Below are 56,590 nucleotides of genomic sequence, written 5' to 3' on the forward strand. Positions count from 1 at the left end.
GATCGGGCTTATAGACCCTACCTCCGAACCAAGTCAACACTCAGACTGTAAAAATTCTGACATTTTTGTAAGAGCTTGATTTTAAACGTGGATTTATCTTAGTGGACGGAAGGGAGGGGAAAGTTTTCCTCAGCAGCCTTAAAAATCTTGTCCAGATGGTCAAATTTTGCTCGGAGCGGCTAAATACGCGCGCTTTCGCTCTATATGGTATCCTCCGTCCAGCAAAACCCGTCCCGTCGAGCAACCGGACGGCGCCTCGGGGCTTCCGTGTAACCTATTGGCTCCAAGCCTTAGAAAGGCCGAGATTTTCCATGAGGTTTCTGCTATGGTTTGAGGCAGATAAAAAGGGAAGGGAGGAAACAATGCATACAACAAGACCGGAAAGCATCATCGAAGTCAGCTTCGACAGCGCCAGTGGCCGCCGCGCGCTCGGTATTATGAGCATGCGCCAGGCATTGGATCTGCCCGACCTGCCGAGCTTTACCTATACGCATCCCGATCCGCAGAAAGCAGCCGCCGGTATCGTCTTAAACCGGCAAGAGCTGCAGAGATTCCTGACCTGTCATTGAGCAGGCCGCTCCGCGCAAGGAGACGATCGCGTGCCAGTGCGTCGGCTGACGGGCGCGCCTATTTCACGCTGCCTTTCTTTCCATCATCATCGGCGGCAACAGGACGACGGCATTCAATCCGCCTCCTTCGCGGTCTTCCAGACAGAGCGTGCCGCCATGCGCATCGAGGATCTGGCGGACGATCGCCAAACCAAGCCCGCTGCCTCCGAGGTCACGGTTGCGCGACTCCTCCAGCCGCACGAAGGGTTCGAGAACCTCCTTGCGCCGCTCTGCGGGAATACCCGGTCCACGATCGCCAACGATGATGGCATCCTGATCACCGCGGCGCCCGACGACAATATCGGCCCGGCCGCCATAGCGCAGCGCATTGTCCATGAGATTATCAAGCACTCGAACGAGAGCAGTCTCCGTCATCGCGACGGCAATCGGCTGCCCGATCGGCATGAAACCCACCAGGCCCTGGCCGTCCTGCCGCTCGGCGAGGTGACCTTGGATGGCAGCGTCGAGATCGACAATGGTCTTGCCGTCCGAGATGACGGTGCTGCGGGCGAAGCCGAGCGCATCCTCCACCAGCCGCTGCATGGCCTCGACATCGGCGATCGCCCGCTCGCGATGCGGCGTCTCCGGCATCATTTCCATGCGCAGACGGAAGCGAGTGAGGTAGGTCCTCAGATCGTGCGAGATCGCTCCGAGAATAAGGGTGCGGTTGCTGACGAGCGCGGCGATGCGCAACTGCATGGCGTTGATCGCCTTGATCAGCAGGCGCAGCTCACAGGCGCCTCTTTCGGGAATATGAACCGGCTGCAGACCATTGCCGATCGAGTTGACGGTTCGCGACAGGCGCGTCAGGGGCCGGGTTTCCCGCGCTACGGCGGCAATGGCGATGACGGCGACCAGCATGCCGAGGATGCCGGCGATGAGGCCGATGGGAATGCCGTTCAATCGCACCGTCGGCGTTTCGGGCAGGTTGAAGACGGCGATCTTGCCGCCGGCAACGCCGATCGATACCTCCACGATCCTGTCCGGCGCACCGACGGAGAACCAGCCCTGCGGCTTTTCCGAAAGCGAGCGCATGTTGAAATAGCGATTGCCGAGCGCGATCGCGGCAAATTCGCGGGCGAGCTTGTCGGTAAGCGTCAGATTGGAGGCCTCCTCCCGACCCGGAGCCGGCGGATCGGCCAGGTGGATCGCCAGGCCATTGGCATTCAGTGCCCGCACGGCTGCCTGTTGCGCCTCCGGCGGAATGGCATCGAGAAGACGGATCGCAGTCTTCACTTGCTTGGCGGGCGACCGCTCCGGATTGAACGGCGTATCCGGCTTCAGCTGTGCGGCCGCAAAGGCCGCAAGCTGAATGATGAACAGTGCCACGGCCACAATCATGATGATACGGGCGACCAGACCGAGTTTCAGCATGGTTCAGACATCCTTCACGTCCCTTGTAAGGAGATAGCCGGCATTGCGCACCGTGGTGATGATCTGAGCGCCATCAGGCAGGCAATGGCCGAGCTTGGTGCGCAGGCGGGAGACCGTAACATCGATCGTCCGGTCGAAAGGATCGGCGCCACGGCCGCGCGTCCAGTCGAGCAATTGCTCGCGCGACAGCACGCGGCGCGGTCTTTCGAGGAAGCAGACGAGCAGATCGAACTCGGCGGTCGTCAGATGCACGACGCGCTCGCCATCCATCTCGATCACCCGGCCGTCGAGATCGACGATCAATCCGGCGAAGCTTTTGCGCCGTGATGGAATGCCGGCATCTTCCGGCCGCTCCGGGCCGGAGCGGCGGAGAATGGCGCGGATGCGTGCCAGGAGCTCGCGCGGGTTGAAAGGCTTGCCGAGATAGTCGTCGGCGCCCATCTCGAGGCCGAGAATGCGATCGATATCTTCAGTCTTCGCCGTCAGCATCAGGATAGGCACCTTGCTGCGGGTGCGGATGCGCCGGCATGCGGAGAGACCATCTTCACCCGGCAGCATCAGATCGAGGATGATCAGATCGGGGAACCCCTTGGATAGAATACGATCCATAGCTGCGGCGCTGTCGGCGGCCTGCACGGCAAAACCTTCACGGCTCAGGAACTCCTCCAGGAGCGCCCTAATCTCGCGGTCGTCTTCGACCAGAAGCAGCGATGCGGAAACCATGGCTCTTCCATGCGGGGCGAGAGGCGGTTTTGGCAACAGGGAAACGACCGACGTTACAAACTGTAACAAATTTCCCTTCTTTTGAAAAATCCCAGCAAAAGAAGCGATGCAGTTTCTCCGCAGCCGGATCCCTCCGGAGCGAATGTCGGCAGCTTCGTTGCCGCCTACCCGACCCCATCGCCCGCTCCGGCCCGCGACAGGGCTCGCATCCACGAAACGCGAGCCCTGTCTGCTTTTCCAAACCGCCGATCCTTTTCGACAATGCGGGTTTGCGTCCTGCGCGCCGCCGTGCGAAAGGATTGACCTTCACCGACAGCAATGTCGGGCCAGGGAAACATGCTCATGAGGCAGGACGGTTGAGCCAAAGGCAATCACCGCAGAGATCCGGCAAAGCGACAAGGCGCACCCCAGAGCCGGAGGGCAAGCGCGTGACCTTGCCACGAGCGCTTTCGAAGCTTGGCTATTGCTCGCGCACGCAGGCGGAAGCGTTGATCGTCGCCGGCCGCGTGACCGTGGACGGCCGCCTGATCTCCGATCCTGCCATCTGGGTCGATCTGGAGCATTCGAAGTTCGCGGTTGACGGCATGGAGATATCAGCCGAAAAGAAGCTCTATTTCATGCTGAACAAACCGCGCGGGCTGGTGACGACGCGCGACGATCCCGAAGGACGGCCGACCGTTTATGACTGCCTGAGGGAGATCGATGCCCGCCATCTCGCGCCCGTCGGCCGCCTTGACAAGGCGAGCGAGGGATTGCTGCTCTTCACCAACGACACGGTATTGGCGCAGGCCCTGCTCGACCCCGTCAGCCATGTCGGCAAGGCCTATCATGTGCAGGTCGACCGCATTATGGACCTGGAGCAGCTGGCACGCATGGAGCGTGGCATCGTCGACGATGGTGAGCTCCTGACCGCGAGCTCGGCCCGGCTGCTGCGCAGCGGCGACCGCAACAGCTGGATCGAGGTGGAGCTGAAGGAAGGGCGTAATCGCCAGATCCGTCGCATGCTGGAAGCGCTTGGCATCGAATGCCTGCGGCTGGTGCGCGTTGCCTTTGGCGATATCGCCCTTGGTGATCTGCCGAAGGGCGGCGTGCGGGCCTTGACCGAGGCCGAAATCCTGAGCTTGCACCGGCGCGCCGGAATGAAAGTCAATCGGTAGAAGGCTGAGCGCGATGCAACCTCATGACTTCTGGCAGGAGCTGGATGCGCCGGGCACCTTCGATCCAATGGCGGAGCGTGCGGATTTCTACGTAGCCGAGCTGCCGGACGGGCGGCAATTGCGGCTGCCGATCCGCGTGCTCGCCGACGGCGAACATGCGCTGGCGTCGCTGATCGTCAATCAGGCAAGCTTCACCGTTTTGGACGCTCTTGCGGAGACGCTTGCGAAGCGAATGGCAGCATATGATATCGATGTCGTCGCCGGATTGCCGACGCTCGGACTGACGCTGGCGGCGGCAGTGGCCCGCGCACTCGGCCATACGCGCTACGCGCCGCTCGGAACATCGCGTAAATTCTGGTACCGCGAGGAGCTTTCGGTCCCGCTCTCCTCCATCACCACGCCAAACCAGGAGAAGCGTCTTTATATAGACCCGCGCATGCTACCACTGCTGGAAGGAAAGCGCGTCGCGCTGATCGACGATGTGATCTCCAGCGGCGCCTCGATCGTTGCAGGTCTTTCTCTTTTAACGTCTTGCGGTATCGATCCCGTAGTGATCGGCGCGGCGATGCTGCAATCCGAACGCTGGCGGGATCGTGTCGATCTAGGCGGCAAGGGTTGGAGCGAGAAAATCATCGGCGTGTTGTCGACGCCGATCCTCGAGTGGAGCGGAAGCGGCTGGCGCCGGCCGAGCTGACCGCATTTTGCTGTTGCGGCCATGCGATGGAAGGCAAATTGCATATTATATATGTGAAAACCGTTCCGCTTCCGGCCGCAATACGCTAAGGGTCCGCTCAAGAAGCATCCGTCGGGCGGATGCACGAGCCTGTTGGTGGACGCGTTGCGAACTCTCTCCGAAGCCTATTTTCCGGAATTGCCCAACTACTATCGCGGCAAGGTGCGCGAAAATTACGATCTGCCCGACGGCAGCCGCATCATCATCAGCACCGACCGGTTGAGCGCGTTCGACCGCATCCTCACCTGCATTCCCTATAAGGGCCAGGTGCTGACGCAGACCGCCCGCTACTGGTTCGAGCAAACACGCGATATCTGCCCCAACCACGTGATCGACTATCCCGACCCGAACGTGGTGGTCGGCAAGCGGTTGAATATCCTGCCTGTCGAGGTCGTCGTTCGCGGCTATCTCGCCGGCACCACCGGGACCTCGATCCTGACGCTCTATAAAAAGGGTCAGCGCGAGATGTACGGCATCACCCTGCCGGATGGCATGCGCGACAACCAGATCCTGCCGCAGCCGATCATTACCCCGACGAGCAAGGAATTCGACGGCGGTCATGACGAGCCTCTGACGCCGAAGCAGATCGTCGAGGGCGGGCTTCTGACACAGCAGCAGTGGCAGACGCTGACGAATTATGCTTTTGCCCTGTTCGCGCGCGGACAGGAAATCGCCCGCAAGCGGGGGCTGATCCTCGTCGATACCAAATATGAGTTTGGGACCGATGAAAACGGCACCATCATCCTTGCCGACGAAATCCACACGCCCGACAGCAGCCGCTATTGGCTCGCCGACAGTTACGAGGACCGCTTCAAAAACGGTGTGCGCCCCGAAAGCTTCGACAAGGATTTCGTGCGGGCCTGGGTCACGGAGCGCTGCGATCCCTATAAGGACGAGATCCCGGAAATTCCACGCGAGTTGGTCGAGGAGACGTCCAAGGTCTATATACGCGCCTATGAAGCGATCACAGGCATGACTTTCGTGCCCGATGATCGCGACGCAACGCCACTTGACCGGGTTCGCGCAAGCCTCGCCCGCTATTTCCCTTAGGCCGTGTCCCCATAACGGGGTTCATGTTGGTGCTGGTGTGTGATTCAATCTCCAGAAAAGGAGATTGCCATGCGCCGTCATGAATTGACCGACGAGGAATGGGCGGTTATCGCGCCGTTGCTGCCGACCAACAGCCGTGGAATTGAGCGCGCAGATGACCGCCGGGTGATCAATGGTATCCTATGGCGCTTCCGGACTGGCTCATCCTGGCGTGATGTGCCGGAGCGCTATGGTCCACGCACAACGCTTTACAATCGGTTCTCGCGCTGGCGTAAAGCGGGCGTCTGGGATCGCCTTCTGGCTGCTGTTTCAAAACGTTATGCCGGCGACATAGTGATGATCGATTCCTCCTGCGTCCGCGTTCACCAACATGGTGCCAATGCAAAAAAGGGGGATCTGCCGATCCTTGCATGGGACGTTCGCGTGGCGGCCTGACAACAAAGATCCACGCGCTCGTCGATGCTGATGGCTTGCCTGTTCGGCTGGAACTGAGCGCGGGTCAAGCCGCCGATGCTCCCATGGCCGAAAAGTTGCTGAGCGATATGCAGCCCGGATCGACACTCCTTGCAGACAAGGCCTATGACACCGACGCGATCCGTAACTTTGCCAAGCAACGCAAGTGCTGGGCAAACATCCCCGCCAAGGCCAACCGTAAACAGACCTTCAGCTTCAGCCGTTGGGTCTATCGCCAGCGCAATCTGGTGGAGCGTTTCTTCAATCGCATCAAACAGATGCGTGGTCTGGCAACACGATACGACAGACGTGCGGACAACTACCTTGCCGGCCTCAAACTCGCCGCAACGAGGATATGGATCGCTTCAGCTAATGAGTCCGCGTCCTAGGAGACCGTCTGAACGGTCGTTTCGCTGAATGAGTAGGCCGAAGCTTCCCGGAAGTTGCGGCAGCGGCGAAGTTTTGCGCCATTCACATCCCTTGATTGTGGATGCGAGGGTATGTTTTTTGCAACACTTTAGATTTTTTTTACCGACAAGCTGATATTTCGCCCGATCCCACATATGTTCGCTGCCGAGAATTCGTAAAAGCCACTGTGCTATTGCAAAACTCGTTGCTAGATTGACGCCGACCGCTTCGGGTCGTTGTTTGTGTTGCGTAAGACTGGAGCGCCGGCATATGGGGTCAAGCCGATCCCGAAAAACACTGATCAGTAAATTGAATTGTGGGACAAAGTGATGGTTTCCATTCGTACTGCCGCCCCCGCCCTGCTGCTTGTTTTGGCAGGTTGCGTCAGCGGCCCAGACCATAAGCCACCGGAAATGCCTCTCCCGGCCAAATTCTCGGAGGGCGGTACGAAGGCGAACGGCGATATCGCCGGCTCGCAATGGTGGACCGCTTTCGGCGACTCCAAGCTGAATGCCTTCGCCACACAGGGACTTGCCCAGAACTTGACCATCCAGCAGTCGCTGGAACGCATCAACCAGGCGGAAGCTGCCGTCGTCACAGCAGGTGCAGGCGGTCTCCCAAGCCTCACCGTGTTGGGTGACAATACGACAAGCGGCCAGAAGGGTGGCTCTAGGGTCTCTTCGTCTGGCGGAAGACGAAACACCACGCAAGGCACTGCTTCGGCTTCCTGGCTGCTCGACCTCTGGGGTCAGTATCGCCGCGCAACCGAAAGCGCCAATGCTTCGGTCGACGCCGCCTATTCCAGCGTTGACGTTGCACGCCTGACATATCTGCAGGATCTCGCCAACAGCTATGTCAATGCCCGCTATTATCAGAGGCTCATCTCGATCGCGCAGGAAAACCTGAAGTCGCGGCGCGATACGCTTTCTCTGACCAAGTTCCAGCTTGAAGCCGGTGCAGCATCCCGCCTTGACGTGGTTCAGGCCGAGGGCCTCGTCAACCAGACGCTGGCGCTGGTGCCTGGTTATGAAATCAGCTATCGCCAGCAGGTGCACCACATCGCCACGCTGCTCAACGTTCCTTCATCGACCATCATCGCGCAGATGCAGGGCGGCGGCAGGCAGCCGATCTTCCGCGGCAGCGTCCGCACCGGTGTTCCGGCCGACCTCATCCGCAACCGCCCTGATATTCGCGTTGCAGAGCGTCAGCTTGCTGCCTCGACGGCCCAGATCGGTGTGGCGGAAGCCAAGCTCTTCCCGTCGATCACCCTCAGCGGTTCGATTTCGCCGACCTATATCCATACATCGGCAGCGAGCGGCGGCCTGACCACCTGGTCCTTCGGCCCATCGCTGAACCTGCCTATCTTCGATGGCGGTGCCCTGCGCGCCGGCGTCAAGAGCGCCGAATCGACAAGCCGCGAGAACTATCTCGCCTGGCAGCAGACGGTGCGAGAGGCTGTCGAACAGGTTGAAAACGCTCTGTCGGCAGTTGCCCGTGATGCTCAGACGGTCGCGGCGTTGCAGGCTCAGGTCAAGTCCTATCAGGAAGCCCTGCAGCTCTCGACAGCAAGCTACAAGGACGGTGCATCTTCGCTGCTCGACGTTCTCGACGCACAGCGCAATGTGACCGCTGCCCAGCAGAGCCTGGCGCAGGCTGTTCAGCAGAGCGCTACCGACTACATCTCGCTGAACGTCGCGATCGGCGCAGGTTATGTGCCGGCCGATAAGGCGATCGCGGCCGCAGGACCGACCAGAGCCAAGGCCGAGGCCATCAAGGTCGCGGCCAAGAAGGCGATGTAAGCCTATAGCCCGGGGCTCTAGCAGGGCCTTACCGCTTGAACTTGAAAACCGCCGCAGGGATCTGTGGCGGTTTTTCTTTTGGGCGCACGGAGATGGCTAAAATGAAAATGGCGCGCTCCGCTTCCGCAAGAACACGCCATCGCCAAAAACAAAAAGGCCGGAATGACCCGGCCTTTCGCCATCCGCCTTCACATCAGTGCCAGTACATCCGTGGTCAAAGGCAAGGGCGGAACTGCAGCCAGATTGATCATGAAAGGTCAACGAAGAGTTAACGCCGCTTTCATGATATTAACGGACGAAACGGCTCGCTTTCCAGCGCGCCCGCGCCCATCGGCTGCATGACTGAAGCGTATATGAGAGGGCAAGGTGGCAATTTCAAGGCCGCTTTGTTGTTTCTGCCAGAAACCTTCTAAAGCCGTCCGGCAGCCTTGATCGAAAAGCTTGACGCCTTTTCGGTTTCGAACTGGCGCGTTCAAGCTGTATTCATGCAAATGCTTCTACAACACATGCACAGATTGAGGAGGCACTTGGGATTCCTATCAGATCCCGTGCATGCATAAGCCTTTATCTTGCCGAAGTTGGTTAGTGTTACCAAAGAGCGCCGGGGTAGGCGCGTGACTGTGAACAAGCGCCGGGGCGGCGAAGTGCGCGAAAAGGGAGAGTAATTTATGAAATTCAAGGTTCTCGCGGCGAGTCTACTGACAGCGCTCATGGCGCTGCCAGCCATTGCGGAAGCGGCGGAAGGCTTTGCCACGGCAAACGTCAACATGCGGTCAGGCCCAAGCACCGCCTATCCGGCTGTCACGATGATCCCGGTCGGTGTGCCCCTTCAGATCAATGGCTGCCTCAATGATACGCCGTGGTGCGATGTCTCCTTCTACGGTGGCCGCGGCTGGGTTGCAGGCCGTTATATCCAGGCGACCTATCAGTCGCGCCGCATCTATGTCGACCGGCAATATTACCGGCCGCTCGGTATTCCGACAGTGGTGTTCAATTTCGACGACTATTGGGGTCGCTATTACCGCGGCCGCGACTTCTACCGCGATCGCGATCGCTGGCGCCGCGGTCCTGGCTGGGGCGATCGGCGGCCCGACAGCGGCTGGGACCGCCGCAATTCTCCGGGCTGGGACCGCGGCTCCGGCTGGAATGATGATCAGGATGGCAACTGGGACCGCCGCCCTGATCGCAATCGTGACTGGAATGACGGACAGGATCGCAACTGGGATCGCCGGCCTGATCGTGATCGTAACCGCGATTGGGACAGACAACGCGACGGCAATCGCGACTGGGGCAGACAGCGCCCGGACGACAACCGGGACTGGGGTAACCGGCCAGACCGCCAGCGCGACAACAACCGTCCGGACAATAATCGCCCGGACAACCGCCCGCGCCCGGAACCGCAGCAGGCTCAACCGCAACCACAGCCGCAGCAGCCACAGAACAATCCGCGGCCGAATGCAAGCGACCCGGGACCTTATAGCCCTAACCACAGAGATCCATGCCCCGCGTCGGAGCCCAATTGCCGGATGTCGGTTAGAGGCTCGAACCGCTGACGGCGGGCCCTGCGACCACCTGAAAAGCTAAAAGGCCGGCGACTTTGAAAGTCGCCGGCCTTTTTGGTGAAGTGCATTGCCTCCCAGAAGAATGCGCTCCCATGCGGGAGCTTCACTCAGAAGATGATTTCACGGAAGAGCACGCGCCCACAACTCTCGACTTCTGCCGTACTTTCGCCGGTTCGCAAGGTTTGGACAGTTAATCCGATGGTAGCGGCATGCGTCAATGCATCTTTAGACGCGCTTCCCGAGTCGCCGAAATGAACATCTCGCGCGCTTCTTCGGCAGACTTGCGGCCGTCAATGGCAGCCCGGCAAAGGCTTCGAGCCGCCACATAGAGGGGACCGCGGCGGTCGGGCCATAGATTGGCCATGCAATTAAGGGCCTCGGAAGGGCCTGTCACGACCTGGAAGCTATCCTGAGCAAAACCGACCTCGATCGGATTGCTCCATTTGACGTGTCGCATGAACACTCCTCCTCACGCGCTACCAATTGCTTGGAACCGTCGATCAAGACGGCCCATGACAATACTATAACCTTGTTCAGAGCATTCGAAAATATGGAAGATTGCTTGTTGTCCGTGAAGTATCGACGCAGTCTCATCCGATACGAGTGCGATAGTATCCCCAAATTGCAGGGGAACACCGGCGGCCTACTTTTCACGTGCGATCCGCCTCGCCTCATCCGGAGAGAAGCCGGCACGGCGCGCAAGCCGCTCGAGGCCGAATATTCGGTCGATCTGGTCCACCAGCCACAGTTCGAAACGTTTCCACATTGGCTCAGCCTCCTCCGCTGCGATCCGTTCGATCGCAGCGGCTCACGATGAACATCGCACTGGCCAACCACTTCATTTCAACGGAATTGGGGCGGCCGCTGCGCGTTGGAGAGCAATTCCTGCTTCGTTGCGAAGTCGCCGAACAGCTTCTTCAGCCGGGCTTCCTCCTCCTTGCAAATCCGATGGCGTCGGACGAAATCCTCGACGCTCCAGACCTCGCGTAGCTTGCTCTCTTCAATTTGCTCTATCTTTAGTAATGAAGTCATGGGCTCGCCCTCTTTGTTTTTATGAGAGGATAATGCTCAGGGTGGCGAAAAGTTCCTTGCGCCCCCCGCGGTCGCAGGGCGAGATCGCCGCCATTGCGGGGCGGAATGTTCTTAATCCCTCCTTAAATCGCCGCATTTACAATTCAGGCGGGATTTGATGTCTTCAGCAGAGGCGCGAACCAAGGCGGGTTGCTTTACCTCGATCGCCCATTGGCTGAAAGATCGCTACCGCCGCTGCGATCAGCCTGATAGAAGGCATGGAATACAAGGGCACCGAGGTACGACCGGCCGGCAATGGCAGATAAGAAAAAATCAAGCCAGAGAATAGAACCATCCTTTTCCAGCGGCCGGGAACGCATCGAGGACGGATTCAATGCCGGCGAGCGCATCATCGGCAACGGGCACTCGGCCAAGAAATATTCGTCTTCTTCCAAAACATACTACGAAGAACCGGAACCCGACGACGATGACGACGAGGATGAGCCCGTGGTCGAAAAGCCTCGCCGAACTCGCGCCCGCAGCCGCCGCAAACCGGCACGCCGTGCGCGGCCGCGGCGCGGCTTTTTCGGCTTCATCCGTTCGACGATCTACTGGGGTCTCGTACTCTGCCTCTGGGCCGGTATCGGCCTTGCCGGCCTCGTCGCCTACTACGGCTCGCGCATGCCGAGCGCCAGCACCTGGTCCATCCCTGAACGGCCGCCGAACGTCAAGATCAATGGTCTCGACGGCAGCCTGATCGCCAATCGCGGCACCACGGGCGGCGAGGCCGTATCGCTGAGCGAGATGTCGCCCTATATTCCCGAGGCTATCGTCGCGATCGAGGATCGGCGCTTCTACTCGCATTTCGGCTTCGATCCGATCGGCCTTGGCCGCGCGGTAGTGACGAATATCGTGACGGGACATGCCGTTCAGGGCGGCTCGACGCTGACGCAGCAGCTTGCCAAGAACCTCTTCCTGTCGCCGGACCGCACGCTGGAACGCAAAGTGCAGGAAGTGCTGCTGGCGCTGTGGCTGGAGCACAAGTACACCAAGGATCAGATCCTGACGATGTACCTGAACCGCGTCTATTTCGGCTCCAACGCCTATGGCGTCGAGGCCGCCTCGCGGCGCTACTTCAACAAATCGGCCAAGGACGTCAATCTCGGCGAGGCCGCCATGCTTGCCGGCCTGGTCAAGGCGCCCTCGCGGCTGTCGCCCGCCCGCGATCCCGCCGCCGCCGAGGCGCGCGCACAACTCGTGCTGCAGGCGATGCAGGATCAAGGCTTCATCACCGAGGCCGATACCAAGACGGCGATGTCCCAGCCGCCGACACGATCGAAGAGCTACTGGAGCGGCGCCGAGAATTACGTCGCTGACATGGTCATGGACCAGCTACCGAAGCTGATCGGCGGCGATGTCAAGGAAGACCTGATCGTGGACACCACGCTCGACATGTCGCTGGAGGAGAAGGCAGAGAAGGCACTCAGCGATGTGCTCGAAAAGGAAGGCAAGAAGCTGAACGCATCGCAGGCCTCACTGGTTTCCGTCGACGCGACAGGCGCCATCCGTGCTCTCGTCGGCGGCCGCGACTATGCACAGAGCCAGTTCAATCGCGCGGTCACTGCCAAGCGCCAGCCGGGCTCCGCTTTCAAGCCGTTCGTCTATACCGCAGCGCTTGAGATGGGCCTGACACCCAATTCCATCCGCAACGACATGCCGGTCAAGATCGGCAACTGGGCGCCTGAAAATTATGAACAGCGCTATAGCGGCCCCGTCACGCTTGCCACCGCGATCGCGCATTCGCTGAACACCGTTGCCGCGCAGCTCGTCGCCGAAGTCGGGCCGGATCAGGTCATCAAGGTCGCCCGCAGGCTCGGCATCGAATCGGATTTGCAGGCCAATGCCTCGATCGCGCTTGGCACGTCCGAAGTGTCGTTGCTGGAGCTGACCTCCGCCTATGCCACCTTCATGAACGGCGGTTTCAAAGTAGCCCCGCATGTCGTCACCAAGGTAACGACCGCCTCCGGCAAGGTGCTGTACCAGGCCAATACGGACAATCCGGAGCGCGTGCTCAACCCGGATATCGTTGCGAACATGAACGCCATGATGGCCGGTGTCATCACTAACGGCACCGGCAAGACAGCACGCATTCCAGGCTGGCAGGCGGCCGGCAAGTCGGGCACGACGCAATCTTTCCGCGACGCGCTGTTCGTCGGCTTCACCAGCCACCTGACCACAGGCGTCTGGTTCGGCAATGACGACGGCAAGTCGATGCGCAAGGTGACGGGCGGCGGTCTGCCGGCAAAGGCGTGGAAGGAATTTATGGTCGCCGCCCACAAGGGCATCGCGCCGACGCCGATCTTCGGCGGCGGCCAGATCATCGACAACGGCCTGCCGATGGCGCAGGCAGGACCGAACGGCGACCAGCCGACCACCATCGGCAACATCATCTCCGGCGTCGCCAATGGCGGACAGCCTATGCAGCAACCGACCTTGCAGCAAAGGCCGTCGCAACAGCCGATCCAGCCGCAGGTTGTCAACCAGGCCTCCGCGAACGACGACCCGCAGGACCTGCCGCCGGCAAATCTGGCCGACGACACCAACCCCTACAGCTCCAATCGATATGACAGCGATATACCGCCCGCCGATGTCGGCGATGGCGGCGCTCCGGTCGCCACGGCGCGGCCGCACCGCTCGTCACTGCTCGATGTCATCCTGGGCCGATAAAATCGCAATTTCGCCCTCACAGCACGGCGCGTCATATAGGCGCGTAAGGTCACTGCGGCACTTTGGACCTGCTGCAGAATTTTATTCTTAAATCGATCCCGATTTAGAGAATCATGCAGTAGACGCTTGCATGGCCGCAGCAAGGCTGCTCTCATACGCGGTCGCGTCAAATCCTGAGGTCCCCGGCGCATATGGGGCATGTGGAATTTGAGCGACAAACCATTTGTTTTGCTGGATTTCGGGCCATTTCCTGCCTTGCAGTCAGTAAAACCGCTACTTATATACGCGGCATCACCGCAGTCATGGCTGCGCAATCCTCAAGACCATCCCGTAAGGGGCTGTCAATGGAATGCCTGACAGGGGTTCCGATAGCTTGCTTCAAGGAGAGAATGACATGGCAAAAGTAATTGGTATCGACCTTGGAACGACAAATTCCTGCGTCGCCGTCATGGACGGTAAGGACGCAAAAGTGATCGAAAATGCCGAAGGCGCCCGGACGACCCCCTCCATGGTTGCCTTCACCGACGATGGTGAACGTCTCGTCGGTCAGCCGGCCAAGCGCCAGGCTGTCACCAACCCCACAAACACCCTCTTCGCTGTCAAGCGCCTCATCGGCCGCCGCTACGAAGATCCGACCGTTGAGAAGGACAAGCACCTTGTTCCCTTCAACATCGTTCGGGGCGACAATGGCGACGCCTGGGTAGAAGCCAACGGCAAGGGCTATTCGCCCGCCCAGATTTCCGCAATGATCCTTCAGAAAATGAAGGAAACCGCCGAATCCTATCTCGGCGAAAAGGTCGACAAGGCTGTTATCACCGTTCCCGCATACTTCAACGACGCTCAGCGCCAGGCAACCAAGGATGCCGGCAAGATCGCCGGTCTCGAAGTTCTGCGCATCATCAATGAGCCGACGGCTGCAGCCCTTGCTTACGGCCTCGACAAGAAGGACGGCAAGACCATCGCCGTTTACGACCTTGGCGGCGGCACCTTCGATATTTCCATCCTGGAAATCGGCGACGGCGTCTTCGAAGTGAAGTCGACCAACGGCGATACCTTCCTCGGCGGTGAAGACTTCGACATGCGTCTCGTCGAATATCTCGTTGCCGAGTTCAAGAAGGACAACGGCATCGATCTCAAGGGCGACAAGCTTGCCCTGCAGCGCCTGAAGGAAGCTGCCGAGAAGGCCAAGATCGAACTGTCGTCCGCACAGCAGACCGAAATCAACCTGCCCTTCATCACGGCAGACGCCACCGGCCCGAAGCACCTGACGCTGAAGCTAACCCGCGCCAAGCTGGAAAGCCTGGTCGACGATCTCGTTCAGCGCACCATCGCTCCGTGCAAGGCAGCCCTCAAGGATGCCGGCGTTACCGCGGCTGAAATCGACGAAGTCGTTCTCGTCGGCGGCATGAGCCGCATGCCGAAGGTACAGGAAGTCGTCAAGCAGCTGTTCGGCAAGGAGCCGCACAAGGGCGTCAACCCGGATGAAGTCGTCGCGCTCGGCGCCGCTATCCAGGCCGGCGTTCTGCAGGGCGACGTCAAGGACGTTCTGCTCCTCGACGTGACCCCGCTGTCTCTCGGCATCGAAACGCTGGGCGGCGTCTTCACCCGTCTGATCGAACGCAACACGACGATCCCGACGAAGAAGTCGCAGACCTTCTCGACCGCCGACGACAACCAGTCGGCCGTAACCATCCGCGTCTCGCAGGGCGAGCGCGAAATGGCTGCAGACAACAAGCTGCTCGGCCAGTTCGACCTCGTCGGCCTGCCGCCGGCACCGCGTGGCGTTCCGCAGATCGAAGTCACCTTCGATATCGACGCCAACGGCATCGTCCAGGTTTCGGCCAAGGACAAGGGTACCGGCAAGGAACAGCAGATCCGCATCCAGGCTTCCGGCGGTCTTTCCGATGCCGACATCGAGAAGATGGTCAAGGATGCCGAAGCCCATGCTGCCGAAGATAAGAAACGCCGCGAAGGTGTCGAAGCCAAGAACCAGGCCGAAAGCCTGATCCACTCCAGCGAGAAGTCGCTGAAGGATTACGGCGACAAGGTCACCGAAGCCGATCGCACCGCGATTTCCGACGCGATTGCAGCGCTGAAGGCGGCAACCGAAGCTTCCGAGCCGGATGCCGAAGACATCAAGGCCAAGACCCAGACGCTTATGGAAGTTTCCATGAAGCTCGGCCAGGCGATCTATGAGTCGCAGCAGGCGGAAGCCGGTTCCGGCGATGCCTCGGCAGCAGGCGGCAAGGACGATGTCGTTGATGCCGACTACGAGGAAATCAAGGACGAAGGCGACCACAAGCGGTCTGCATAAGCGCGAACCGAAAGGTTCTAGGAGACTTAAATCCGGCTGCCTTCGGGGCAGCCGGAAATCCATTTCCGGGGTCTAGTCCTTAATGGCAAAAGCGGATTTTTACGAGACATTGGGCGTCTCAAAAACAGCGGACGAGAAAGAGCTGAAGAGCGCCTTTCGCAAGCTGGCGATGCAATTTCATCCGGACAAGAACCCGGACGACAGCAATGCCGAGCGGAAGTTCAAGGAAATCAACGAAGCCTACGAAACGCTCAAGGACCCGCAAAAGCGCGCAGCCTATGACCGCTACGGCCATGCAGCCTTCGAGCATGGCGGCATGGGCGGTGGCGGCGGCTTCGGAGCCGGTTTCGGCGGCGGCGGTTTCTCCGATATTTTCGAGGATATTTTCGGCGAGATGATGGGTGGCGGACGCGCTCGCGGTCGCTCGTCCGGCGGACGCGAGCGCGGCGCCGATCTTCGCTACAATATGGAAATCTCGCTCGAGGAAGCCTTCAGCGGCAAGACGGCGCAGATCCGCGTTCCGACCTCGATCACCTGCGACGTCTGTTCCGGCTCGGGCGCCAAGCCGGGCACGCAGCCGAAGACCTGCGGCACCTGCCAGGGCTCCGGCCGCGTGCGCGCAGCACAGGGCTTCTTCTCCGTCGAGCGCACCTGCCCGACCTGTCACGGTCGCGGCCAGATCATTCCCGACCCCTGCACCAAGTGTCATGGCCAGGGCCGCGTGACCGAGGAGCGTTCGCTCTCCGTCAACATTCCCTCGGGCATTGAGGACGGCACGCGCATCCGCCTGCAGGGCGAAGGCGAAGCGGGTCTTCGCGGTGGTCCTTCCGGGGACCTCTACATCTTCCTCTCCGTCAAGCCGCATGAATTCTTCCAGCGGGACGGCGCCGATCTCTATTGTGCCGTGCCGATCTCGATGACGACGGCGGCGCTTGGCGGCACCTTCGATGTAGCGACGCTCGATGGCACGAAATCGCGCGTCAGCGTTCCCGAGGGAACCCAAGTCGGCAAGCAGTTCCGCCTGAAGGGCAAGGGCATGCCGGTGCTGCGCTCCAGCCAGGTCGGCGATCTCTACATCCAGATCCAGATCGAAACGCCGCAGAAGCTCACCAAGCGCCAGCGCGAACTGCTGCAGGAATTCGAACAGATCTCCTCGAAGGACAACAATCCCGAATCGACGGGCTTCTTCGCCCGCATGAAGGATTTCTTCGATACGTTCAGCGACTGATTCGCCAAGCAAAGCTGTTTCACATGAATCCGGCCGATGATTCGGCCGGATTTTTGTTGGGGTACGCGAATCAGCCGGCCTCGTGGTTCGAGACGGCCCTGCGGGCGTCTTCACCATGGAACGTCCGCTATTACAAGGATTGCTCTGCTGAACTTGGCGCAGAAGCCACTCCATCCTCATCCTGAACACGTCGAAGGACGGCGGTGGTCTCTGGAATCGTCCTCGATCTCTCTTGCACCCATTGCCGACGGCAAAAACCTTGCACTTGGCCGGGGTTCGGCATACCCCTCGCCCATCGACCCAGAATCCGAAAGACAGATGCCGAACAAGGTTTCCATCTCGCGCCTGAAGCTGACCGACTTCCGCAATTATGCGGCGGCGGCGCTGACGCTTGATGAGCGGCATGTGGTGCTGACCGGCGACAATGGCGCGGGCAAGACCAATCTCATGGAGGCGGTCTCGCTTCTTTCGCCTGGCCGTGGCCTGCGCCGCGCGGCCTATGCCGATGTCACCCGGGTCAATGCGGCAGGCGGATTTTCGATCTTCGCCGAGCTCGAAGGCATAGAGGGTGCCGTCGAGATCGGCACCGGCATTGATACGACCGACGAATCAGCCGCCCGCAGGCTGCGAATCAACGGCACGCCGGCCAAGACTGTCGACGAGCTGACCGATCACCTGCGCATTCTCTGGCTGACACCGGCCATGGACGGCCTGTTTACCGGCGGCTCCTCGGAGCGGCGCCGCTTCCTTGATCGGTTGGTGCTGTCGCTCGATCCCGCCCATGGCCGCCGCGCCAGCGATTTCGAGCGCGCCATGCGCAGCCGCAACAAGCTGCTATCCGAAAACCGGTTCGATCCCTCCTGGCTCGGCGGCATCGAGGAGCAGATGGCGAGCCTCGGCATTGCCATGGCGATCGCGCGGCAGGAAATGCTCGGCCTTCTCTCGCGGCTGATCGCCGAAACGCGCGAGACGACGCCGTTTCCTTCAGCGGCGCTCGCGCTTTCCGGCTTTCTCGACGGACAATTCGACCGGCCCGCCGTCGATCTCGAAGATGCGTATGCCGATATGCTGCGCGAAGGGCGCTACCGCGACGCCGCTGCCGGCCGCACGCTGGACGGGCCGCATAGGGTCGATCTTCTCGTACGCCACCGCGAAAAGGACATGGAAGCGGAGCGCTGCTCGACAGGCGAGCAAAAAGCCCTTCTTGTCGGCCTCATCCTTGCGCATGCACGCCTGGTCGGCAACCTGACGGGCTATGCTCCGATCCTGCTACTCGACGAGATTGCCGCGCATCTTGACGAAGGACGGCGTGCAGCGCTCTTCGATCTCATCGACGGCCTCGGCGGCCAAGCCTTCATGACCGGCACCGATAGGTCGATGTTCTCGGCCCTTGGCGAGCGTGCGCAATTCTTTACCGTGGCGCATGGCGGTATTACGAAATCCTAGCGCCTCCTTCACCGCGATTGTGCTAAACTCCAGCACATGGATCCTTTGACCTCAGACGAAATCGCCCGCTATCACCGCCATATTCTCCTGCCGGAGGTCGGCGGCGCCGGCCAGCAAAAATTGAAGGCGGCCCGCGTGCTTGTCATCGGCGCAGGCGGCCTCGGTGCCCCGGTGCTGCAATATCTCGCCGCCGCTGGCGTCGGTACGCTCGGCATTGCCGATGACGATCGCGTTTCGCTGTCCAACCTGCAACGCCAGGTGATTCACGATACAGGCACGATCGGCGAAATGAAGACGCAGAGCGCGGCAGATGCCATCGCGCGGCTGAACCCGCATGTGCGCACTATCCGCTTCGAGGAGCGGTTCAGCCTCGATACCGCCGCGCGGCACCTTGCCGGTTTCGATCTCGTCATAGACGGCTCCGACAATTTCGACACACGCTATGCCGCGGCCGATGCGACCGAAGCGACGCGTTTGCCGCTGGTGACCGGCGCTGTCGGAAGATTCGACGGGTCCGTGACGACACTGAAGCCTTACGAAAACGATGCGGACGGCAATCCTAATCCGCGCTATCGCGATCTCTTTCCGGCACCGCCACCGGAAGGCCTGATTCCCAGCTGCGCGGAAGCGGGCATCATCGGAGCCCTGACAGGCGTCATCGGCACGCTGATGGCAATGGAGGCGATCAAGCTTATCGCAGGCATCGGCGAGCCGCTGATCGGCCGCCTGCTGCTCTATGACGGGCTTTCCTCGCGCTTCGAAACCGTACGCTATCGCCGCAAACGCGCTCGGGCCGCGGCGGAATGAGCGAAATCGGGTTTCGTCGCCTCGATGACGGCTTCGACCGCTGGGATGCGTTGCTGGATCTTATCTTGGCATCCTTCGCTTACATGAACGGCCGCATCGATCCGCCCTCCTCCGCCCTTGCGCTGACACCGGAAACACTGAAAACGAAGGCCATCAGCGAGATCGCTTATGCCGCGCTTGATGATGAGCATTTAGTCGGCTGCATTTTCTGCCGGCCGGAGGCAGAGAGCCTGTATGTCGGCAAGCTCGCCGTGCTGCCGACAGCGCAGGGCAAGGGCATCGGCAGACGCCTGCTTGCCCTGGCCGAGACTAAGGCGCGCGAGCTCGGTCTAAAAACCTTGCGGCTGGAAACGCGGATCGAGCTCACCGACAATCACGCCACCTTCGCCGCCTGGGGCTTTCGGAAGACGGCCGAAAATCGCCATGCCGGTTTCGATCGCACGACATCAATCGAAATGCGCAAGGCGATTGCCTAGCGCATCTTCAACCGTTTAGCCGCGTCGTTAGGCTTCGCGCGGCGGAATGCGTGTAATGCGCGCACCCATGGCATTCAGCCGCTCCTCGATGCGCTCATAGCCGCGCTCGATCTGTTGGGCATTGTTGATGACGCTGGTGCCCTCGGCACACATCGCCGCGATCAGCATCGCCATGCCGGCGCGAATGTCAGGGCTTTCGAGCTGGGCGGCACGCAGCTTGGAAGGCCCGGCAACGATGGCGCGATGCGGATCGCACAGCACGATGCGGGCGCCCATGGCGATCAGCTTGTCGACGAAGAACATGCGGCTTTCGAACATCTTTTCGAACATCAGCACGACGCCATCGCATTGCGAGGCGGTGACGATGGCGATCGACATCGTATCGGCGGGAAACGCCGGCCAGGGCTGATCTTCGATCTTCGGAATATGGCCGCCGAAATCAGGCTGGATCTTCATCTCCTGGCCGGAGCGGATGATGAGATCATCGCGGTCGATCTGGCAGCGGATGCCGAGACGCTCGAAGGTCATGAGGGTGGAGCGCAGATGCTCGACGCCAGCGCGGCGGATGGTGATTTCCGAGCCGGTAACGGCGGCAAGGCCGATCAGCGAGCCCACCTCATTGTGGTCGGGGCCGATGCGATGCGACGCACCGCCGAGCCGCTGGCCACCATGAATGGTCATCATATTGGTGCCGACGCCTTCGATGCGCGCGCCCATGGCAATCAGGAACCGCGCAAGATCCTGCACGTGCGGTTCGGAAGCGCAATTGCGCAGGATCGTCGTCCCCTCGGCGAACACGGCAGCGCAAAGCGCATTTTCCGTCGCCGTCACCGACGGCTCATCGAGAAAGACATCGGCGCCACGCAGCCCTTCGGTGCGGAAGCTGTAGACGCTATTGACCTCGATCCTCGCGCCGAGCTGTTCCAGCGCCAGAAAATGCGTGTCGACGCGCCTGCGGCCGATGACGTCTCCACCGGGCGGCGGCAGAGTGATCTCGCCACAGCGCGCCAGCATCGGTCCGGCAAGCAGGATGGAGGCACGGATACGGGCGCAAAGATCGGGATCGAGATTGGCGGGGCGAAGCTCGCGGGCTTCGATTTCAAGCTCGTTGCGACCGAGCCAACGTACTTTCGCACCGACTGATTGGATTAGCTCCACCAGCGCCTCGACGTCGCGGATGCGCGGCACGTTGCTGAGCTCGACCCGCTGATCGGTCAGAAGCGATGCGGCGATAATCGGCAATGCGGCGTTCTTGTTGCCGCTCGGTTCGATCTCTCCCGACAGCTTGAAGCCGCCCTCGACCACATATTGAATCCGCTCATGCGGCAACGCGCGCGCCATGATTTCCGCCCTTCCTGATTTGTGTTTGTGGTCACCTCTGGGCCGGCTTTGTGACATGCACGTGACCGGCGAGAGGGAAATGAGATCAAATTTGCAGCGGGGTATTCAGCCCCGTTTCAGCGGGCGAATCAGCATGCTTCCGTCATCGAAAGGGCAGCACGCGATTGGGCGGGCGATGGCCGTCGATGAAGGTGCGGATGTTGATGATGACTTTGTCGCCCATGTCGATTCGGCCCTCGAGCGTGGCCGAACTCATATGCGGCAGGATCACCACCTTGCCCTCATTGGCGAGCTTCACCAACTTCGGATTGACGGCCGGTTCGTTCTCGAACACGTCGAGGCCGGCGCCGGCGATCTTGCCCTCGCGCAGGATCTTGATCAGCGCCGCTTCGTCGATAACATCGCCGCGCGCCGTGTTGACGATGTAGCTCGTCGGCTGCAGCAGCGCCAGGCGGCGGGCAGAAATCAGATGGTAAGTCGCAGGTGTCGACGGGCAATTGACCGAGACGATATCGACGCGGGCAAGCATCTGGTCGAGGCTGTCCCAATAGGTTGCCTCCAGCTCGTCCTCGGTCGCCGGATTGACGCGCTTGCGATTGTGATAGTGGATCGAAAGGCCAAAAGCCTTGGCGCGACGAGCAACGGCGGTGCCGATCCGCCCCATGCCGACGATGCCGATGCGCTTGCCGTGGATGCGGCGGCCGAGCATCCAGGTGGGCGACCATCCGGCCCATTCGCCGGGGTTGTCGGTCAGCACGCGCGCACCTTCCGCCAGTCGCCGCGGCACAGCGAGGATGAGCGCCATGGTCATGTCGGCGGTGTCTTCGGTCAGCACATTCGGCGTATTGGTGACGGTGATGCCGCGGCGGGCGGCGGCCTCGACATCGATGTGATCCGTGCCGTTGGAGAAGCTGGCGATCAGCTTCATCTGCGGGCCGGCTTCTTCGATGATCCCAGCATCGATGCGGTCGGTGACAGTCGGCACCAGCACATCGACCGAGCGGACGGCCTCTATCAATTCGTCCTTGGTGCGTGGGCGATCATCTATGTTGAGCTCGGCATCGAAGAGTTCGCGCATGCGCGTCTCCACCGCGTCAGGCAGTTTGCGCGTGACGTAGACCTTCGGTTTTTTCTTCGTCGTCATGGCGAGCGGCGATGCCTTGTTCAGATGTTCTTAACCAAGAAGCAGGATAATTTTCCCGTTCCGGGCATTTCTACCAGACCCGCAGGCGAAGACAAACAAAACTCGCTGACGCGATCCGAGGATTTGCCGCTCACCGGAGCGAAAGGTCGCCGGAATGGCGCCTTTGTCATGACGAACGAACGGAACTCCCATGCGTGGCAATGTCTTGAAGTCCTGCGCCATTTTCGCAATCGGCCTGATGATGGCCGCTGTGTCGGCCGATCTTGCCGTCGCCCAGGCCGCCAAGGGGCCGAGCGGCTTGCCGCTGCCGCGCTTCGTCACGCTGAAGTCGAAGCGGGTCAACCTGCGCATCGGGCCGAGCGCGGATTACGCCGTGTCATGGCTCTATCTCAAGCAGGGCCTGCCGGTCGAAATCATTCAGGAATACGATAATTGGCGGCGCGTACGCGATGCCGACGGCACGGAGGGCTGGGTCAACCAGTCGCTGCTGTCGGGCCAGCGCTCGGCGATCGCCGCCCCCTGGATGAAGGGCAAAGGCAAGGCCGTCTTCGTCAACATGCGCCGCGAATCCCAGCCATCCGCCGCCGTCATAGCCAAGCTTCAGCCCGGCGTGATGATGAGTGTCAAGGAATGCACGGGCGACTGGTGCCTCGTTACCGCCGACGGCACCGAAGGCTGGGTGGCACAATCGGAAATCTGGGGCGCGTACCCCGGCGAGGCCTTCAAGTAACGTACTCCTTGGCTTTTCACACATAAGCGATAGTACGACTTTCCGGCACAATGATGTATCCGGTATGAGAAACGGAGACCGGTTACCTTGGCGTATGTGCTCGGCGTTCTTGGCGTTGCAATCGCCACGTTCACATCGACGAACATAGACGATATTTTCGTTCTCCTCGGCTTCTTTGCCGATCCGAAGTTCCGATTGAGGCAGATCATCATAGGCCAATATCTCGGTATTGGCGTTCTTTACGGCGTCAGCGTCATCGCCTCATTGCTCGTTCTCGTCATTCCCGCAGCCTATATCGGCCTGCTCGGCCTTGCGCCGATCTATTTCGGCCTCAGCAGGCTATGGGAGCTCTGGAACGGCAGGGAGGCCGGCGATAATCCGGAAGATCACGCCAAGGCCTCGGCAGGACATGGAAACATCGTGGCGGTCGCATTGGTCACGATCGCCAATGGCGGTGACAATATCAGCGTCTATACGCCTCTCTTTGCGACGCGCTCGGCCTATGAGGTTTTGGCCATCGGCTGCATCTTCGCGGTGCTGACGGCAGTCTGGCTGGGTGCAGCACATTCTCTCGTCAATCATCCGAAGCTCGGCGCACCGATCAGGCGACATGGACACAGGGTCGTGCCCTTCGTGCTGATCGCGCTGGGCATCCTCATCCTCTATGAGGCGGGAACCGTAACGCTCTTTCGGTGATAAGCTTGCTTCGGCACTTTATAGCAAAGCCGCCCCTGCGATCTGCCGAAGGCGGCTTCGATGATCTGCTGATAGAGATAAACTTCGTCAGATAAGCCCGAATTCCTTGGCGGCTTCCGACAGCGACCGCATCGGCCGCGGGCCGATCTGCTCGATGACGATGGCAGCCGCGAGATTGCCGAGCTTGGCGCAGTCTTCCAAACCGCGACCTTGCGTGTAGCCGAAGAGGAAGCCCGCAGCGAAAAGATCGCCTGCACCGGTCGTGTCGACACGCTCCTCGATCGGATGGGCATCGACGACATAGCGCTCATCGCCGCGCACGACGACGGCGCCATCCTTGCCCGTCGTCACGGCGGCGATCTTGCAATCGGCCGCGATCAGAGTCAGCGCCTTTTCAAAGTCGTCGGTCTCGTAGAGCGAGAGGGCTTCGTCACGATTGGCGAAGACGATATCGACGGTGCCGGAGCGCATGAGGTCGAGGAACTCGTGGCGGTAGCGGCCGACGCAGAAGCTGTCGGAGAGCGTCATCGACATTTCCCGGCCATTGGCATGAGCAATGCGGGCGCACTCGCGGATCGCTTCCTTGGCGCGTGGCGGATCCCAGAGATAGCCCTCGAAATAGGTTACCTTTGCATCGGCAACGACGTCTTCCTCGACATCTTCGGGACCCAGCTCGACGCAGGCACCGAGATAGGTGTTCATGGAGCGCTCGCCATCCTCGGTGACGAAGATCATCGAACGGGCGGTAGGCGGGAAGGTGCCCTTCGCCCTGGTTTCGTAATGAACGCCTTGGGCGCGGATATCATGGGCGAAGATCTGGCCGAGTTGGTCTTCGGCTACCTTGCCGAAATAGGCAGCCTTGCCGCCGAAATTCGCGACACCGGCCGCCGTGTTACCGGCGCTTCCGCCGGAGGCTTCCAGAGCCGGGCCCATGCGCGAATAGAGAAGCTCGGCGCGCTCGGCGTCTATGAGGTTCATCGCGGCTTTGGTGATGTTGTTTTCGATCAGAAACTGATCGTCGCAACGGGCGATAATGTCGACGATAGCATTGCCGACGGTCAGTACATCGAAGCGAGTCATCTATAGGAGGGTCCCGGATCCTGGTGATAGCCGGTATCCGGTATTATCGGTTTTTCTGAAGTTTTAAAGAAAAATCCGCGCCAACGCGGCCAACTTGATTGCAATCAGTCATTTGCCTGTCACTTTCTATCTTTAAATGCTTATCACGCGACTGGGATGGGAAGCTCGAAAGACTTCCGAGCCAGTTTGGGAAGGAATGATGCCTTCCGCCTCACCGGTACGCGGGCCGACCACGGATGAACTGGCGGCATGTGCACCGGGGGGACCTCCCCACCGGGTCGAGATCGACAAGAGCGGGCCAAGCCCGCTTTTTTTGTTTTGCGGGTTTCCAGCCCCGGGCAAGCTGCTACAAGTTTCGGGTCCAATTCCTCGAAATCACGAGCTTCATACCCGCGTGTCCGAAATCCTCACAGATGTTCTTCCCGTCTTCCTGCTCATTCTCGTCGGCTGGGTCATCGTGCGCACGGGGTTGCTGAAAACCGATGTCGGTGAGGCCATGAGCGAGTTCGTCTTTAAGGTCGCGGTGCCGCTCCTGCTGTTCCGGACCATCGCCGAAGCGGATTTTCGCGGTGCTTCGCCGTTTCGATTGTGGATCGCCTATTTCTCCGGCGTCGCCATCACCTGGACTGCTGGCCATATCGTCGCGACACGGCTCTTCGGGCGCGATGCGCGCATCGGTGTGCTCGCCGGTGTTTCCTCGGCTTTTGCCAATACGATCTTCATCGGTCTGCCGCTGGTCGGGCGCACGGTGGGGCCTGACGGCGTCATGGCGATGTCGATCCTGATCGCCGTGCATCTTCCAACGATGATGATCGCAGGCACGCTGCTGATGGAGCAGGCCGAGCGCAAGGAGAATGCCGGCGCCGGTCGCAGCACCGGCGAGTTGCTGCGTCAGGTCGGCAGCAATCTCCTGCGCAATCCGCTCGTCATCGGGCTTTTCTGCGGTCTCATCGTCCACCTGACCGACCTTCCCATTCCCGCAACGCTTGGCACGGTCGTCGACAACATTGCCAACATCGCCGGCCCGGCTGCGCTGATCTCGCTGGGAATGGCGCTGCGTCAATATGGGCTGTCGGGCAATCTCGGCGTCACCAGCGTCATTGCCGCCTTCAAGCTTTTTCTGCTGCCGGCCTGCGTGCTGGCTGCCGGACTTCTTCTCGGCCTGAGCCCGGAATGGCGAGCCGCACTCGTCCTCACGGCCGCTGTTCCTACAGGTGTGAACGCCTGGCTGATTGCCAATCGCTTCGGCGTGGGCCACAGTCTCGCGGCCTCGACGATTACCTTGACGACAGCGCTCGGCGCATTCTCGGTATCGCTCTGGGCCTATCTGCTCGGATAACCGAGGCAAAAACCCGCCGATCGTAACGGCATCTCTCCGCTTTCGGAGAAGCAGGCAGGAAAATGGTCATATATTTTGCGCATCCCGGCCTTCCCACCCGGAGCGCAGCAAAGGATGGCACATGAATATTGCAGCTCAGCTCACCAATCCCGCGTCAGCCTATGCGCAGAAGGTCTTCGTGCTCCAAGGCGGTGGCGCGCTCGGCTCCTATCAGGCGGGTGCCTTCCAGGCGCTGAGAGAACAGAATATCGAGCCGGACTGGATCGCCGGCATCTCGATCGGCGCGATCAATGCCTCGATCATGGCCGGCAACGTGCCCGGCGAGCGGCTCAAGGCGCTGAGCTCCTTTTGGAACAAGGTGACCGTGCATCTCCCCGTCGATCTACTGATGGAAGATCGGCGCGAGACCAACCCTTTCTATCGCTCGGTCAGCAGCTGGTGGGTATCGACCTTCGGCGTGCCCGGCTTCTTTTCCCCGTGGCAGCTTCCAACCTGGTTCCAGACGCGCGGCTCGGCGGGCGCGACCAGCATCTACGATACGGGGCAATTGCGCCAGACGCTGCTCGATCACGTCGATTTCGACCGAATCAACCACGGCCCGGTGCGTTTGAGCCTCGGCGCCGTCAATGTGCGCACCGGCAATTTTGCCTTTTTCGACAACAAGGAGATCAAGATCGGACCCGAGCATGTGATGGCGAGCGGCGCTTTGCCGCCGGGCTTTCCAGCGGTCAAGATCGGCAACGAGCACTACTGGGACGGTGGCCTGGTCTCGAACACGCCCCTGACCTACGTGCTGCGCAATGGCGCCGCGATCGACACTGTCGTCTTTCAGGTCGATCTCTTCAGCGCCGTCGGCCCGCTGCCGCAGGATCTGGAAGAGGTCGAGGAGCGGCGCAAGGACATCACCTATTCAAGCCGCACACGGCTCAACACAGATCTCTTTCTGGAACGCCATCGTCTGCGGCGCGCAATATCGGAGCTCTATGCCCGCCTTCCCGAAGAGGCCAAAGCCGATCCGGAGATCAAGAAGCTGGAGCAGCATTGCTCCGATTACGGCGTCACCATCATCCACCTGATCTACCGCAACAAGCAGTTCCGGTCGCATTCGAAGGATTACGAGTTTTCGGCACTGTCCATGCACGAGCATTGGGAGGCCGGCTTGCGCGATGCCCGTAAGGCGCTGGTCGCCGAGGATTGGCGCATGCCGCCGAGCGCCGAGGACGGGTTGAAGGTGTTCGACCTCGATCAGCGGACGCAATCCCGCCGGCATTCAATCTGAGCGAGCAACACAAAAACGCGGCCTGACGGCCGCGTTTTTCAATCGATCCGGTAATTGCCTCAGTTCGTGGCGGCCGGTGCGTTCGGGTCCGGCAGCGGCACCTGGGTATCGGCGAGCGTGCGCAGATAGGCGATCACGTTGGCGCGATCCTCTTCCTTCGGCAGGCCGGCAAACCCCATTGCCGTTCCGGCGACGAATTTCTTCGGCGCGGCCAGGAAATGATAGAGGTGGTCATAGGTCCACTTTTCCGTACCGCCCTTGGAAAAATCCTTCATGCCGGACGAATAGGCGAAGCCTTCGTGCTCGGCGACCGGGCGGTCGACAATACCCCAGAGATCGGGGCCAACCTTGTTCGGACCACCCTTTTCTCCGGAATGACAGGCCTGACACTTCTTGAAGATCGTTTCGCCGACCTTGGCATCGGCCTTCTGAAGGAGCTGAGCGATCGGCGTATCCGGCTTGGCAGCCGCGCCCTTGTCACCGCCCGCAGCCGGTTCCTCGGTCGCGACGATGGCAAAACCGGGCTTTTCCGGCGCCTCTGAATGGAAAATAAATCCTGACGCGAGCGACACGGACTTCAACACGAACAGCGTGGCCAAAAGCGCCCCGACACCCATGTTCACGTAGGATGAATTCATCTGCTATGCTCCCCTCGCCGCCAGCATCCTCCGCTGGCCCATCTTGAATTCGCGCGAAACCTATGTCTTTTGGCTGTTTCTTGCAACTCTGTAAACGGTCTCCACCATGAGACGTTTTGACACTTTTCCCTCGGGAATAGAAGGCCCAACAATGACTGATTCAAATTTAGACAAGACGCTGGTCCTCATTCCCGCCCGCATGGCCTCCACGCGCTTGCCGGGCAAGCCGCTCGCGGATATTTGCGGTCTGCCGATGATCGTACAGGTTGCCAAGCGCGCGCGCGAGGCGGCGATCGGTCGCATCGTCGTCGCCGTCGACCATGAGGATACCTATGCCGCAGTCGCCAATGCCGGCTTTGATGTCGTGATGACCGGCAAGGATCATCAATCGGGCTCGGACCGCATCTACGAGGCGCTGCAGGCCGTCGATCCGCAGGGCCGGGCCGAAATCATCGTCAATGTGCAGGGCGACCTGCCGACGATCGATCCCGAGACCATCCGCGCCTCGCTGCGCCCGCTGGAAAATCCGGCCGTCGACATCGCCACACTGACTGTCGAGATCAAGGACGAGGAGGAAAAGACCCTGCCGAGCGTCGTCAAGGTCATCGGCTCGCCGATTTCCGAAAATCGCCTGCGCGCGCTCTACTTCACGCGTGCAACTGCGCCCTACGGCAAGGGGCCGCTCTATCACCATATCGGTCTCTATGCTTACCGCCGCGCTGCACTCGCGAAATTCGTGAGCCTCGGCCCATCGCCGCTCGAACTGCGCGAATCACTGGAACAGCTGCGGGCGCTGGAAGCCGGCATGCGCATCGATGTCGAGATCGTTGACACGATCCCGCTCGGTGTCGATACTCCCGCCGACCTCGAAAAGGCCAGACGCATCCTCTCCGCCGCTTCTCATTGACGGCATTCCCCCAAGGGCAGTCCCATGATTACCAAGACCAACAAGATCTCCTTCCAGGGCGAGTACGGCGCCAATTCCGATATGGCCAGCCGTGACATGTTCCCGACCATGGAACCGCTGCCCTGCCAGACCTTCGAGGATGCCCTCACCGCCATCGAGAACGGCGACGCCGATCTCGGCATGATCCCGATCGAAAACACGATCGCCGGCCGCGTCGCCGACATCCATCATCTGCTGCCGGAATCACGCCTGCATATCGTCGGCGAATATTTCATGCCGATCCGCTTCCAGCTGATGGTGCTGCCCGGCGTCAAGAAGGAAGAGATCCGCACGGTACACAGCCATATCCACGCGCTTGGACAATGCCGCAACATCGTGCGCGCCAATGGCTGGAAACCGGTCATTGCCGGCGATACGGCGGGGGCTGCCAAGCTGATCAAGGAAACCGGCGACCGCAGCATGGCGGCACTGGCGCCGCGGCTTGCGGCCGATCTCTACGGGCTGGAGATCATCGCCGAGAATGTCGAAGACACCGAAAACAACATGACGCGTTTCGTCATCCTGTCGCGCGACGAAGACTGGGCGGCACGCGGTTCGGCGGACGAAAAGATCGTCACCACTTTCGTCTTCAACGTCCGCAACATTCCCGCCGCCCTCTACAAGGCGCTCGGCGGCTTTGCCACCAACGGCATCAACATGACGAAGCTTGAGAGCTATCAGCTCGGCGGCCGTTTTGTCGCAACGCAATTCTATGCCGATATCGAGGGCCATCCCGCCGATGCGCATGTGCGCCGCGCGCTGGAAGAACTGCGCTTCTTCTCCGAAAAGGTCCGCATTCTCGGCGTCTATAAGGGACACCCGACGCGGGGCGATCTTTAAGCAGGCGGTTATGGCGACGCCTTGGTTACGACCTCGATTCGATGCCCATCCGGATCAATGACGAAGGCCGCGAAATAATCCGGGCCGTAATGCGGCCGGAGACCTGGCGGCCCGTTGTCCGTGCCACCGTGAGCGAGTGCAGCCTCGTAAAATGAGAGGACGGCTTCCCGGTTTGGCGCGGCAAAGGCCAAATGAAAACCGGAGCCGGGTGCCCGAGCTTTCTTGCCACGCAATTTGATGGCGAACTTGTCGCCACCGCCCGCCGGGCCGTATCCGATCGCCTGGTCGGGATCGCCGGCGGTCAAGTCTTCCCAAACCCTGACATAGGCGAGCGGTGCGAATGCTGCGTCGTAGAATGCGGCGGCTTTCTCGATATCGGAGACACCGAACGAAATATGATGGAGCAATTGATCCTCGCGTGACTCTTTATCTATCGATCAGTGTCTTTTGCGTCGGCAATGAGAGTCAACCCGGACGATTGGCGTGACTCCCTGGCAAGCCACTTTGATGAAACAGCCTGCGGAGGTCGCCGCTAGCCCCTCATCCGGCCTGTCGGCCACCTTCCCCCGCGACCGGGGAGAAGGTCAGGGTGAGGGGCAAGCTGGTTAAGGATTTACTTATCCGGCTCACAAACCCGAAGGCGATGGCCATCGGGATCGAGCACGACGAAGGTCGGGCCGAAATCCATGGTCGTCAGCTCCTGTGCGATCGGCAGGCCGCGTGCCTTCCAATCCCTGTAATGCTGCTCAACCGCCCCGGTGCCTTCGACCATGAAGCCCAGTTCGCCGCGATTGCCGATGGCGGAGGGCTGTGGCTCGACGCTGCTGCGGCGCCAGAGACCGAGACTTAGGCCATTGTCGAGCGCGAAGGCTACGAAGTTCGGCGACGCGAATGCCGGCTCACGGCCGAAGAGATCGCGGTAGAACGGCGTACTTTCGCTGGGATCCTTGACATAGAAAATGATGAGGTTCGGGCTGGTCATGTGGTTGGTCCTCTCGTTTGGGTGAATTTAAGGGCATGCGGATAGGAACCGGCGAACGGAGCAAAGTTCGCCGGGAGTGACTGTGTCATTGCGTGGTTGAAGGCGTGCGGAGATGCGGTTCCAAAACGCGTTGCGCTATTCGGATCAGCGTCTTGCGCTCGGATCTTTGATTATGCGCAGGTCGTTACCGCGAAGGTCGCGTCGATTGCCTCAGCGCATCCGATCTTCCTCTCGATACGGCTCACAGCCGTCGAGAAAGCCAAGATCCCGCTTCACGGAATCAGGCACTTCCTCAATATCGAGGCGATTCCAGCGGCGGCTGAAATAGCCGAGGGCGACCTCAGAGAGACGATCGGGCCATGACTGATGCTTGCCTTTGAGCACCTCAATGTCGCCGCGATGCACATGTTGCGAAATGATGGAAACGTTGCCTGCCATGATCGGTCCTCCTTCCTGCTTGGATGGTGCCGATCATAGCCAAGCCTACTGACAGTTTCTGGCAGTAGCATTGCGCCCCGAAGATCAATTATGGGCCAGGCCCTCGCGCGCCTGCCATTCTCTTGCCAGAGCGACGCGGCGGCGTGGGTAGCGCGCCTCGAGCACCGCGAAATCGACGATGCGATCGGCGCGGAAATGGCGGAAATCCTGGCGTAGTTCGCACCAGGCCATGATGATGCGGGAATTGTCGAAATAGCCGAGCGCGAAGGGCCAGATGCGCCGGGTCGAGATGGCGCCGTTCACATCGCCATAAGTCAGCTGCACCATGCGCTCGGTCTGGATCGCCTTGCGCATCAGGGAAAGATCGGCCTTGTCTTCGGTGATGCGGCGCGTGCCGACGACCACGGCCGCCTGGTCGACCGCCTCGCGGAGGTCCGCGGGCAGCACGGCGGCAATCTTTGCGAGCGCATCGGTCCCGGCTGCCGCCAGACGAGCGTCGGTTGCACGCGCAACCCATCTCGACCCTAGCACCAGCGCTTCGATCTCATCCTGGGAAAACATCATCGGCGGCAGCATGAAGCCGGGCTTCAGGACATAGCCGATGCCCGGCTCGCCCTCGATCATCGCACCCTGCGACTGCAGGCTGGCGATATCGCGATAGAGCGTGCGCAGGCTGACGCCGGTTTCCTCCGCCAGAACGGCGCCGCTCACCGGACGACGATAGCGCCGCAGCGTCTGCAACAGCGTCAACAAGCGTTCGGAGCGGGCCATGGCAGAATAGTCCTAGCGCTTCCATTCCACCCAGTCGCGCATCAGGCGATGGGCGATGGCACCCTTGGGCGGAGAGGTATTGCCGGATGCAGAGACGCGATCGAGCATGGCAAGCGTCTCTTCCGGGGTAAACCAGCGGCAATCCTCGAGTTCGGCCTCATCCATATGGATTTCCATCGACTTGGCTTCGGCATAGCAGCCGATCATGAGGGAATGCGGCATCGGCCAGGGCTGCGAGGCGTGATAGCGCACACGGCCGATATGAATACCGGATTCCTCGAGCGTTTCGCGGCGCACCGCGTTCTCGATTGTTTCGCCCGGCTCGACGAAACCGGCGAGACAGGAATACATGCCCGGCGCAAAATGATGGCTGCGGCCGAGCAGGCAGCGATTCCTTTCCTCGTCGATGCCAAGCATGATGACCACGGGATCCGTGCGCGGGAAAATCACGTGTTCGCAGGCGGTGCAGACCCGCTTGTAGCCGCCGATCCTGCTTTCCATGACCGAGCCACACCGGCCGCAGAAGCGGTTGTCGCCATTCCATCGGATAAGGCTCATGCCCTGCGCGGCTTCGCCCAGGATTTCGCCTTCCAGCAGAAGATCGCGCCAGAGCGAGCGCATGTCAGCCGGCTTGTATTGGCTGGCAAGCTCGTCGGCATTGACGCGTACGGGCACAGCAAGGCGGGGCTCGCCACTCTTGCGATAACCGAGGAGAACGGCATCGTCCCAATTCGGATCGAGATCCTTCAACTCGTAGCGGGCAAACAGAGGGTCGAGCACCTGGCCATCATGCTTCAGCACCAGCCGGTCCTGGGCGAAGGCCAGGATGTGCGTGCCTTCCTTGGCGAGCGCCTGCTTGATCGATTCCTCGTCGCGATGCTCGGCATCCCGGTTGAGCTGGTTTTCCGCGAAAGCGGTGAGACTGCTGGCTTCCGGATGCGGGGCATCCGAGGAAAAGATGGAATGGCTCATTGTGAAAGCGTTTCCCGCAACTTGGCTATGAGGCTGTTCATGTCTTCGTCCGAATAGGGTTCCGCCTTGCCATAGCCCCAGACGGGACCCGGCCAATTGGCATCACCTTCGAACCGCGCGATGACATGAACATGCAGCTGGCGGACGATATTTCCAAGTGCCCCGACATTGATTTTTGTTGCCCCCGTCACCGTCTTCAGGACGCTCGCGACCTTATCCGTTTCGAAGGTCAGCAAGATCCGATCGAGGGGCGTCAGCTCGAAAACTTCCGATTTGTCGGGCCGGCGCGGGATCAACACGAGCCACGGCCAGCGGCGATCCTTCATCAGCCTGACGTCGCAAAGGCCAGTTATGGTGACGGAAACGCTGTCATTCGCAAGACGATCGTCGAGCGTAAACTCCTTCAAAGGGGTATCCTCCATTGTTTTATCAAATGTTTAGCAGTTTTTTTTGACCTTGGCTTGCTTTTGATGACGATATTGCCGATATGTGCATCCGGGAGGTTGGTGGTGGACGAGCCACTCGCCAACCGGGTCAGGTCCGGAAGGAAGCAGCCCTAACGAGCCCGGCACGGGTCATTCGTGCCAGCCTCCCACCCTTTCCGAAAGCAAGACCCGGCTTTCCGGGCAACAAGCAGGGCGATGAGCGACACCGAGCGACAAGCAAAAGATGCCGCTTCGACCGGCACCGGTTACCGGGTGCTGGCCCGCAAATACAGACCCAAGGACTTCACGGACCTGATGGTCGGCCAGGAGCCGATGGTCCGTACGCTGACCAACGCGTTCGAGACCGGCCGTATCGCTCAGGCCTATATGCTGACCGGCGTGCGTGGCGTCGGCAAGACGACGACCGCCCGTATCCTTGCCCGCGCCCTCAACTACAAGACCGCCGCGGTCGATCGGCCGACCATCGATCTGCGCGAACCCGGCGACCATTGCCAGGCGATCATGGAAGGCCGGCATGTCGACGTCATCGAGATGGACGCCGCCTCCCATACCGGTATCGACGATATCCGGGAAATCATCGAGCAGGTGCGCTACCGGCCCGTTTCGGCCCGCTACAAGGTCTACATCATCGACGAAGTGCACATGCTGTCGACGGCGGCCTTCAACGGGCTCCTGAAGACGCTCGAAGAGCCGCCCGAGCATGTGAAGTTCATCTTCGCCACGACGGAAATCCGTAAAGTTCCGATCACGGTACTGTCGCGCTGCCAGCGCTTCGACCTGCGCCGCATCAGCGCTTCCGACCTCGTCGGGCTGTTCACCACCATTGCCGGCAAGGAAGGCATCGAGGCGGAACCGGAAGCGCTCGCCATGATCGCGCGTGCCGCCGAAGGTTCGGCGCGCGACGGCCTGTCGCTGCTCGATCAGGCGATCGCCCATGGCAGCGGCTTCGTCGCCGCGGATGCCGTGCGCACCATGCTCGGCCTTGCCGACCGCGCCCGCATCGTCGATCTCTTCGGCCATGTCGTCAAAGGCGATGTTTCGGCTGCCCTTGCCGAATTCAACAGCCAGTACGAGGCGGGCGCCAATCCCGTGGTCGTGCTGACCGACCTTGCCGATTTCACCCATCTCGTGACCCGCCTCAAATATGTGCCCGATGCCGCCGACGATCCGTCGCTCAGCGAAGTCGAGCGCACGAAAGCGGCGGAATTCGCGCAAGGGGTTGCGGTAACCGCACTTTCCCGCATCTGGCAGATGCTTCTCAAGGGCATTGCCGAGACGGAGAATGCCTCTCGCACCGCCGGCGCTGCCGAAATGGTGCTGATTCGGCTTGCGCATGCGGCCCATCTGCCGGCGCCGGAAGATGCGGCACGCAGGCTTGCCGAATTTTCTGATGGCAATGGCGGCACTCGTCCCTCGCCCTCTTCGAGCGGCGGCAATGGTGGCGGCGCTGTGTCCTATCAGGGCAGCGCCGTGGCCCGCGCGGTCGAAACGCCGGCGCCGCGACCTACACCTTCCGCACCGGTCGCCATGCTGCGCTCCGTGCCGAATACGCAGCCGGATTCGCAACCTGTCGGCCGTATCGAGTCGAAGCCCGCCGAAGCGCCGAAGCCGCTGGTGCCTGTCAATTCGATGGCCGACATTGCCGAACTTGCGAGCCAGAAGCGCGATCCGAAGCTGAAGGCGCTGGTGCGCACATTCGTGCGCCCCGTCAAGCTGGAGCCGGGAAGACTCGATGTCAGCTTAACGCCGGGCGCGCCGGGCACGCTGCTGAACGAGCTTGCCGTCAAGCTGAAGGAATGGACCGGCATCCACTGGATCGTCAGCCTCAGCCGCGAGGAAGGCCAGCCGACGCTTGTCGAGGCCGAGGCGAACGCCCAGAAGCAACGGGTCGCCGATGCACGGCAGGACCCCGATGTTGCGGCGATCCTGGCGCAATTTCCGGGCGCAAAGATCATCGATGTGCGGGTGCGAGCACCCGAGATGGACGAAGAGGATGAAGCCGCTGCTTCTCCGGCAATCGCCGAATCCATTGATGGCGACATCCTCCCTGGCGACGATATCGAATTCTAAGGTTAGGATGGGTGCAGGCGGAACCGCTTCGACTTGAAGCGGTTGACGACCATGACGACATATCCTGCCGCTCAAACAGAGACTTGCAGAAGAAGGACCAAAGACGATGCGCGACATCATGGGCATGATGGGCAAAGTGAAGGAAATGCAGGCGAAGATGGAGAAGATGCAGTCGGAGATCGCCGACATTCGCGTCGAAGGCAAGGCCGGCGGCGGCCTCGTCACCGTTACCGTCAACGGCAAGGGTCTGATGCTCGGCCTCAAGATCGACTCCTCGCTCTTCAAGGAAGACGATGTCGAGATCCTCGAAGACCTGATCGTTGCCGCCAATAAGGATGCCCAGGAAAAGGCTGAGGCGATCGCAGCTGAAAAGACGCGTGAACTGACCGCCGGCCTGCCGATCCCACCCGGTTTCAAGTTGCCGTTCTGAGCGGGCACGCTTCCCCATCAGCGTGCGGCCGCCTTGCGAATGAGATCGCGGCCGATCGCCTTTATCGGTTCGTTTCGCAACACCAGCGATGTCGTCACCGCGCCATGGCGGGCGATGGAATCGACGATGGTTTCAAGGTCTGACGGTGTCGGCACAAGAACCTTGAGCAGGAAGCAATCTTCGCCCGTCAGCCTCAACACCTCGATAATTTCGGGCATTTCCGAAAACTGCTTCAGATACGGCCGGATATGCTCGTGTGTCGTGCGCAGGCGGATGACTGCCAGCATGCCGAGCCCGACGGCGGCGGGATCGACCACGGCACGGTAGCCGGCAATCACGCCACGCTCCTCCAGCCGCTTCAGCCGCTCCGATGCCGCCGGCTGCGACAGGCCGACACGACGGCCGAGCTCCGATACCGAGATTCGTCCGTCCTGCTGCAGGATTTCGATGATCGACAGATCCGTCGGATCCAGTCCTCTTTCGATAGTCTCCATTGCTCACCTTCAATTCATCGGTTGGGATAAGTTTTACCCGATGGATTGCAATGTCAATCGGTATCCCAGCATGCGAGCTTTTCTCCATGAGAGACCATGGAGAAAGGATAGAGATGAGCGATATCATCACGCTACCGGGGCTTGGCGGCTCAGGCGAAGGTCACTGGCAGACATTGTGGGAACGGGACGATCCAGCTATGCGACGCTTCCAGCCATCAAGCTGGGACAGACCGATACTTTCGGATTGGATTGCCGCGCTCGAATGGGAAATCTCCCGTTCTAAAACGCCGCCGATCCTGATCGCGCACAGCCTTGCCTGCCAGCTGATCGCCCATTGGGCGCCTGTGAAGAAGACGGCGATCCTTGGCGCGTTCCTGGTGGCTGTGCCCGACCCTACTGGCGAAATCTACCTTGCCGAGGCTGGGAGCTTTGCCAATCCGCCGCGGCAGCAACTACCCTTTCCGTCTCTGCTGGTAGCCAGCACCGACGATCCGTTCGGCTCCTTCGACCACGCACGCCATAGCGCCGAAAGCTGGGGCAGCACCTTCGTCGATGTCGGGCCACGCGGCCATATCAATGCGGCTTCCGGACTGGGCGACTGGCCGGAAGGCAAAGCAATCTTCGGGCGTTTTCGCGCCGAGCTTGGCTGAACATAAATCCGGCATTTGGAAAAGCCGCGCCGGAATGCTATCTCTGCCCCCTCTTCCAGACATCGTCTGGCCTGCCTGACCGGAGGGAATGCGATGAGCCTGTCGACGTTGCTTGTTTTTGCCGGTGCCCTGTTCATTGCGGCGGGATCGCCGGGACCGAACATCGCGGCACTCGTGGCGCGCGTGCTGACGAAGGGCGCGCGCAACGTGCTGCCTTTCCTCTCCGGCATGTGGCTCGGAGAAGCGATCTGGCTGACCTGCGCCGTTGCCGGACTTGCGACCATTGCCGAAACCTTCCATCTCGCCTTCGTGGTCATCAAATGGCTTGGCGTTGCCTATCTCCTCTATCTTGCCTGGAAGATGTGGTTTGCCTCCTCCGATACGACGGGAGAGGAGTTGCCGGAGGAGCAATCGGCCATACGACTCTTCCTCGCCGGCTTCACGGTCACCATGGGCAATCCGAAGATCATGGTCTTTTACGTGGCGCTGCTGCCCTCGATCATCGATCTGCATGGCGTGACGGTTTCGGGCTGGGCCGAGCTGGTCGCGACGATGTTTGCGGTGCTCGTCATCATCGATCTCTCCTGGGCGATGCTGGCGGCCAAAGCCAGAACCTTCCTCAAAAGCCGCCGGGCTGTGCGCATCGCCAATCGGGCCAGCGCCGGCACCATGGCAGGCGCGGCCGTCGCGATTGCCATGCGGTGATTTCAGGCCGCTGCGTCGCTTTCGATGAACGCCCGCAGCTTATAATGGATAGGCGCCGCCAGATAACGCGCCCGATCCTCCGGTGACAATCGCCTGCCGAAGGTCGCCATCATTTCCGGCATCGTCACTCTCGCGCCGGCATAAGGCAGATAGGTGACCGGCATGTCAGCGCTCACCGTGCCGCCCGCAAGAACGCGGCAATAGATGCCGGGCCGTCCGGCCCGGATATAGCGCTTGACGAATTGCGGATCGTCCGTCTTCGCTGCGAAGGTGGAGCAGGGAATACGCGCCGAGGTCACTTCCAGAACAAGATCGCCGGCTATGAATTGATCGCCGACGGCGATCTCGCGATTGTCCAGGCCTTCGATGATGATATTTTCGCCGAAGGCACCCGGCTCCATCGATCGTCCAAGCTCGCTTGCCCACCAGTCCAGCGTCACCGAACCTTCGACATAAACCGCCTGGTCACGGCCGCCGTGATGCTTGCGATTGCAGATAGCATCACCGAGCAGCCCCAGCTCGTCGATCATGACGGCACCGTTGACGGCATGCTTGTTGATGCCGGTCTTCGCTTTCTTGCCCGGCAGCATTTCAGGGGCGCCACGGCAAACGGCCAGAATTTTCATCGGTCAACCGTTCCTTCCGAGATTCCGTTCTTGAAGCTTATGAGCTAAAAGCCTCCCATGGCAAAGCGAGTCACCGGCCCCGAAATCGAAAAACTCATCCAGCTCCTGGCGAAAGTGCCGGGCCTCGGGCCGCGCTCGGCGCGCCGCGCGGCGCTGCATCTCATCAAGAAGAAGGACCAGCTGCTCGGGCCACTGTCCCATGCCATGGGCGATGCCTATGACAAGGTGAAGATCTGCTCGCGCTGCGGCAATGTCGATACCGTCGATCCCTGCACCGTCTGCACCGACGACCGTCGCGACCAGTCCGTTATCATCGTCGTAGAGGATGTCTCCGACCTCTGGGCTCTGGAACGATCAGGCGCGATGAACGCTGCCTATCATGTTCTCGGCGGTGTCCTGTCGCCCCTCGACGGTGTCGGGCCTGACGATCTCAACATTCGCGGATTGATCGCCCGCGTCGGCGAAGGCGGTGTCCGCGAGATCATCATCGCCGTCAATGCGACGGTCGAAGGGCAAACCACAGCACACTATATAACTGACCAGCTGGATGGCCTCGAGGTCAAGATCACCCGCCTTGCCCATGGCGTGCCCGTCGGCGGCGAGCTCGATTACCTTGACGAGGGCACGCTTGCGGCAGCGCTGAGGGCGCGGACGGCGATTTGAGGCGATTATTTTCGCAAAGACATAAGGATTGAGCATGAGGAGAGTGCATACCCCCCTCTGTCAGCTTTCGCTGACATCCCTCCCACAAGGGGGGAGATTGGTCGCCTGTAGCACCGACCTGCCTCAAGCCAATATCGTATCCGCAGAAACTTCAGACCATCGATATGGCGTGAAGCGCGCGGCCAACAATCTCCCCCCTTGTGGGGGAGCTGTCCCGCAAGGGACAGAGGGGGGTATCTTTCGGCATATTCGATACCTGCTCGTCCTCCTCCTCGCCCTCCTTCCCCTCCCCGCTCTCGCCGCCTCGAAAGCCGATGTCGAAGCGCAGTTTCAGGTCTGGATCCAGAAGGATCTCTGGCCGGAAGCGCAAAAGGCCGGGATTTCGCAAAAAACCTTCCTGGCCGCTTTCGCCGGGGTGACGCTGAACTGGGATCTGCCGGATCTCGAGCCGCCGGGCTTCCCGAAACCGAAGCAACAAGCGCAGACACAGGCCGAATTCTCCTCTCCCGCCCCCTATTTCAATGAGGGACGGCTGCAGAAACTGGCCGTAACCGGGCGGGGCCTCGCCTCGCAATATGGGCCGGTGCTGCGGCGGATCGAGAAGACCTACGGCGTACCGGGACCGATCCTGCTGGCGATCTGGGGCCGAGAGACCGGCTTCGGCATCGCCAAGCTGCCGAATTCCGCCGTTCAGGTGCTGGCAACCAAAGCCTTTATGTCGACGCGCAAGGACATGTTCCGCAACGAGCTGATCGCAGGACTGCGCATCCTCGAACATGGCGACGTTACGCCCGATCAGTTCAAGGGCTCCTGGGCCGGCGCGCTCGGCCAGCCGCAGTTCATGCCGACCAACTATCTGAAATATGCCGTCGATTTCGATGGCGATGGCCACCGCAACATCTGGACTTCGGTGCCGGACACGCTGGCATCCATCGCCAACTATATGGTTCAGAAGGGCTGGCAGCGTGGCCGCGTCTGGGGCTATGAAGTCACCATTCCGCAGAACGTCTCCTGCGCCCAGGAAGGGCCTGATCTCGCCAAGCCGATTTCGCAATGGGCCTCGCTCGGCATTCAGCGGGTTTCCGGCAAGTCATTTCTATCGGACGAAATGCGGGCGAGCGGCATGATGCTGGTGCCGGCCGGACGCGACGGGCCGGAATTCATCGTCACGCCGAACTTCTACGTCATCAAGGAATACAACAATTCCGACCTATACGGCCTCTATATCGGCAATCTAGCCGACCGCATCGCCAATGGCACCGGGGCCTTCCAGGAAAAATGGGGCGATGTCGGCAAGATGCTGCGCTCCGACGTCGCAAACATGCAGAAGGCTCTAGAGCGCAAGGGCTACGATGTCGGCGGTACCGACGGCCTGCCCGGCTACAAAACGCGGCGCTCGATCGGCCAATGGCAAGAGAAGAGCGGCATGAAGCCGACCTGCTATCCCGATAGCTCCATGCTCGGCGTGCTGAAATAGCCGCGGAAAAGGCTTTCGGCGCGAATGCCTTGCAATTTGCCGGAAAGAGGCTTATATCCGCATCAAATTCTTGATCGTGTGATGAAGAGTGGGCCGCAAGGACCCGCTCTTTTTTATTAGCGCGATCTCCCAATGCATGAACAATGCGGAGTGAATGCTTGTCGGACGTGACAAACGCAGACAATACCAATGAACCCAGGTTGATCGTCGAAACCGGCCTTGATCAGCGCGTCGCCGCCATCATCGAGCCCGTCCTTGTGGGCATGGGCTTCCGTCTGGTGCGCGTGCGTCTCCTCAATCTGAACGGCCTGACGCTGCAGGTCATGACCGAGCGCAACGACGGCACCATGACCGTCCAGGACTGCGAAGAGGTCTCCACGGCCATTTCTCCGGTCCTAGATGTGGAAGATCCCATCGATAAGGCGTATCATCTCGAAGTGTCTTCGCCGGGCATCGACCGCCCGATGGTGCGAAAGTCGGATTTCCAGCGCTGGATCGGCCACATCGTCAAGTGCGAAACGTCGATCCTCGTCGATAACCGCAAGCGTTTCCGCGGCAAGATCGTCGCCGTCGATGCCGATGGCTTCACGATCGAACGCGATGAGGCGACCCGCGGCGAGGAACAGAAGGTAACCATTCCGTTCAGCACGCTGGCCGAGGCCAAGCTGATCCTGACGGACGATCTCATCCGCGACGCGCTGCGCGCCGACAAGCTGGCGAAAGCCGAGGCAGCGAACCAGAACGAAGCGGACGACGACGAAGAATAACCGATCAACGAACCGCCTGACGGAACGGGAAACCTGAAGGCAGGAAGACGGAGACTAAGAACAATGGCAGTCAGTGCGAACCGGCTAGAACTTCTGCAGATCGCAGATGCAGTGGCGCGCGAAAAGGTCATCGACCGCGAGATCGTGCTTGCCGCAATGGCGGATGCGATCCAGAAGGCCGCGCGCTCGCGTTACGGCACGGAGTCGAATATCCGCGCCGACATCAATCCGAAGACGGGTGAAATCCGCCTGCAGCGTCTGCTCGAAGTGGTCGAGAAGGCCGAGGACTATTCCACGCAGATCCCGCTGGAACTGGCCCGCGACCGCAATCCGGACGCAGCCCTCGGCGATTTCATCGCCGATCCGCTGCCGCCGATGGATTTCGGCCGCATCGCCGCCCAGTCGGCCAAGCAGGTCATCGTGCAGAAGGTGCGCGAAGCCGAGCGTGACCGCCAGTTCGACGAATTCAAGGATCGTGTCGGCGAAATCGTCAACGGCACCGTCAAGCGCGTCGAATACGGCAACGTCATCGTCGATCTCGGCCGTGGCGAGGGCATCATCCGCCGCGACGAAATGATCCCGCGCGAAAACTTCCGCTACGGCGATCGCGTCCGCGCCTATGTCTACGACGTCCGCCGCGAGCAGCGCGGCCCGCAGATATTCCTGTCGCGCACGCATCCGCAGTTCATGGTCAAGCTCTTCACCATGGAAGTGCCCGAAATCTACGATGGTATCATCCAGGTGAAGTCGGTTGCCCGCGATCCTGGTTCGCGCGCCAAGATCGCCGTCATCTCGAACGACTCGTCGATCGATCCGGTCGGCGCCTGCGTCGGTATGCGCGGTTCGCGCGTTCAGGCCGTCGTCGGTGAGCTGCAGGGTGAAAAGATCGACATCATTCCCTGGTCCAGCGAGCCGGCGAACTTCGTCGTCAACGCGCTGCAGCCGGCCGAAGTCGCCAAGGTCGTTCTCGACGAAGATGCAGAGCGCATCGAAGTCGTGGTGCCGGACGAGCAGCTTTCGCTTGCCATCGGCCGCCGTGGCCAGAACGTCCGCCTCGCATCGCAGCTGACCGGCTGGGATATCGACATCATGACGGAAGCCGAGGAATCGGAACGCCGCCAGAAGGAATTCAACGAGCGTACGAACCTGTTCATGGATGCGCTCGACGTCGACGAAATGGTCGGCCAGGTTCTGGCCTCGGAAGGCTTTGCCGCCGTTGAGGAACTGGCTTACGTAGATCTCGATGAAATCTCCTCGATCGACGGTTTTGACGAAGATACCGCGCAGGAAATCCAGACCCGTGCCCGCGAATATCTCGAGAAGCTCGAAGCCGAGATGGACGAGAAGCGCAAGGCGCTGGGCGTCTCCGACGAACTGCGAGAGATCAACGGCATGACCGCACAGATGATGGTCGCCCTCGGCGAGGATGGCATCAAGACGATCGAGGACTTCGCCGGCTGCGCCGCTGACGACCTCGTCGGCTGGAGCGAACGCAAGAACGGCGAAACGAAGAAGTTCGAAGGCCTGTTCTCCAAGCTTGAAGTCTCGCGCGTCGAAGCCGAACAGATGGTCGTGCAGGCTCGCCTGCTGGCCGGCTGGATCACCGAAGCCGATCTCGCCGCTGAGACCGAAGAGGTCGCGGAGGACGAAACCGAGCAACAAGCATGACGATCACCGAGGGGCCTGGCGCACCGACCGAGGACAATGATCTCGGCGGTAACGACGCAAATGGCCGCATGTGCATCGTAACACGCGAAAGCGGATCACCCGACGAATTGATCCGCTTCGTAGCCGCTCCGGACGGAACTGTCGTTCCCGATCTGAAGCGGCAACTGCCGGGACGCGGCTGCTGGGTTAAGATAGACCGGGCACTGGTGGACAAGGCAGCGGCGAAGAAACTGTTTTCCCGCGCTTTGAAGGCGGAAGTGACGGCACCGGCGGATCTCGGTGCCGTCGTCGACCGGCTTCTCTTGGCGCAACTGGCCGGGATGATGCACATGGCTCGCAAGGCGGGCCGGTTCGTCAGCGGTTCATCGAAGGTTGATGGCGCCGTTCGCAACGGCTCGGCAATTGCCGTGTTTCATGCGATCGCCGCCGCCGCCGATGGCGTCCGCAAGATCGACCAGGCACGAAAAGCCTGGCATCTCGGTATGGAAACCGAAAAGGAAATACCTTCCTTCCGTGTCTTTACGGAAGCGGAGATGGAAGAACTGATGGGCCAGAATGCTTTTATCCATGCCGCAGCGCTTGCAGGGCAGGCGGGTGAGGGTGTAGTGAAGCGCGCAAACCTGCTCGAACGGTACCGCAACGGCGGTCAGTCCCGGGCAACGGGCGGCGCTGGCCGGCGAAAACAATGACGCGGTCACCGGCCTTTGCCGGACGCCTCATTAAGGTACATGCATTGAACGACAGGGTCTGACGGACGTTTCCGTGCCCTGTCCGAAGGAACAGGAACGGAATGACCGACAATCAAGACGACAAGACGCTGAATGTTTCAGGTAAGAAGACTCTCACCCTGAAGCCATCAGGCGTAAACCAGGGCACCGTGCGCCAGGACATGGGCCGCGGTCGCACCAAGGCGGTCGTGGTTGAGACCCGTAAGCGCCGCCCGCTACGTCCTGAAGACGAAAAGCCAATCACGCCGGTAACGACCGCCGCGCCCTCGGTGACGCGCGTCGCCGAACCGACGCCGCAGCCGCCGCGCCCGCCGCAGCCGGCTCCGCGCATTCATCAGCCTGGTGGCCAGCAACAGCGGCCGGGACAGCCCAACCAGGGTAGTCAGCAGCGCCCGCAGCAGGAGCGTTCGTCGCGACCGGTGGTCTTGAACCATCTGTCGGCCGGCGAAATGGATGCTCGCCGCCGTGCGCTCGCCGAAGCCCAGGTTCGCGACGCTGCCGATGCCGTGCGCCGTGCCGAAGAAGAAGCACGCCGCGCTCAGGAAGAAGAGGCGCGCCGCATCGCCGAACAGGCTGAAGCTGCACGCCGCGCCGCAGAAGAGGCCGCACGCGCCGCCGAAGCCAAGGTCGAGACACCCGCACCGGTGGAAGCGCCGAAGCCGGCAGTCCAGGCGCCTGCGGCTCCCGTCGTTGCACGTCGTCCGGATGCGGCTCCTCAGCCGGCACGCCCTGGCGCTCCTGCTGGCGAGGCACCGGCCAACCGCCGTCGCGTCAATGAAGAAGAGAGCGATCGCGGCCCGCCCCGAGGCGCTCCGGCACGCGGCAAAATCGTACGCCCGGAACCGGCAAAGCCTGTTACCACGCGTCCGAAGACCGAGGACGAGCGCCGCCGCGGCAAGTTGACGGTCACGACGGCCAATGTCGACGAAGACGGCAATGCCCGCGGCCGTTCACTTTCGGCCATGCGCCGCCGCCAGGAAAAGTTCCGCCGCAGCCAGATGCAGGAAACGCGCGAGAAGATCTCGCGTGAAGTCGTGCTGCCCGAGACCATCACCATTCAGGAACTGTCGCAGCGCATGTCCGAACGCGCCGTCGACGTTATCAAGTACCTGATGAAGGAAGGTCAGATGATGAAGCCGGGCGACGTCATCGACGCCGATCTGGCCGAACTCATTGCCGGCGAATTCGGCCACACGGTCAAGCGCGTTTCGGAATCCGACGTCGAACAGGGCATCTTCAACGTTGCCGACGAGGAAGGCGAACTGGTTTCCCGTCCGCCCGTCGTTACCATCATGGGCCACGTCGACCACGGCAAGACCTCAATGCTTGACGCCATCCGTCATGCGAACGTGGTCGCCGGCGAAGCCGGTGGCATCACCCAGCATATTGGTGCCTATCAGGTCGAGCAGAACGGTCAGAAGATCACCTTCATCGACACCCCCGGCCACGCCGCCTTCACGGCGATGCGTGCTCGCGGCGCCCAGGCAACCGATATCGCAATCCTGGTCGTCGCAGCCGACGACAGCGTGATGCCGCAGACGATCGAATCGATCAACCACGCCAAGGCGGCGGGTGTTCCGATCATCGTGGCGATCAACAAGATCGACAAGCACGAAGCCAACCCGCAGAAGGTCCGCACGGAACTGCTGCAGCACGAAGTCTTCGTCGAATCGATGGGCGGTGAAGTGCTCGACGTGGAAGTCTCCGCGAAGAACCGAACCAACCTCGACAAGCTGCTCGAAGCCATCCTGCTGCAGGCGGAAATCCTTGACCTCAAGGCCAATCCGAACCGCACGGCCGAAGGCACCGTCATCGAAGCCCAGCTCGACCGCGGCCGCGGCTCCGTCGCCACCGTGCTCGTGCAGAAGGGTACGTTGCGTCCCGGCCAGATCGTCGTTGCCGGCGATCAGTGGGGCCGCGTTCGTGCGCTCGTCAACGACAAGGGTGAGCATGTGAAGGAAGCTGGCCCGGCCATGCCGGTCGAACTGCTCGGCCTTTCCGGCGCACCGCAAGCCGGCGACAAGTTCGCCGTCGTCGAAAGCGAAAGCCGCGCCCGCGAGATCTCGGAATATCGCCAGCGCCTCACCCGCGACAAGGCGGCTGCCCGCCTGTCCGGCCAGCGCGGTTCGCTCGAGCAGATGATGACCCAGCTTCAGACGGTCGGCGTGAAGGAATTCCCGCTGGTCATCAAGGGCGACGTGCAGGGCTCGATCGAAGCTATTGCCGGCGCTCTCGACAAGCTCGGCACCGACGAAGTTCGTGCCCGCATCGTCCATTCAGGCGCAGGCGGCATCACCGAGTCGGACGTCTCGCTGGCGGAAGCCTCCAATGCAGCGATCATCGGCTTCAACGTCCGCGCCAACGCGCAGGCACGTCAGTTCGCCGAGCGTCAGGGCATCGAAATCCGCTACTACAACATCATCTACGACCTGGTGGATGACGTGAAGGCGGCGATGTCGGGCCTGCTCTCTCCGGAGCGCCGCGAAACCTTCCTCGGCAATGCCGAAATCCTCGAGGTGTTCAACATCACGAAGGTCGGCAAGGTCGCAGGTTGCCGCGTCACCGAAGGCAAGGTCGAGCGTGGCGTCGGCGTCCGCCTGGTGCGCGACAACGTCGTCATCCACGAAGGCAAGCTCAAGACCCTCAAGCGCTTCAAGGACGAAGTGTCGGAGGTCAATGTCGGCCAGGAATGCGGCATGGCCTTCGAGAACTACGAAGACATCCGCGCCGGTGACACGATCGAGTGCTTCCGCGTCGAGCATATCACCCGCACGCTGTAAGCAATCTTCGATTTGCGAGATATCAAAACCGCCGGCCAAAACCGGCGGTTTTTTCTTGCCCGTTACGAACAACAGTGAGCCAGTCTGAATCCTTCGTCACCTATATCCCGGCACCTACCTTTGCCAACCGGGGCGCTCAGGATGCCGCATTCTCAAGGATTCTCGGCTTCTGGCGGGCCGCAAAACCTGTCCAGCCTTGACCTTTGCGCCGGATCGAGTCATTTGACCCCCTTTATCGCGTCCAATGGGACGCTGCTAACGGAACAACCATGACCAAACCAACTTCTTCCGCGCCCTCGCAGCGCATGCTTCGCGTCGGCGAGCAGGTGCGCTCAGCGATCACGCAGGTTCTGCAGCGCGGCGAAGTGCGCGACGACCTGATCGAGCGCACCGTGATCTCCATTTCCGAAGTACGCATGTCGCCGGATCTCAAGATCGCCACCGCCTTCGTGACTCCGCTCGGCGTTTCCGACCACGGCGCCGTCATCGAAGCGCTGAACCGCCATGCGAAATACATCCGCGGCCGCCTCGGCCCGCAGCTTCGCCAGATGAAGTACATGCCGGAAGTTCGCTTCCGCGACGATACGAGCTTCGACAATTACAAGAAGATCGACGCGCTTCTGCGCTCGCCCGAGGTCAGCCGCGATCTCGACGACGACAACGACCAAGATCAATAAAGAGACAGAGAATGTCCAAGCCACGCAAGCCAAAGGGCCGTCCGATTTCGGGCTGGCTCATCCTCGACAAGCCGATTGATTTTGGCTCGACCGAAGCCGTTTCCAAGATCAAGTGGCTGTTCAAGGCCCAGAAGGCCGGCCATGCCGGCACGCTCGATCCGCTCGCCTCCGGCATGTTGCCGATCGCGCTCGGCGACGCCACGAAGACGGTTCCCTACGTCATGGATGGCCGCAAGATCTATGAATTCACCGTGACCTGGGGCGAGGAACGCGCTTCCGACGACCTGGAGGGCGCTGTAACCGCCACCTCCGACAAGCGTCCGAGCGAAGAGGATATTCGCGCGCTGCTGCCGAAGTATACCGGCGTCATCAACCAGATTCCGCCGCAGTTCTCCGCCATCAAAATATCAGGCGAGCGCGCCTATGACCTCGCCCGCGAAGGCGAGACGGTCGAGATCCCCTCGCGCGAAGTCGAGATTTTCCGCCTGACGCTGCTCGCCTGCCCGGATGCCAACACGGCGCATTTCGAAGTCGAATGCGGCAAGGGCACCTATGTGCGCGCGCTCGCCCGCGATTTCGGCCGCGACCTCGGCTGCTACGGTCATATTTCCGGCCTGCGCCGCAGCTTCGTCGCGCCCTTTGCCGAGGAGGCGATGGTGCCGCTTGCCGATCTCGTAGCGCTGGAGGAGATCGAAGATGCGGACGAGCGACTGGCAGCCCTCGATGCGCTGCTGATCGATACAGCGGAAGCTCTTTCTTCGCTGCCGCATCTCGTCATCAGCGACGACCAGGCGCACCGCCTGAAGATGGGCAACCCGATCCTGGTGCGCGGCCGCGATGCACCGGTTGCCGAGACCGAGGCCTATGCCACGTCCCGCGGCAAGCTGATCGCCATCGGCGAGATCGGCCAGGGCGAATTCCGCCCCAAGCGCGTGTTCGGCTGACCTCAATCAACCGGAAATAGCGGCTATTGCGGGCAATGGCGATGCGATATGTTCCCCGACGGGCCATCATGGCCCGTCCAAAGGGGGCAAATATGCGCAGAGTTACATTCGGAATACTTGCATTCCTTTCCCTGTTTCTGACGGTGACAAACGCCCAATCCGCCGAGCGGTGGGCCGGGCTACCGCCATTTCCGCCAATGCCGCAGCCGAAAACGAGCGGCATGGCCGATGTCGACGACATCAAGATGTATTATGCCGAATATGGCGCGGGCGACCCGATCCTCTTCATCCATGGCGGCCTCGGGAATGCCGACGTCTGGGGCGCTCAGGTCGCCGATTTCGCGAGAGATCATCTCGTCATCGTCGCCGACAGCCGCGGGCATGGCCGCTCGACGCGCAGCGAAAAACCTTTTGGCTACGATCTGATGACTTCGGATTATGTCGCGCTGCTCGACTATCTGAAGGTCGGCAAGGTGACGTTGGTCGGATGGTCTGACGGCGGCATCATCGGCATCGACATGGCGATGAAACATCCCGAAAAGCTGACGCGCGTGATCGCGCAAGCCGCCAATGTTACGACCGACGGCGTGAAGCCCGACGTCATGAGCAACAAGACTTTCAACGATTACATCAACGTCGCCGGCGAATATTACAAAAAACTATCGCCAACCCCGAACGAATATGAGGCTTTCGTCAACCAGATCTCGCAGATGTGGGCGACGCAGCCGGCATGGACCGCAGCCGACCTTGGAAAGATCACGGTGCCGGTGACGCTTGCCATAGGCGACCATGACGAAGCGGTGAAGCTTGACCATACCGAGATGATGGCGAAGGAGATCCCGGGCGCGAAGCTTGTCATTCTGAAGGATGCCAGCCATTTCGCCATGCTGCAGGATCCGGAAGGCTACAATGCCATGATCCGGGACGCCATGGCGGGACGCTGAAAGGCGCTCAGGGAGAACCCTCTTTCAATTGGCGCTCAATTGGTTTATAGGCAGCGCCAGCATCAGGCATGCCTGATTGCATTCGCGGCCAATGCTGGACGACATCCCGGCGTTTGGCGACTTCAATCTCCTCTCATAGAAAGGACCATCCGATGTCGATCACTGCTGAGCGCAAGGCTGCGCTGATCAAGGAATACGCTACCGTCGAAGGCGACACCGGTTCTCCGGAAGTCCAGGTTGCGATCCTGACCGAGCGCATCAACAACCTCACGGAACACTTCAAGGACCACAAGAAGGACAACCACTCCCGTCGTGGCCTCCTGACGATGGTTTCCAGCCGGCGCTCGCTTCTTGACTACCTCAAGAAGAAGGACGAAGGCCGTTATACCAAGCTGATCACCAGCCTCGGTATCCGCCGCTAACGGAATTTCCGGCGGGCGTTCACCTGAACGTCCGCCGGATGCTTATGAAGGGTATGAACCCTTGAGACCAGTTTCCCTCGCGCCTTATGCCGGTGCGACGCGAAACTGTCGGCAGGCCGGATGGGCCGGTGCTGCCAACAACAACCGTTGACCTGTCATGGGGCAGGATTGCCGGATGCTTTCAGCCGAAGCCTAGCGCTTCGGCCTGATTTCGAAAGCCTCTCGTTGTCTTGCCCGTGATGCGTCACACTTCGTGCGGTCGAAGATGTGCCCTGCCGAATTCGTCGGCGACGGCGCCTTTTCCCGCATCATGCAAGGACAAGATATGTTCGATATCCATACCGTCGAAATCGAGTGGGCAGGCCGCCCGCTGAAGCTCGAAACCGGCAAGATCGCCCGTCAGGCTGACGGCGCCGTTGTCGCCACCTACGGCGAGACCGTGGTGCTTGCGACCGTCGTTTCCGCCAAGGCGCCGAAGCCGGGCCAGGACTTCTTCCCGCTCACCGTCAACTACCAGGAAAAGACCTACGCAGCCGGCAAGATCCCCGGCGGCTACTTCAAGCGCGAGGGTCGCCCGAGCGAAAACGAAACGCTCGTTTCGCGCTTGATCGACCGCCCGATCCGCCCGCTCTTCCCGGAAGGCTACAAGAACGACACCCAGGTCGTCGTCACGGTCATCCAGCATGACCTCGAAAACAATCCGGACATCCTGTCCATGGTTGCAACCTCGGCTGCCCTGACGCTCTCAGGCGTTCCCTTCATGGGCCCAGTCGGCGGCGCTCGCGTCGGCTACATCAACGGCGAATACGTGCTCAACCCGCATCTCGACGAGATGGACGAATCGAGCCTCGACCTCGTCGTCGCCGGGACGCAGGACGCCGTTCTGATGGTTGAATCCGAAGCCAAGGAACTGCCTGAGGACGTCATGCTCGGCGCCGTCATGTTCGGTCATCGCGGCTTCCAGCCTGTCATCGACGCGATCATCAAGCTCGCCGAAGTCGCCGCCAAGGAACCGCGCGACTTCCAGCCGGAAGATTATTCCGAGCTCGAGAAGGAAATGCTCGGCCTCGCCGAAGCCGAACTGCGCGACGCCTACAAGATCACGCAGAAGGCCGATCGCTACGCTGCCGTCGACGCCGTCAAGGCGAAGGTGAAGGCACACTTCCTGCCGGAAGAAGGCGAAGCCAAGTACACGGCCGAAGAAGTCGGCGCCATCTTCAAACACCTGCAGGCGAAGATCGTTCGCTGGAACATCCTCGACACGTCGAGCCGCATCGACGGTCGCGACCTGTCGACCGTTCGCCCGATCGTTTCGGAAGTCGGCCTGTTGCCGCGTACGCATGGTTCTGCGCTGTTTACCCGCGGTGAAACGCAGGCAATCGTCGTCGCTACGCTCGGCACCGGCGAAGACGAACAGTATGTCGACAGCCTGACCGGCATGTACAAGGAGCGTTTCCTGCTCCATTACAACTTCCCTCCCTACTCGGTTGGCGAAACCGGCCGCATGGGTTCCCCGGGTCGTCGCGAAATCGGTCACGGCAAGCTCGCATGGCGCGCTATTCGCCCGATGCTGCCGTCGGCGGAACAGTTCCCCTACACGCTGCGCGTCGTTTCCGAGATCACCGAGTCCAATGGCTCGTCCTCGATGGCAACGGTTTGCGGCACCTCGCTCGCTCTGATGGACGCCGGCGTGCCGCTGGCGAAGCCGGTTGCCGGCATTGCCATGGGTCTGATCCTGGAAGGCGATCGCTTCGCCGTTCTCTCCGACATTCTCGGTGACGAAGACCACCTCGGCGACATGGACTTCAAGGTCGCCGGCACTGCCGACGGCATCACCTCGCTGCAGATGGACATCAAGATCGCCGGCATCACCGAAGAGATCATGAAGGTCGCTCTCGGCCAGGCACAGGGCGGTCGTGCCCACATCCTCGGCGAAATGTCCAAGGCAATCACCGAAAGCCGCGGCCAGCTCGGCGAATTCGCTCCGCGCATCGAAGTGATGAACATCCCGGTCGACAAGATCCGCGAAGTCATCGGCTCCGGCGGCAAGGTCATCCGCGAAATCGTCGAAAAGACCGGCGCGAAGATCAACATCGAGGACGACGGCACCGTCAAGATCGCTTCCTCTTCCGGCAAGGAAATCGAGGCGGCCCGCAAGTGGATCCACTCGATCGTCGCAGAGCCGGAAGTCGGCCAGATCTACGAAGGTACTGTTGTCAAGACCGCCGACTTCGGCGCCTTCGTCAACTTCTTCGGCGCCCGCGACGGCCTCGTCCATATCTCGCAGCTCGCTTCCGAGCGCGTTGCCAAGACGCAGGACGTCGTCAAGGAAGGCGACAAGGTCTGGGTCAAGCTGCTCGGCTTCGACGAGCGCGGCAAGGTTCGCCTCTCCATGAAGGTCGTCGACCAGGCCACCGGCCAGGAAATCGCTGCCGACAAGAAGAAGGACGACGCGGCCGAATAAGCTGCGCCTTCATCCAAGTTCCGGGGCGCGGGATCTCTTCCGCGCCCTTTTTATATTGAATGCCCGTTGGTTTGGCTGGATCGTGGAAGCTGCGTGCCTGGCCCCTCACCCTAGCCCTCTCCCCGCACATGCGGGGAGAGGGGACATGACTGTGCTCGATAACGGCCTCTACACCAAGGGGCATGTTTTCCGGCTCTGTCGTCCCCTATCCCCGTCCCAACGGGGAGAGGGCTAGGGTGAGGGGTAAGCACGAGATACGATAAGGCCACAGATATCTGACGGTTCAAGTCCACCTTTCAAGACGAGACCACGCCCATGAGCCGCGATGCCCTGAAGACCCTGTTCCATCCCTTTGCCTCCGGCACTGTCGACGCACCCGGCGAGGGTCAGCGGATCCTGTTTCTCGGCGCGGAGGCAGGCTTTGCGCTGCCGGAGGGCTTTGCCGCTGAGCTGTCCGCCGTCCAGGGCTTCCGCCCCTTCTTTCGCCAGTTGCAGGCGCAGCGCATCAACGTGACGCCGGAAATCGAAGGCGAAGGCTATGACGGCGCGCTGGTGCTCTGCGGCAAGCACAAGGGCGAGAATGAGGATCACATCGCCGAAGCGCTGACGCGCGTAAAGGAAGGCGGCCTCATCGTCGTTGCAGGCGGCAAGGAAGATGGCATCCAACCACTGCGCAAGCGCATCGAGGCCTTCGGTCTCGAAATCGAGCACATGCCGAAGTATCACGGCGTCGCCTTCTGGTTTGCGCGGCCTGCCGATATCAAGCTTTTGACGGCGCAGCTCGCGAAGCCGGCAACGCGCGTCGACGACAGCTTCACCACGGCGCCCGGCATGTTCTCCCATGACCGTGTCGATGCCGGCTCCGAACTGCTCGCCTCGCGCCTGCCGACCGATTTTGCCGGCGATGCCGCCGATTTCGGCGCCGGCTGGGGCTATCTTTCCGTCGAACTGGCAATCAAGTCGCCGAGAATCGAGCGCATCGACCTCTACGAGGCCCATTACGGCTCTCTGGAGGCGGCACGCGCCAATCTGCTGTCGCACTGCCCGAAAGTCGCCCAGCGCTTCTTCTGGCACGATCTGGCAAGCGAGCCGGTCAAGGACAAGTACGACCTGATCATCATGAACCCGCCCTTCCATGAGGGCCACGCCGCCGAGCCTTCGCTCGGCCAGGCGATGATCAAGACAGCCGCTTCAGCGCTGCGCACCGGCGGGCGGCTGATGCTTGTCGCCAATCGCGGCCTGCCCTATGAGCCTGTGCTGGCCGAAAACTTCAAGGAATTCGGCGAGACCTGCCGCAATGCCCGCTACAAGGTACTCTGGGCGAAGAAGTAAGGAAGGATGGCGGTCAGATGGCCGCTATTTTTTTGAGCGGGCTCAGGAGGTTCGTTTCGGCACTCTTGCGGCCCACTCGCGGCCCAGCACGGCGTAGACGCATTCATCGCCCCAGACACCATTGAAGCGATCGTTTTCGATCAAAAGGGCCTCGCGACGCAGGCCAAGCCGTTCGACGACACCGACTGAGCCGGTATTTTTCGCATCCAGCCGTGCAAAGATCCGGTGAAAGCCAAATTTTTCGAAGCCGAGGGTAATCATGGCTTCCGCCGCCTCGGTAGCATAGCCCTTCTTGGCATAGGCCGGGTTGGAGGTATAGCCGAGCTCCGCTTGAAGCGCGGCCTTGTTTGCAAATGTCAGGCTGACGTCACCCACCAAAGCGCCATCCTCCCGCCGAATGACGGCGCAGAGCAGAGTATCCCCATCTGCGGAGAAAGGGGAATTCAGGCGGATATCGAAACGCTCCCTCATCTCTTCGGGCGAGGGAGGATCGCGGTAAAGAAAACGATAGATCTCCGGCAGGGAGCGATATGCGCTGTAGGCGACAAAATCCTCAGGCACGAAGCGGCGGAGGACGAGGCGATCAGTCGATGCCAAAAGTTCTGCGTCGTTTGACGTCATCGGGAATCCTCTGGAAGGATATCCGGAAATTCGATCCTCCCGGTCAAAACCGGGAGGACACGACTGAGATCGGGAGCTTATTCCGCGTCGGCGCTCGACAGCGTTTCCAGCGTCGGCATCGAGGTGATGTTGTAGCCAGCATCGACAAAATGGATTTCGCCGGTCACGCCGGCCGAAAGATCCGACAGGAGATAGAGCGACGACGAGCCGACCTGATCGATGGTGACCGACTTGCGCAGCGGCGCGTTGCGCTGGTTCCACGACAGGATGGCTCGGGCGTCGGAAATACCGGCGCCGGCAAGCGTACGGATCGGGCCGGCGGAGACGGCGTTGACGCGAATGCCGCGCGGGCCGTAGTCGGCGGCAAGATAGCGCACAGAAGCCTCAAGGGCCGCCTTGGCGACACCCATGACGTTGTAGTTCGGGATCACGCGCGTCGAACCGTTATAGGTCAGCGTCAGCATGCTGCCGCCTTCCGTCATCAGTTCCGCGGCCCGCTTGGCGACCTCGGTGAAGGAGAAGCAGGAAATCACCATGGTGCGGGTGAAATTCTCCCGGGTGGTGTTGGCATAGAGCCCCTTCAGCTCGTTCTTGTCGGAAAAGCCGATGGCATGGACGATGAAGTCCAGCTTGCCCCAGCGCTGCTTGACCGCGTCGAAAACGGAATCGACCGAAGCGAGATCCTCGACATCGCAAGGCAACAGGAAATCCGAGCCGACTTCGGCTGCCAGCGGCTTGACGCGCTTGCCGAGAGCTTCGCCCTGAAAGGTGAAAGCCAGTTCCGCGCCTTCGGCTGCCAGCGCCTTTGAAATACCCCAGGCAATCGAATGATTGTTTGCGACGCCCATGATGAGGCCGCGCTTACCCTGCATAATTCCCGTCATTGCCTTATCCGTTGTAGCGCTGGAATACGAGCGTAGCGTTGGTGCCGCCGAAGCCGAAGGAGTTCGAAAGAGCGATATCGAACTTGGCGTTGTCGATACGCTTGCGCACGACCGGCACGCCTTCGAATTCCGGATCGAGTTCGGTGATATGGGCGCTTTCCCCGATGAAGCGCTCCTGCATCATCAGGATCGAATAGATCGATTCCTGAACGCCCGCTGCGCCGAGCGAATGGCCCGTCAGCGACTTGGTCGACTGGATCGGCGGGATCTTGTCGCCGAAGACTTCGCGGATCGCGCCGATTTCCTTGCTGTCGCCCACCGGCGTCGAGGTGCCGTGGGTGTTGATGTAGTCGATATCGCCCTTCACCGTGGCAAGCGCCTGACGCATGCAGCGCACGGCACCCTCACCCGAAGGTGCCACCATGTCGTAACCATCAGAGGTGGCGCCGTAGCCGATGATTTCGGCGTAGATCTTGGCGCCGCGGGCCTTGGCATGCTCAAGCTCTTCCAGAACCAGCACGCCGGCGCCGCCGGCGATGACGAAGCCGTCACGCTTGGCGTCATAGGCGCGCGAGGCGGTTTCCGGATGGTTCTCGTTGAAGTCGGAGGACATCGCGCCCATGGCGTCAAAGAGGTTCGACATGGTCCAATCGAGATCCTCGTGACCGCCGGCGAACATGACGTCCTGCTTGCCCCATTGGATCATTTCAGCGGCATTGCCGATGCAGTGCGCCGAGGTCGAGCAGGCCGACGAGATGGAGTAGTTAACGCCGTGGATCTTGAACCAGGTTGCAAGCGTTGCCGAGGCGGTCGATGACATCGACTTCGGCACCGCGAAGGGGCCGATGCGCTTCGGGCTGTTGTTCTTGCGGGTGATGTCGGCCGCCTCGATCAGCGTGCGGGTCGAGGGGCCGCCAGAGCCCATGATGATGCCGGTGCGCTCGTTGGTGATATCGCCTTCCTCGAGGCCGCTATCGGCGATCGCCTGCTTCATGGCGACGTGGTTCCACGCACCGCCCTGCGACAGGAAGCGCATGGCGCGGCGATCCACCAGGTCGGTCGTATCGATCTTCGGCGCGCCCCAGACCTGGCATTTGAAGCCATGCTCGGCGAAATCAGGAGAGAAGGAAATACCGGATTTGGCGTCGCGCAGCGAGGCGGTCACTTCTTGCGCATTGTTTCCAATCGAAGAGACAATACCCAGACCCGTAACAACTACCCGTCTCATGTCGATGACCTTTTCTAAAACATCTGTCTTTTTGGAGGCGGCGATGCCGCGGTTCAGGCAACCTTGTCCTTGGACAGGCCCACGCGCAGGTCCGTCGCCTGATAGATGGTCTCGCCATCGGCCTTCAGCCAGCCGTCGGCGGTGCCAAGGACGAGGCGGCCGCGCATGACGCGCTTGAAGTCGATGCCGTATTCGAGAAGCTTCGTGTCCGGACGAACCATGCCCTTGAACTTCACTTCGCCTGTCGAAAGCGCCATGCCGCGGCCGGGCTCGCCGAGCCAGCCGAGGAAGAAGCCGGTCAGCTGCCACATGCCGTCGAGGCCGAGGCAGCCCGGCATGATGGGGTTACCGGCAAAATGGCAGGGAAAGTACCAATCATCGGGGCGCACGTCGTATTCGGCGCGGATATAGCCCTTGTCGAAAGCCCCGCCCGTTTCGGAAATATCTGTAATGCGATGGACCATCAGCATCGGCGGCAGGGGAAGCTGTGCGTTGCCC

The 56,590-nt window shown here is 60.9% G+C and carries 56 protein-coding genes and 1 other RNA gene (1 of these 57 cut by a window edge); 36 read left to right on the forward strand and 21 right to left on the reverse strand.

Annotation, left to right across the window (positions count from 1 at the left end):
• The first annotated feature begins 362 nt into the window (after window positions 1–362).
• Window positions 363–569, forward strand: a complete 207-nt coding sequence (locus FHT73_RS25310) for a hypothetical protein (protein WP_112338926.1) — start codon at window positions 363–365, stop codon at window positions 567–569.
• Between the two features lie 63 nt (window positions 570–632).
• On the opposite strand, the gene FHT73_RS25315 is transcribed toward FHT73_RS25310, so the two are convergent.
• A complete protein-coding gene (locus FHT73_RS25315) occupies window positions 633–1,982 on the reverse strand; it encodes an ATP-binding protein (protein ID WP_112338925.1) in 1,350 nt (449 codons plus the stop codon).
• Between the two features lie 3 nt (window positions 1,983–1,985).
• Window positions 1,986–2,705, reverse strand: a complete 720-nt coding sequence (locus FHT73_RS25320) for a response regulator (protein WP_015338318.1) — start codon at window positions 2,703–2,705, stop codon at window positions 1,986–1,988.
• Window positions 2,706–3,061: 356 nt separating this feature from the next.
• On the opposite strand from FHT73_RS25320, the gene FHT73_RS25325 reads away from it, so the two are divergent.
• The 6 genes from FHT73_RS25325 to FHT73_RS25350 all read left to right on the forward strand — a co-directional run bounded on the left by FHT73_RS25325 (window position 3,062) and on the right by FHT73_RS25350 (window position 9,858).
• On the forward strand, window positions 3,062–3,862 hold the full coding sequence (locus FHT73_RS25325; protein ID WP_112400346.1) for a pseudouridine synthase: 801 nt from the start codon (window positions 3,062–3,064) through the stop codon (window positions 3,860–3,862).
• 13 nt (window positions 3,863–3,875) lie between these two features.
• Window positions 3,876–4,556, forward strand: coding sequence for a phosphoribosyltransferase (locus tag FHT73_RS25330; protein ID WP_183715666.1), 681 nt, complete (start codon window positions 3,876–3,878; stop codon window positions 4,554–4,556).
• A 144-nt stretch (window positions 4,557–4,700) separates the two neighbouring features.
• Window positions 4,701–5,645 (forward strand): phosphoribosylaminoimidazolesuccinocarboxamide synthase, encoded by a 945-nt coding sequence (locus FHT73_RS25335; RefSeq protein WP_183715787.1) that lies wholly within the window; start codon window positions 4,701–4,703, stop codon window positions 5,643–5,645.
• Window positions 5,646–5,708: 63 nt separating this feature from the next.
• Window positions 5,709–6,487, forward strand: a protein-coding gene (locus tag FHT73_RS25340; protein ID WP_348648161.1) for an IS5 family transposase whose coding sequence is annotated in 2 segments (ribosomal slippage) — window positions 5,709–6,051 and window positions 6,051–6,487 — 780 coding nt in all. Because the reading frame shifts where the segments join, the coding sequence is not laid out codon by codon here.
• Between the two features lie 348 nt (window positions 6,488–6,835).
• A complete protein-coding gene (locus FHT73_RS25345; protein ID WP_183715668.1) occupies window positions 6,836–8,305 on the forward strand; it encodes an efflux transporter outer membrane subunit in 1,470 nt (489 codons plus the stop codon).
• Window positions 8,306–8,973: 668 nt separating this feature from the next.
• Entirely contained in the window at window positions 8,974–9,858 is an 885-nt protein-coding gene (locus FHT73_RS25350; RefSeq protein ID WP_183715670.1) for an SH3 domain-containing protein, read from the forward strand.
• Between the two features lie 223 nt (window positions 9,859–10,081).
• On the opposite strand, the gene FHT73_RS25355 is transcribed toward FHT73_RS25350, so the two are convergent.
• The 3 genes from FHT73_RS25355 to FHT73_RS29590 all read right to left on the reverse strand — a co-directional run bounded on the left by FHT73_RS25355 (window position 10,082) and on the right by FHT73_RS29590 (window position 10,899).
• A complete protein-coding gene (locus FHT73_RS25355; protein WP_112609847.1) occupies window positions 10,082–10,324 on the reverse strand; it encodes a DUF982 domain-containing protein in 243 nt (80 codons plus the stop codon).
• A 186-nt stretch (window positions 10,325–10,510) separates the two neighbouring features.
• Window positions 10,511–10,633, reverse strand: a complete 123-nt coding sequence (locus FHT73_RS29760; RefSeq protein WP_257714005.1) for a hypothetical protein — start codon at window positions 10,631–10,633, stop codon at window positions 10,511–10,513.
• Between the two features lie 77 nt (window positions 10,634–10,710).
• Window positions 10,711–10,899, reverse strand: a complete 189-nt coding sequence (locus tag FHT73_RS29590) for a hypothetical protein (protein ID WP_112338918.1) — start codon at window positions 10,897–10,899, stop codon at window positions 10,711–10,713.
• A gap of 294 nt (window positions 10,900–11,193) precedes the next feature.
• Between FHT73_RS29590 and FHT73_RS25365 the strand changes: the two genes are divergently transcribed.
• The 6 genes from FHT73_RS25365 (at window position 11,194) to FHT73_RS25390 (ending at window position 19,876) form a co-directional block, all read left to right on the forward strand.
• Window positions 11,194–13,605, forward strand: coding sequence for a transglycosylase domain-containing protein (locus FHT73_RS25365; protein WP_183715674.1), 2,412 nt, complete (start codon window positions 11,194–11,196; stop codon window positions 13,603–13,605).
• 394 nt (window positions 13,606–13,999) lie between these two features.
• Complete coding sequence (gene dnaK / locus FHT73_RS25370; protein WP_112338916.1) at window positions 14,000–15,919, forward strand: molecular chaperone DnaK; 1,920 nt, start codon at window positions 14,000–14,002, stop codon at window positions 15,917–15,919.
• 82 nt (window positions 15,920–16,001) lie between these two features.
• Entirely contained in the window at window positions 16,002–17,147 is a 1,146-nt protein-coding gene (dnaJ, locus tag FHT73_RS25375; protein WP_112338915.1) for a molecular chaperone DnaJ, read from the forward strand.
• 318 nt (window positions 17,148–17,465) lie between these two features.
• Complete coding sequence (gene recF, locus FHT73_RS25380) at window positions 17,466–18,593, forward strand: DNA replication/repair protein RecF (RefSeq protein WP_112609843.1); 1,128 nt, start codon at window positions 17,466–17,468, stop codon at window positions 18,591–18,593.
• A gap of 36 nt (window positions 18,594–18,629) precedes the next feature.
• The gene (locus tag FHT73_RS25385) at window positions 18,630–19,400 is read left to right on the forward strand and encodes a molybdopterin-synthase adenylyltransferase MoeB (protein WP_183715676.1); all 771 of its coding nucleotides are present in this window, start codon (window positions 18,630–18,632) and stop codon (window positions 19,398–19,400) included.
• The gene (locus FHT73_RS25390) at window positions 19,397–19,876 is read left to right on the forward strand and encodes a GNAT family N-acetyltransferase (RefSeq protein WP_183715677.1); all 480 of its coding nucleotides are present in this window, start codon (window positions 19,397–19,399) and stop codon (window positions 19,874–19,876) included. Before FHT73_RS25385 ends, FHT73_RS25390 begins: the two co-directional genes overlap by 4 nt.
• Window positions 19,877–19,903: 27 nt before the next feature.
• Here the strand turns inward: FHT73_RS25390 and murA are convergent, their stop codons facing one another.
• Both murA and FHT73_RS25400 read right to left on the reverse strand, forming a co-directional pair.
• On the reverse strand, window positions 19,904–21,217 hold the full coding sequence (gene murA / locus FHT73_RS25395) for a UDP-N-acetylglucosamine 1-carboxyvinyltransferase (protein WP_183715679.1): 1,314 nt from the start codon (window positions 21,215–21,217) through the stop codon (window positions 19,904–19,906).
• Between the two features lie 142 nt (window positions 21,218–21,359).
• Entirely contained in the window at window positions 21,360–22,361 is a 1,002-nt protein-coding gene (locus FHT73_RS25400) for a D-glycerate dehydrogenase (protein WP_183715681.1), read from the reverse strand.
• A 190-nt stretch (window positions 22,362–22,551) separates the two neighbouring features.
• On the opposite strand from FHT73_RS25400, the gene FHT73_RS25405 reads away from it, so the two are divergent.
• Together FHT73_RS25405 and FHT73_RS25410 are read left to right on the forward strand one after the other, a co-directional pair.
• Complete coding sequence (locus FHT73_RS25405) at window positions 22,552–23,091, forward strand: SH3 domain-containing protein (protein WP_132721710.1); 540 nt, start codon at window positions 22,552–22,554, stop codon at window positions 23,089–23,091.
• Window positions 23,092–23,187: 96 nt separating this feature from the next.
• Window positions 23,188–23,787: a cadmium resistance transporter gene (locus FHT73_RS25410; protein WP_348648162.1), complete on the forward strand. Its 600-nt coding sequence runs from the start codon at window positions 23,188–23,190 to the stop codon at window positions 23,785–23,787.
• Window positions 23,788–23,874: 87 nt separating this feature from the next.
• Here the strand turns inward: FHT73_RS25410 and FHT73_RS25415 are convergent, their stop codons facing one another.
• Window positions 23,875–24,867, reverse strand: coding sequence for an adenosine kinase (locus FHT73_RS25415; RefSeq protein ID WP_183715685.1), 993 nt, complete (start codon window positions 24,865–24,867; stop codon window positions 23,875–23,877).
• 394 nt (window positions 24,868–25,261) lie between these two features.
• On the opposite strand from FHT73_RS25415, the gene FHT73_RS25420 reads away from it, so the two are divergent.
• A complete protein-coding gene (locus tag FHT73_RS25420; protein WP_183715687.1) occupies window positions 25,262–26,206 on the forward strand; it encodes an AEC family transporter in 945 nt (314 codons plus the stop codon).
• Between the two features lie 121 nt (window positions 26,207–26,327).
• Window positions 26,328–27,485, forward strand: coding sequence for a patatin-like phospholipase family protein (locus tag FHT73_RS25425; protein WP_183715689.1), 1,158 nt, complete (start codon window positions 26,328–26,330; stop codon window positions 27,483–27,485).
• Between the two features lie 59 nt (window positions 27,486–27,544).
• Here the strand turns inward: FHT73_RS25425 and FHT73_RS25430 are convergent, their stop codons facing one another.
• Window positions 27,545–28,123 carry a cytochrome c family protein gene (locus FHT73_RS25430; RefSeq protein ID WP_112400332.1) on the reverse strand — a complete coding sequence of 193 codons (579 nt, stop codon included), beginning with the start codon at window positions 28,121–28,123 and terminating at the stop codon, window positions 27,545–27,547.
• A gap of 151 nt (window positions 28,124–28,274) precedes the next feature.
• On the opposite strand from FHT73_RS25430, the gene FHT73_RS25435 reads away from it, so the two are divergent.
• Both FHT73_RS25435 and FHT73_RS25440 read left to right on the forward strand, forming a co-directional pair.
• Entirely contained in the window at window positions 28,275–29,030 is a 756-nt protein-coding gene (locus FHT73_RS25435) for a 3-deoxy-manno-octulosonate cytidylyltransferase (protein WP_183715691.1), read from the forward strand.
• 24 nt (window positions 29,031–29,054) lie between these two features.
• Window positions 29,055–29,909, forward strand: coding sequence for a prephenate dehydratase (locus FHT73_RS25440; protein ID WP_183715693.1), 855 nt, complete (start codon window positions 29,055–29,057; stop codon window positions 29,907–29,909).
• An 8-nt stretch (window positions 29,910–29,917) separates the two neighbouring features.
• Here the strand turns inward: FHT73_RS25440 and FHT73_RS25445 are convergent, their stop codons facing one another.
• From FHT73_RS25445 to FHT73_RS25470, 6 genes are all read right to left on the reverse strand, one after another.
• Window positions 29,918–30,316, reverse strand: coding sequence for a VOC family protein (locus FHT73_RS25445; protein ID WP_183715695.1), 399 nt, complete (start codon window positions 30,314–30,316; stop codon window positions 29,918–29,920).
• 206 nt (window positions 30,317–30,522) lie between these two features.
• Window positions 30,523–30,891 carry a VOC family protein gene (locus FHT73_RS25450; protein ID WP_112338900.1) on the reverse strand — a complete coding sequence of 123 codons (369 nt, stop codon included), beginning with the start codon at window positions 30,889–30,891 and terminating at the stop codon, window positions 30,523–30,525.
• A 210-nt stretch (window positions 30,892–31,101) separates the two neighbouring features.
• The gene (locus FHT73_RS25455; RefSeq protein WP_210290483.1) at window positions 31,102–31,329 is read right to left on the reverse strand and encodes a hypothetical protein; all 228 of its coding nucleotides are present in this window, start codon (window positions 31,327–31,329) and stop codon (window positions 31,102–31,104) included.
• 84 nt (window positions 31,330–31,413) lie between these two features.
• Window positions 31,414–32,100: a YafY family protein gene (locus FHT73_RS25460; protein ID WP_112338899.1), complete on the reverse strand. Its 687-nt coding sequence runs from the start codon at window positions 32,098–32,100 to the stop codon at window positions 31,414–31,416.
• A gap of 12 nt (window positions 32,101–32,112) precedes the next feature.
• Window positions 32,113–33,072, reverse strand: a complete 960-nt coding sequence (gene nudC / locus FHT73_RS25465) for an NAD(+) diphosphatase (RefSeq protein WP_112338898.1) — start codon at window positions 33,070–33,072, stop codon at window positions 32,113–32,115.
• The gene (locus FHT73_RS25470; RefSeq protein WP_081598397.1) at window positions 33,069–33,479 is read right to left on the reverse strand and encodes an HIT family protein; all 411 of its coding nucleotides are present in this window, start codon (window positions 33,477–33,479) and stop codon (window positions 33,069–33,071) included. The genes nudC and FHT73_RS25470 overlap by 4 nt, the downstream gene beginning before the upstream one ends.
• Window positions 33,480–33,570: 91 nt before the next feature.
• On the opposite strand from FHT73_RS25470, the gene ffs reads away from it, so the two are divergent.
• The 3 genes from ffs (at window position 33,571) to FHT73_RS25485 (ending at window position 36,018) form a co-directional block, all read left to right on the forward strand.
• Window positions 33,571–33,668, forward strand: an RNA gene (gene ffs / locus FHT73_RS25475) — signal recognition particle sRNA small type.
• 45 nt (window positions 33,669–33,713) lie between these two features.
• Window positions 33,714–35,588, forward strand: coding sequence for a DNA polymerase III subunit gamma/tau (locus FHT73_RS25480; protein WP_183715697.1), 1,875 nt, complete (start codon window positions 33,714–33,716; stop codon window positions 35,586–35,588).
• 106 nt (window positions 35,589–35,694) lie between these two features.
• Window positions 35,695–36,018 (forward strand): YbaB/EbfC family nucleoid-associated protein, encoded by a 324-nt coding sequence (locus FHT73_RS25485; RefSeq protein WP_112609817.1) that lies wholly within the window; start codon window positions 35,695–35,697, stop codon window positions 36,016–36,018.
• 17 nt (window positions 36,019–36,035) lie between these two features.
• On the opposite strand, the gene FHT73_RS25490 is transcribed toward FHT73_RS25485, so the two are convergent.
• Window positions 36,036–36,512, reverse strand: coding sequence for an Lrp/AsnC family transcriptional regulator (locus FHT73_RS25490; RefSeq protein WP_183715699.1), 477 nt, complete (start codon window positions 36,510–36,512; stop codon window positions 36,036–36,038).
• Window positions 36,513–36,625: 113 nt separating this feature from the next.
• Between FHT73_RS25490 and FHT73_RS25495 the strand changes: the two genes are divergently transcribed.
• Window positions 36,626–37,162, forward strand: coding sequence for an alpha/beta hydrolase (locus tag FHT73_RS25495; RefSeq protein WP_183715701.1), 537 nt, complete (start codon window positions 36,626–36,628; stop codon window positions 37,160–37,162).
• A 93-nt stretch (window positions 37,163–37,255) separates the two neighbouring features.
• A complete protein-coding gene (locus tag FHT73_RS25500; RefSeq protein ID WP_112609811.1) occupies window positions 37,256–37,867 on the forward strand; it encodes a LysE family translocator in 612 nt (203 codons plus the stop codon).
• A gap of 2 nt (window positions 37,868–37,869) precedes the next feature.
• On the opposite strand, the gene FHT73_RS25505 is transcribed toward FHT73_RS25500, so the two are convergent.
• Complete coding sequence (locus FHT73_RS25505; protein ID WP_183715703.1) at window positions 37,870–38,493, reverse strand: MOSC domain-containing protein; 624 nt, start codon at window positions 38,491–38,493, stop codon at window positions 37,870–37,872.
• 57 nt (window positions 38,494–38,550) lie between these two features.
• Between FHT73_RS25505 and recR the strand changes: the two genes are divergently transcribed.
• The 12 genes from recR to FHT73_RS25565 all read left to right on the forward strand — a co-directional run bounded on the left by recR (window position 38,551) and on the right by FHT73_RS25565 (window position 53,359).
• The gene (gene recR / locus FHT73_RS25510) at window positions 38,551–39,156 is read left to right on the forward strand and encodes a recombination mediator RecR (RefSeq protein WP_112338892.1); all 606 of its coding nucleotides are present in this window, start codon (window positions 38,551–38,553) and stop codon (window positions 39,154–39,156) included.
• Between the two features lie 235 nt (window positions 39,157–39,391).
• Window positions 39,392–40,633 carry a lytic murein transglycosylase gene (locus tag FHT73_RS25515; RefSeq protein ID WP_183715793.1) on the forward strand — a complete coding sequence of 414 codons (1,242 nt, stop codon included), beginning with the start codon at window positions 39,392–39,394 and terminating at the stop codon, window positions 40,631–40,633.
• 158 nt (window positions 40,634–40,791) lie between these two features.
• Complete coding sequence (gene rimP, locus FHT73_RS25520; protein WP_112609805.1) at window positions 40,792–41,400, forward strand: ribosome maturation factor RimP; 609 nt, start codon at window positions 40,792–40,794, stop codon at window positions 41,398–41,400.
• A 63-nt stretch (window positions 41,401–41,463) separates the two neighbouring features.
• Window positions 41,464–43,068: a transcription termination factor NusA gene (gene nusA, locus FHT73_RS25525; RefSeq protein WP_015338278.1), complete on the forward strand. Its 1,605-nt coding sequence runs from the start codon at window positions 41,464–41,466 to the stop codon at window positions 43,066–43,068.
• Entirely contained in the window at window positions 43,065–43,757 is a 693-nt protein-coding gene (locus FHT73_RS25530) for an RNA-binding protein (RefSeq protein WP_183715705.1), read from the forward strand. The genes nusA and FHT73_RS25530 overlap by 4 nt, the downstream gene beginning before the upstream one ends.
• A 101-nt stretch (window positions 43,758–43,858) precedes the next feature.
• The gene (gene infB, locus FHT73_RS25535; protein ID WP_183715707.1) at window positions 43,859–46,576 is read left to right on the forward strand and encodes a translation initiation factor IF-2; all 2,718 of its coding nucleotides are present in this window, start codon (window positions 43,859–43,861) and stop codon (window positions 46,574–46,576) included.
• 269 nt (window positions 46,577–46,845) lie between these two features.
• Window positions 46,846–47,253, forward strand: a complete 408-nt coding sequence (gene rbfA / locus FHT73_RS25540) for a 30S ribosome-binding factor RbfA (RefSeq protein WP_112338886.1) — start codon at window positions 46,846–46,848, stop codon at window positions 47,251–47,253.
• A gap of 11 nt (window positions 47,254–47,264) precedes the next feature.
• Window positions 47,265–48,197, forward strand: a complete 933-nt coding sequence (gene truB, locus FHT73_RS25545) for a tRNA pseudouridine(55) synthase TruB (RefSeq protein ID WP_112412262.1) — start codon at window positions 47,265–47,267, stop codon at window positions 48,195–48,197.
• 92 nt (window positions 48,198–48,289) lie between these two features.
• Window positions 48,290–49,141 (forward strand): alpha/beta hydrolase, encoded by an 852-nt coding sequence (locus FHT73_RS25550; RefSeq protein ID WP_112609865.1) that lies wholly within the window; start codon window positions 48,290–48,292, stop codon window positions 49,139–49,141.
• 152 nt (window positions 49,142–49,293) lie between these two features.
• Window positions 49,294–49,563, forward strand: a complete 270-nt coding sequence (rpsO, locus tag FHT73_RS25555) for a 30S ribosomal protein S15 (protein WP_015338271.1) — start codon at window positions 49,294–49,296, stop codon at window positions 49,561–49,563.
• Between the two features lie 325 nt (window positions 49,564–49,888).
• Window positions 49,889–52,027, forward strand: coding sequence for a polyribonucleotide nucleotidyltransferase (gene pnp / locus FHT73_RS25560; protein WP_112398691.1), 2,139 nt, complete (start codon window positions 49,889–49,891; stop codon window positions 52,025–52,027).
• A gap of 315 nt (window positions 52,028–52,342) precedes the next feature.
• Window positions 52,343–53,359, forward strand: coding sequence for a class I SAM-dependent methyltransferase (locus tag FHT73_RS25565; RefSeq protein ID WP_183715709.1), 1,017 nt, complete (start codon window positions 52,343–52,345; stop codon window positions 53,357–53,359).
• Between the two features lie 42 nt (window positions 53,360–53,401).
• Here the strand turns inward: FHT73_RS25565 and FHT73_RS25570 are convergent, their stop codons facing one another.
• The 4 genes from FHT73_RS25570 to fabA all read right to left on the reverse strand — a co-directional run.
• Window positions 53,402–53,980: a GNAT family protein gene (locus FHT73_RS25570; RefSeq protein WP_183715711.1), complete on the reverse strand. Its 579-nt coding sequence runs from the start codon at window positions 53,978–53,980 to the stop codon at window positions 53,402–53,404.
• A gap of 77 nt (window positions 53,981–54,057) precedes the next feature.
• Entirely contained in the window at window positions 54,058–54,864 is an 807-nt protein-coding gene (gene fabI, locus FHT73_RS25575) for an enoyl-ACP reductase FabI (protein ID WP_183715713.1), read from the reverse strand.
• A gap of 4 nt (window positions 54,865–54,868) precedes the next feature.
• Entirely contained in the window at window positions 54,869–56,092 is a 1,224-nt protein-coding gene (gene fabB, locus FHT73_RS25580; protein ID WP_092720354.1) for a beta-ketoacyl-ACP synthase I, read from the reverse strand.
• 53 nt (window positions 56,093–56,145) lie between these two features.
• Window positions 56,146–56,590, reverse strand: partial view of a 3-hydroxyacyl-[acyl-carrier-protein] dehydratase FabA gene (gene fabA / locus FHT73_RS25585; RefSeq protein ID WP_015338264.1) — the 3' portion only. The gene runs 71 nt beyond the window's last position; only the last 445 of its 516 coding nucleotides appear in the window; the start codon falls outside the window, past its right edge — the gene reads right to left on this strand; its stop codon occupies window positions 56,146–56,148.

The organism is Rhizobium sp. BK098, assembly GCF_014193155.1.
GTDB lineage: Bacteria > Pseudomonadota > Alphaproteobacteria > Rhizobiales > Rhizobiaceae > Rhizobium.

Bases quoted from the DNA above. Each gene is read 5' to 3' on its own strand.
- FHT73_RS25310 (WP_112338926.1), top strand. From the start codon at position 363: ATGCATACAACAAGACCGGAAAGCATCATCGAAGTCAGCTTCGACAGC.
- FHT73_RS25315 (WP_112338925.1), bottom strand. From the start codon at position 1,982: ATGCTGAAACTCGGTCTGGTCGCCCGTATCATCATGATTGTGGCCGTG.
- FHT73_RS25320 (WP_015338318.1), bottom strand. From the start codon at position 2,705: ATGGTTTCCGCATCGCTGCTTCTGGTCGAAGACGACCGCGAGATTAGG.
- FHT73_RS25330 (WP_183715666.1), top strand. From the start codon at position 3,876: ATGCAACCTCATGACTTCTGGCAGGAGCTGGATGCGCCGGGCACCTTC.
- FHT73_RS25345 (WP_183715668.1), top strand. From the start codon at position 6,836: ATGGTTTCCATTCGTACTGCCGCCCCCGCCCTGCTGCTTGTTTTGGCA.
- FHT73_RS25350 (WP_183715670.1), top strand. From the start codon at position 8,974: ATGAAATTCAAGGTTCTCGCGGCGAGTCTACTGACAGCGCTCATGGCG.
- FHT73_RS25355 (WP_112609847.1), bottom strand. From the start codon at position 10,324: ATGCGACACGTCAAATGGAGCAATCCGATCGAGGTCGGTTTTGCTCAG.
- FHT73_RS29760 (WP_257714005.1), bottom strand. From the start codon at position 10,633: ATGTGGAAACGTTTCGAACTGTGGCTGGTGGACCAGATCGACCGAATA.
- FHT73_RS29590 (WP_112338918.1), bottom strand. From the start codon at position 10,899: ATGACTTCATTACTAAAGATAGAGCAAATTGAAGAGAGCAAGCTACGC.
- FHT73_RS25365 (WP_183715674.1), top strand. From the start codon at position 11,194: ATGGCAGATAAGAAAAAATCAAGCCAGAGAATAGAACCATCCTTTTCC.
- dnaK (WP_112338916.1), top strand. From the start codon at position 14,000: ATGGCAAAAGTAATTGGTATCGACCTTGGAACGACAAATTCCTGCGTC.
- dnaJ (WP_112338915.1), top strand. From the start codon at position 16,002: ATGGCAAAAGCGGATTTTTACGAGACATTGGGCGTCTCAAAAACAGCG.
- recF (WP_112609843.1), top strand. From the start codon at position 17,466: ATGCCGAACAAGGTTTCCATCTCGCGCCTGAAGCTGACCGACTTCCGC.
- FHT73_RS25385 (WP_183715676.1), top strand. From the start codon at position 18,630: ATGGATCCTTTGACCTCAGACGAAATCGCCCGCTATCACCGCCATATT.
- FHT73_RS25390 (WP_183715677.1), top strand. From the start codon at position 19,397: ATGAGCGAAATCGGGTTTCGTCGCCTCGATGACGGCTTCGACCGCTGG.
- murA (WP_183715679.1), bottom strand. From the start codon at position 21,217: ATGGCGCGCGCGTTGCCGCATGAGCGGATTCAATATGTGGTCGAGGGC.
- FHT73_RS25400 (WP_183715681.1), bottom strand. From the start codon at position 22,361: ATGACGACGAAGAAAAAACCGAAGGTCTACGTCACGCGCAAACTGCCT.
- FHT73_RS25405 (WP_132721710.1), top strand. From the start codon at position 22,552: ATGCGTGGCAATGTCTTGAAGTCCTGCGCCATTTTCGCAATCGGCCTG.
- FHT73_RS25415 (WP_183715685.1), bottom strand. From the start codon at position 24,867: ATGACTCGCTTCGATGTACTGACCGTCGGCAATGCTATCGTCGACATT.
- FHT73_RS25425 (WP_183715689.1), top strand. From the start codon at position 26,328: ATGAATATTGCAGCTCAGCTCACCAATCCCGCGTCAGCCTATGCGCAG.
- FHT73_RS25430 (WP_112400332.1), bottom strand. From the start codon at position 28,123: ATGAATTCATCCTACGTGAACATGGGTGTCGGGGCGCTTTTGGCCACG.
- FHT73_RS25435 (WP_183715691.1), top strand. From the start codon at position 28,275: ATGACTGATTCAAATTTAGACAAGACGCTGGTCCTCATTCCCGCCCGC.
- FHT73_RS25440 (WP_183715693.1), top strand. From the start codon at position 29,055: ATGATTACCAAGACCAACAAGATCTCCTTCCAGGGCGAGTACGGCGCC.
- FHT73_RS25450 (WP_112338900.1), bottom strand. From the start codon at position 30,891: ATGACCAGCCCGAACCTCATCATTTTCTATGTCAAGGATCCCAGCGAA.
- FHT73_RS25455 (WP_210290483.1), bottom strand. From the start codon at position 31,329: ATGGCAGGCAACGTTTCCATCATTTCGCAACATGTGCATCGCGGCGAC.
- FHT73_RS25460 (WP_112338899.1), bottom strand. From the start codon at position 32,100: ATGGCCCGCTCCGAACGCTTGTTGACGCTGTTGCAGACGCTGCGGCGC.
- nudC (WP_112338898.1), bottom strand. From the start codon at position 33,072: ATGAGCCATTCCATCTTTTCCTCGGATGCCCCGCATCCGGAAGCCAGC.
- FHT73_RS25480 (WP_183715697.1), top strand. From the start codon at position 33,714: ATGAGCGACACCGAGCGACAAGCAAAAGATGCCGCTTCGACCGGCACC.
- FHT73_RS25485 (WP_112609817.1), top strand. From the start codon at position 35,695: ATGCGCGACATCATGGGCATGATGGGCAAAGTGAAGGAAATGCAGGCG.
- FHT73_RS25490 (WP_183715699.1), bottom strand. From the start codon at position 36,512: ATGGAGACTATCGAAAGAGGACTGGATCCGACGGATCTGTCGATCATC.
- FHT73_RS25495 (WP_183715701.1), top strand. From the start codon at position 36,626: ATGAGCGATATCATCACGCTACCGGGGCTTGGCGGCTCAGGCGAAGGT.
- FHT73_RS25500 (WP_112609811.1), top strand. From the start codon at position 37,256: ATGAGCCTGTCGACGTTGCTTGTTTTTGCCGGTGCCCTGTTCATTGCG.
- FHT73_RS25505 (WP_183715703.1), bottom strand. From the start codon at position 38,493: ATGAAAATTCTGGCCGTTTGCCGTGGCGCCCCTGAAATGCTGCCGGGC.
- recR (WP_112338892.1), top strand. From the start codon at position 38,551: ATGGCAAAGCGAGTCACCGGCCCCGAAATCGAAAAACTCATCCAGCTC.
- nusA (WP_015338278.1), top strand. From the start codon at position 41,464: ATGGCAGTCAGTGCGAACCGGCTAGAACTTCTGCAGATCGCAGATGCA.
- FHT73_RS25530 (WP_183715705.1), top strand. From the start codon at position 43,065: ATGACGATCACCGAGGGGCCTGGCGCACCGACCGAGGACAATGATCTC.
- infB (WP_183715707.1), top strand. From the start codon at position 43,859: ATGACCGACAATCAAGACGACAAGACGCTGAATGTTTCAGGTAAGAAG.
- rbfA (WP_112338886.1), top strand. From the start codon at position 46,846: ATGACCAAACCAACTTCTTCCGCGCCCTCGCAGCGCATGCTTCGCGTC.
- truB (WP_112412262.1), top strand. From the start codon at position 47,265: ATGTCCAAGCCACGCAAGCCAAAGGGCCGTCCGATTTCGGGCTGGCTC.
- FHT73_RS25550 (WP_112609865.1), top strand. From the start codon at position 48,290: ATGCGCAGAGTTACATTCGGAATACTTGCATTCCTTTCCCTGTTTCTG.
- rpsO (WP_015338271.1), top strand. From the start codon at position 49,294: ATGTCGATCACTGCTGAGCGCAAGGCTGCGCTGATCAAGGAATACGCT.
- pnp (WP_112398691.1), top strand. From the start codon at position 49,889: ATGTTCGATATCCATACCGTCGAAATCGAGTGGGCAGGCCGCCCGCTG.
- FHT73_RS25565 (WP_183715709.1), top strand. From the start codon at position 52,343: ATGAGCCGCGATGCCCTGAAGACCCTGTTCCATCCCTTTGCCTCCGGC.
- FHT73_RS25570 (WP_183715711.1), bottom strand. From the start codon at position 53,980: ATGACGTCAAACGACGCAGAACTTTTGGCATCGACTGATCGCCTCGTC.
- fabI (WP_183715713.1), bottom strand. From the start codon at position 54,864: ATGACGGGAATTATGCAGGGTAAGCGCGGCCTCATCATGGGCGTCGCA.
- fabB (WP_092720354.1), bottom strand. From the start codon at position 56,092: ATGAGACGGGTAGTTGTTACGGGTCTGGGTATTGTCTCTTCGATTGGA.